Source organism: Streptomyces sp. NPDC054783 (genome assembly GCF_053611725.1).
Genome location: NZ_JBSHAY010000025.1, coordinates 1 through 54,990 on the forward strand (window position 1 = coordinate 1; position 54,990 = coordinate 54,990).

The window sequence follows — 54,990 nt, forward strand, 5'->3', positions numbered from 1 at the left end:
GATGTCCAGCCGCCGGAGCGGCCACGGTCCCTTGGTCATCTCCGAGCCGAGGAAGAAGTTGCGCCACACCGGCATCAGCGGCACGGTGGCCAGGTCCTGGTAGACGGTCGCGATGCCGCGGTCCAGGGCCTCGCGCGGGCTGGAGAACCGCACCGGGACACCGTCGACGAGGAACTCGCCCTCGGTGTGCTGATGCAACCCGGAGACGATCTTGATGAGGGTGGACTTGCCCGCGCCGTTGTCCCCGAGGACGCAGGTGACCTCGCCGGCGTGGACCTTGAGGTCGACGCCGTGCAGGGCGCGGATGTTGCCGTAGGACTTGCCGGCCTGGCGCAGTTCGACCAGCAGGCCGTCGTCGGCGGGCGGTGCGTCCTGGACAACGGTGCCCTGTGTCTTGTCGTCGGTCATCGCATTACCTCCGGGTCGCCGTGCGCTGGACCCACAGATTGATCAGGACGGCGCCGAGCAGCATCACGCCCAGGAAGGCCTTGAACCAGTCGGGGTTCCAGCCGGCGTAGACGATGCCCTGGTTGACCATGCCGAACATGAACGCCCCGAAGACGGGGCCGATCGCGGAGCCGGCGCCGCCGGTGAGCAGACAGCCGCCGATGACGGCCGCCGCGATGTAGATCAGCTCCTGGCCGACGCCCTCGCCGGACTGCACGGTGTTGAAGGAGAACAGGTTGTGCATGCCGATGAACCAGGCGCCGAACCCGACCAGCATGAACAGCGAGATCTTGGTGAAGGTCACCGGGACACCGACGGCGCGGGCGCTCTCCTTGTCGCCGCCGACCGCGAAGATCCAGTTGCCGTACTTCGTGCGCAGCAGCACCCAGGTGGCCAGGGCCGCGAAGACCAGCCACCACACCACGGTGATCTTCACCTGGACCCCGCCCACGTCGAACGAGGACGCGAAGACCTTCCTGGCCTGCTCGAAGCCGTCCATGTCGCTGATGTCGTCGGTGGCGACGTTGCCGGTGACCAGCTTGGTCACGGCCAGGTTCACGCCCTGCAGGATCAGGAAGGTGCCCAGGGTGATCAGGAAGCTGGGCAGGCCGGTCCTGACCACCATCCAGCCGTTGAAGAACCCGATCGCCAGCGACACGACCAGCGCGACGATCACGCCGGTCCACACGTTCATGGTCAGTTGGTAGCTGAGCATGCTCGCGGTGAGCGCCGAGGTGATCACCGCGACGCCGGCGGAGAGGTCGAACTCGCCGCCGATCATCAGCAGGGCCACCGGCAGGGCCATGATCCCGATGGTCGAGGACTGGTAGAGGATCGTCGCCATCGAGCTGCCCTGGCGGACCGAGGGCGCGACGATCAGGAAGAAGACCAGGACGGCGGCGGCGCCGAGGAAGACCCCCACCTCGGGCCGGGCCAGCAGCCGCAGCGCCAGCGGGCGGCGCGCGGTGCGGCCGTCGGTCTGCTCGGGGCCGGCCGCCGGCGGCCTGCCGAGGGCCGGTCCAGCCTGCTGGGCCATGCTCATCACCGGGTCCCCTTCGCGGCGAACTCGGCGACCTTGTCGACGTTGGACTTGTCGACGAAGGCCGGGCCGGTCAGCACCGGCTGGACCCCGCCGCCGCTGTAGTTGCCGTTGTACTTGTAGAGCCACAGCGCGTCGACGGCCAGGTAGCCCTGCAGATAGGGCTGCTGGTCGACGGCGAACTCGATCGAGCCGTTCTGGACGGCCTTCACCAGGTCTTTGTTCAGGTCGAAGGTGGCCACCTTGGCCTTGCTGCCGGCGTCGCCCAGCGACTGCACCGCCGTGAGCGCGAACGGGGCACCGAGAGTGACGACGGTGTCGATGGAGCTGTCCTGCTTCAGCTTGGCCGTGATGGTCGACCGCACGGACGGCATGTCGGTGCCGTTCACATACAGCGTCTCAGTGGTGCCCCTGAACGTCTTCTTCACCCCGTCGCAGCGCTGGGTGAGGCCCACGTTGCCCTGTTCCTGGATCACGCAGACGATCTTCTTGGCACCGGTCGTGTTCAGCTTGTCGCCGAACGCCTCGCCCGCCACGCTCTCGTCCTGCCCGAAGAACTCCAGCAGGCCGAGCTTCTTCCAGTCGCTCAGGCCCGAGTTCAGGCCCACCACCGGTATGCCGGACTGCTCCGCCTTGCCGATGACACTCTTCATCGCGTCCGGTTTGGCGAGGGTGACCGCGATGCCGTCGACCTTCTGGTCGATCGCGTTCTGCACCAGGTTGGCCTGGTTGCCGGCGTTGGGGTCGGCGGAGTAGACGAGCTTGATGTTGTCCTTGGCGGCGGCGGCCTCGGCGCCCTTGCGGACGGTGTCCCAGAAGGTGTCGCCGGGCGCCTGGTGCGTGACCAGCGCGACGGTCATGCGCGGGGTGTTGGCCCTGCCCGCCGAGGCGTTCTGTGCCGCCTCCTCGGCCTTCTTGCCGCCGTGGCTGCTGGCGCAGCCGGCGAGGGTCAGGGCCGCAGCGGCGGCGACCGCCACTACCGGGGCCAGTCTCCGGGAGCGGGAGGGAGAAGAGCGGTCCATCTTTCCTGCACCTCACTGTGCGTGTGACGGGGAAGGGACGCTGTTGCGTTGGGACGGGATCCAAGTCCTTGGGGGCGCCTGCTGTCAATACTTTGTTAAGACATCATTTCAGAAGCAGGTCCGAATGTAAGTACAAACCATTGACACCCGCACCGTCCGGGACCTACACCTGAGAGGCATGAGCCCAGTACACCGCACCCCGCAGCGAACGGCACCGGGTGATCGTGCGCTCGACTCGCTCGGCTTCACCCTGGACCGCACGAGCCCGGTGCCGCTGTACTACCAGCTCGCCCGGCAGCTGGAAGCGGCCATCGAACACGGCACGCTGGCCCCCGGCAACCTCCTGGGCAACGAGGTCGACCTGTCCGTACGCCTCGGCCTGTCCCGGCCCACCGTGCGCCAGGCCATCCAGTCCCTGGTCGACAAGGGGCTGTTGGTGCGCCGCCGCGGGGTGGGCACGCAGGTCGTGCACAGCAAGGTCAGACGTCCGCTGGAGCTCAGCAGCCTCTACGACGACCTGGAGTCGGCCGGCCAGGAGCCGACCACCCTGGTGCTGCGCAACGAACACATTCCGGCGAGCGCCGAGGTGGCCGCCGCGCTCGGGATCGCGGAGGGCGCGGAGGTCACCGTGCTGGAGCGGCTGCGCCGCACCCACGGCCGGCCGGTGGCGTTCCTGTGCAACCACCTGCCGGCCTCGCTCCTCGAACTCCCCACGCGGCGGCTGGAGTCGACGGGGCTGTACCGCATGATGCGGTCCGCCGGGATCGTCCTGCACAGCGCCCGCCAGTCCATCGGCGCCCGCAGCGCGACGGCCGAGGAGGGCGCCCTGCTTCAGGAGCAGGAGGGCGCGGCCCTGCTCACCATGCGGCGCACCGCGTACGACGTCACGGGCCGGCCGGTCGAGTACGGCAGCCATGTGTACCGGGCGTCGCACTACGCCTTCGAGTTCCAGTTGCTGGTCCGTACCTGAACCGTGCGCCGGGGACCCGAACCGCTGGTCAGGACCCGAAACGGAATCACCCGTGTTCACACAGCCCCCTCGGTCGCCCGCGCCGTGGGGGCTCTCGGCTCTTCACCCGGGTGAACACGCAGGTAACGGTGACGATTACGTTTCGGGCAAGAGACAGCCCAGGAGAGGCCGCCCTATTGACTCATGAGCGGACATGGGGCTGTTATTACGCCACGATGTTCGGTCGAGTTGGTTTCTGATCGGTTTCGACGACCTTTCGGTGATCGACTCATCCCCTTGACCGAGCCCTGTATTCCTCAGGAGCCGCCATGCGCCTCTCCCCCTCCGGTCTCTCCGTCCCGGGTCCCAGCCGTCGTTCGGTCCTGCGCGGAGCAGGCAGTGCCGCCCTGCTCGCCGGGGCCGGCATACCCCTGCTGTCCGCTTGCGGAGGCAGCGGTTCCTCCTCGGACCCGAAGACCGTCACCCTCGGCTCCAACGCCTCGGACGCCGTGCCGAAGCAGGCCTTCGCGAGCGTGTACGCCGAGTTCAAGAAGCAGTCCGGCCTCACGGTCGATGTGAACACCAAGGACCACAACACTTTCCAGGAGCAGATCAACTCGTATCTGCAGGGCACGCCGGACGACGTGTTCAACTGGTTCGCCGGCTACCGCATGCAGTTCTTCGCGGCGAAGGGCCTGGCCTCGCCGATCGACGACGTGTGGGCGAAGATCGGGGACAACTTCCCGGACGCGATGAAGAAGCTCAGCAAGGGCGAGGACGGCAAGTACTACTTCGTGCCGCTGACGACGTACCCCTGGGCGGTCTTCTACCGCAAGAGCGTCTTCCAGCAGCACGGCTACAAGGTCCCCACCACCTGGGACGACTTCGTCGCCCTGTGCAAGCAGATGCAGAAGGACGGCCTGGTCCCGCTGGCCTTCGGCGACAAGGACGCCTGGCCGGCGATGGGCACCTTCGACCAGATCAACTTCCGCCTCAACGGCTACGACTTCCACGTCCAGCTGATGGCGGGCAAGGCCGCCTGGACCGACTCCAAGGTGAAGGCCGTCTTCGACCACTGGGCCGAGATCCTCCCCTACCACCAGGACGGCTTCATGGGCCGTACCTGGCAGGACGCCGCGCAGTCCCTGGTGTCCAAGAAGGCCGGCATGTACCTCCTCGGCTCCTTCGTGGCCCAGCAGTTCACCAACAAGGCCGACCTGGACGACCTCGACTTCTTCCCCTTCCCGGTGATCAACTCCGCCTACGGCCAGGACACCGTGGAGGCGCCCACCGACGGCTTCATGGTGAGCAAGTCCCCGAAGAACCACGACGGTGTGGTGAAACTGCTGGAGTACCTGGGCAGCCCGGCGGCCGAGGAGCTGTACCTGAAGACCGACCCGAGCGTGGTGGCCGCCTCCAGCAAGGCGAGCACCTCCGCCTACTCGCCGCTGCAGAAGAAGGCGTTCGACATGATCGGCGGCGCCAAGAGCCTCACCCAGTTCATGGACCGCGACTCCCGCCCCGACTTCACCTCCACGGTGATGCAGCCCGGCCTGCAGAAGTTCCTGCAGAACCCCAAGGGCGTGGACAGCCTGTTGTCGTCCATCGAGCGCCAGAAGAAGACGATCTTCGCGTCCCAGTGAGCGGCCCGATGACGACCGATACGAACACGAAGACCCCGGAGGCGGCCGCCGTGCCGCCTCCGGGCGCCTCGCCCGCGCGCACGCGGGCCACGCACGGCCATCGCCGTCTGCTGACGCGCCGTGACCGGTTCACGCTCGCCCTGATGGCGGGCGTGCCGACGATCCTGCACGTGCTCCTGGTGTGGGTCACGGCCGTCGCCTCGATCTTCCTCGCCTTCACCACCTGGGACGGCATCGGGTTCGACTCGATCAAGTGGGTGGGCCTGGACAACTTCAAGCAACTCTTCAACGACAACCCGCAGTTCTGGCCCGCCGTCCAGCACAACATCATCTGGTTCGTCGTACTGATCCTGATCCCGACGCCGTTCGGCCTGTTCCTGGCCGTGCAGCTGGACAAGCGGATCCGCTTCAGCCGGGTCTACCAGACCGCGTTCTTCCTGCCGGTCGTCATCTCGATGGCCTGCATCGGCTTCGTCTGGCAGCTGGTCTACAACCCGGACACCGGCCTGATCAACAGCATCATCGGCGCCAACAAGCCGGGCCACTACATCGACTGGATCGGCGACCCGCACCTCAACCTGTGGGCGGTCCTCATCGCCGCGTCGTGGCGGCACACCGGCTACATGATGATCCTGTACCTGGCCGGTCTGAAGAGCGTCGACCCGTCGCTCAGGGAAGCCTCCGCGCTGGACGGCGCGAACGAGTGGCAGACGTTCAAGAGCGTGATCTTCCCGACCCTGCGCCCGACCAACACGGTCGTGCTGGTCGTCACGATCATCGAGGCGCTGCGCGCCTTCGACCTGGTCTTCGTCTTCAACAAGGGCGCTCAGGGCACCGAGTTGCTGTCGATCCTGGTCACCAACAACATCATCGGCGAGTCCAGCCGCATCGGTTACGGCTCCGCCATCGCCGTCGTCCTGCTGGTGATCTCCCTCGCGGTGATCATTCCGTATCTGATCGCCACCTTCCGGAAGGAGCGGCGCGCATGAGCAGCACCACTCTGCCGCTGAAGCGGCGCGCCCCCATCCGGCCGGCCCGTGTCCTGCTGCACGTCTTCCTCGCGGGTACGGCGCTGGCGTGGCTGGCGCCGCTGCTGTGGGCGGTCTTCTCGGCCATGCGGCCGTACAGCGAGACCAGCGCCAAGGGATACGTCTCCTGGCCGGACAAGCTGACGTTCGAGAACTTCACGAACGCGTATCAGCAGTCGGACATGCTGCACTACTTCGGCAACACGCTGGTCATCGCGATCCCGGCCGTGCTGCTGACACTGTTCCTGTCCTCCTGCGTGGCGTTCTACGTCGCCCGCTTCGACTTCCGGCTGAACCTCGCCCTCCTGCTGGTCTTCACGGCCGGCAACCTGCTGCCGCAGCAGGTCATCATCACCCCGCTGTACCGGCTGTACCTGCTGACGAACCTGCCGGGCATCACGCAGAGCGGCAAGCTGTACGACTCCGCGCTCGGCCTGGTCCTCATCCATGTGGCGTTCCAGTCCGGGTTCTGCGCGTTCGTGCTGAGCAACTACATGCGCTCGCTGCCGCACGAACTGACGGAGGCCGCGCTGGTCGACGGGGCCTCGGTGTGGCGGCTGTACTGGCAGATCACGCTGCCGTTGTGCAAGCCGGCGATGGCGGCCCTGGCGACCCTGCTGTCGATCTGGATCTACAACGACTTCTTCTGGGCGCTGGTACTGATCTCGACAGGCCAGAACATGCCGATCACCTCGGCCCTGAACAACCTCTCCGGACAGTACTTCACCGACCCCAACCTGGTGGCCGCCGGCTCCCTGCTGACCGCGATCCCGACCCTGATCGTCTACTTCGCGCTCCAGCGCCAGTTCGTCAGCGGTCTGACCCTGGGCTCCAACAAGGGCTGATCCGTTTGCACGTGAAAGGGAACGAAGAAAACACAGTGAAGCGCACCCTGTCCGTCCCCGGCCTCGCCTACGGCGGCGACTACAACCCCGAGCAGTGGCCCGAGGAGGTGTGGGCCGAGGACATGCGCCTGATGCGCGAGGCCGGGGTGAACCTGGTCAGCGTCGGCATCTTCTCCTGGGCGCTGCTGGAGCCCGCCGAGCGCGAGTACGACTTCTCGCACCTGGACAAGGTCCTCGGCCTGCTGCACGACAACGGCATCGCCGCCGACCTGGCCACGCCCACGGCGGCGCCTCCGGCGTGGTTCTTCCGCGCCCACCCGGAGGCGCTGCCTGCCGACCGCGACGGCCGCACCCTCTCCTACGGCAGCCGGCAGACCTTCTGCCCGTCCTCCCCCGCCTACCGCGAGGCCGCGCTGCGCATCGCGGGCGCGCTCGCCGAACGGTACGCGGACCACCCGGCCGTGCGCATGTGGCACGTGCACAACGAGTACGGCTGCCACAACGCGGCCTGCTACTGCGACACCAGCGCGGCCGCGTTCCGCCGCTGGCTCCGGGACCGCTACGGCGACGACCTGACGGCGCTCAACGAGGCCTGGGGCACGCGGTTCTGGAGCCAGTGGTACGGCGACTGGGAGGAGATCCTGCCGCCGCGCGCCACCGGAGCCGTACCCAACCCGACGCACCAGCTGGACTGGCGCCGGTTCTGCTCCGACGAGCTGCTGTCGCTGTGCACGGCGGAACGGGACGTGCTGCGGGCGGCGGCGCCGTCGATCCCGGCCACCACCAACTTCATGGTGATGTCCAACTTCGACGCGCTCGACTACTGGCGCTGGGCGCCGCAGCTGGACATCGTCTCCAACGACCACTACCTGATGTCCACGGACCCCGAGTCCGAGATCGACATCGCGCTGAGCGGCGACCTCACCCGCTCCCTGGCGGGCGGTCCGTGGCTGCTGATGGAGCACTCCACCGGCGCGGTGAACTGGCAGCCCGTCAACCGGGCGAAGAAGCCCGGAGAGTTGCGCCGTAACGCGCTGGCGCACGTGGCGCGCGGCGCGGACGGCATCGCCTACTTCCAGTGGCGGCAGTCGAAGGCGGGTGCGGAGCAGTGGCACTCGGCGATGGTGCCGCACGCCGGCACCGACAGCCGGATCTGGCGGGACGTGGTGCAACTGGGCTCGGACCTGAGGGCGTTGGCGGAGGTGCGCGGCAGCACCTCGCCCGCCGAGGTGGCGATCGTCTGGGACTGGGACGCCCGCTGGGCCCTGGAACTGCCCTCGCAGCCGAGCGGGGAGCTGCGCTGCGCGGACCTGGTCCGGGCCTGGTACGAGCCGCTGTGGCGGTCCGGCGTGCCCGTGGACTTCGTACGGCCGCGGGCGGACCTGTCCGCCTACCGCCTGGTCCTGGCCCCCAGCCTGTACCTGCTCGACGACGAAGGTACGGCGAACCTCTCGGCGTTCGCCGAGCGCGGCGGCACCCTCGCCGTGGGCTTCCACAGCGGGGCCGTGGACGAGAACTGCCATGTGCGGCTGGGTGGTTACCCGGGCGCGTTCCGCGAGGTGCTCGGCGTCCGCTCGGACGAACCGTTCCCACTGCTGTCCGGTGAGCAGGTCGCTCTCTCCGGTGCTGTGCCGGACGGGGCGGCGGGCACGCTGTGGTCGGAGCGGCTGCGGCTGGAGGGCGCCGAGGCGGTCGCGTCGTACGCCGACGGCCCCCTGACCGGCGTCCCCGCGGTGACCCGCCGCCCCCACGGCACGGGCACCGCCTGGTACCTGGCCACGCTCCCGGACCCGGCCACCCTGGCCGCGCTGCTGGACCGTGTCCGGGGCGAGGCGGGCGTGGAGCCGGTGCGCACGGCCCCGCCGGGCGTCGAGGTGGTGCGCCGCCGCGGCCCGGAAGCGGACTACCTGTTCGTCATCGACCATGCCGGACAGGGCGCGGAGGTGCCGACCGCACCGGGCGCGACGGAACTCCTCACCGGCAAGGAGCTGCACGAGTCCGTGACGGTCCCGCCGGGCGAGGTCGCCGTCGTACGGGAAGCGCGGTGGCCTTCACCGTGACTCCGCTTCCGTGAGCAGGTCCGCCAGGTGGTCGGCGAGGGCGATGAGCTGATCCCGCCGCACCCCCTGGCGGGCCCTGCGGAATCCATGCCGGCGGCCGTGGAACGCGGCCTGGACGGCATGCAGTTGGGCCCAGCGCCGGACCCGCTCACGATCGAGTCCGGCGGCCTCGGCGAAGACGTCGAGAGCGCGCCGCACGGCCTTCGGCAGATCGCCGGCCGTGGCCCGGTCCGCCGCGTATGCCTTCAGGAGCGTGCCCCCGTCGTACGCCGGGTCGCCCGCGTATCCCTTGGGGTCGACGGCGAGCCACGGCTCGCGGTCGGCGCGCAGGATGTTGCGGGCGTGCAGGTCACCGTGGACGAGGGTGTCCGGCTGGCCCCGGCCCAGCTCGCGTACGGTCGCCACGGCGGCGTCCACCACGCGGCGCGGCAGCCGGTGCGGCAGCGACACCTCGTCCGTGCGCAGCTGCTCCTCCCAGGCCCCGGCCCGCTCCCGCAGCCGGGGCAGACCGGGCGGGGCTGGCACCGCGAGGCGGCGGTTGATCCGCCCGGCGACCGCGAGGAGTTCGTCACCGTCCGCCGGCTGTGCCAGGGTCGTGGCGTGGGCGCGCTCCAGCAGCAGCGCGAACCGTTCGTCGTCCCGCGCGTGCAGCAGGACGGCTCCCCGGCCGCGCCAGACCGCGAAGGCGTCCGGCTCGTGCACGTTGCCGGGGTGCGGGAACGACACCTTCAGCACGGCGGCGTCCGCGCTCGCCACCCGGCGCACCGGGACGATCAGGCCGACGCCCCCGTGCCGGACGTCGCCGTCGGGCAGGCACCCCCAGCGCCGCAGCAGGTCGTCCACGATCCCGGGCAGCGCGGAGAGCCAGGCCCTGCCGGGCTCTCCTTCGCGTTCGACGGTGCCGCGCACGAACGCCTGCGGCGGTTCGATCATCAGCGGCTGCTTCCTGGCCGGCGCGGTGATCGCCCCGACCACCGGGCGATCCGGTGCCCGAACATGACCAAGGGGTGGTGCCGGACTGCTCCGACACCACCCCTGACCCACGACTCTCGCAAGTCGGGACGACAGGATTTGAACCTGCGACCCCTTGACCCCCAGTCAAGTGCGCTACCAAGCTGCGCCACGTCCCGTTGCGCTCACTCGCGGTGTCCCGCGTGATCGCGCGAACAGCACTTTACCCCACCTTCGGGGGTGGGCCGAAGAGGGCCGGGGGCGAGCCGGGGACAATCGGTCGTATGACGAACGCGGGCGCATCGGATGCCAGGGACCGGGACCCGGAGGGGCGGGCGCGCAGTGCGCGGCCCCGGGACGGGCTCGGCCGGCCGTTGCCCTACGGCACGGAGGGCGTCCCCCGGCAGCCGGAGGGTGTCGTACGGCGGCCGCAGGAGACGGTCGCCGAGGCGCAGGCGCTGCTGGACGCCGGCAAGCCGTTCCACGCGCACGAGGTGTTCGAGGACGCCTGGAAGTCGGGGCCCGAGGAGGAGCGCTCGCTGTGGCGGGGGCTCGCCCAGCTGGCGGTGGGCCTCACCCACGCGGCGCGCGGGAACGCCGTCGGCGGGGCCCGGCTGCTGCGGCGGGGCGCGGCTGCGCTCGCGGAATGGGAGACCGAGCAGGGCGAGGACCGTCCGTACGGGATCGATCTCGCCGGGCTCACCCGGTGGGCGCGGGAGCTGGCGGGGCGGGTGGAGAGCGGGGCCCGGGACCGGCCGGTGGACGCCGGGGAGGAGGCACCCCGGCTCCTTTCCTGACAGGCCCGTCGCCCACTGTCAGTGGCATGCGGCAGACTCGGGGCGTGCGAAAGATTCATGTCATCGGTATCGGCGCGGGCGACCCCGACCAGCTGACCCTGCAGGCGGTCAAGGCGCTGCGGAGCACGGACGTGTTCTTCCTGCTCGACAAGGGCGAGGTGAAGAGCGATCTCACCCAGCTCCGCCGGGACATGCTGGACGCGCATCTGCCCGAGGGGTCGTACCGGTTGGTGGAGGCCCGTGACCCGGAGCGGGACCGGAAGGCGGGCGGGTCGGCGTACTCGCCGGCGGTGGAGGACTGGCGCAGCGCCCGCGCGGGGATCTACGAGCGGCTGATCGCCGAGGAACTGGGCGAGGACGGCACCGGCGCCTTCCTGGTGTGGGGCGATCCGGCGTTGTACGACAGCACGCTCGGGATTCTGCAGGAGGTGCTGGAGCGCGGCGCGGTCGCGTTCGAGTACGCCGTGATACCCGGCATCAGCAGTGTCTCCGCCCTGGTCGCCCGGCACCGCACGGGCCTGAACCGGGTGGCCCGGCCGGTGCAGATCACCACCGGGCGGCGGCTGGCCGAGGGGTTCCCCGAGGGCGTGGACGACGTCGTCGTGATGCTGGACGCGCACCAGGCCTTCCGGAAGTACGCCGAGGAGGACATCGACATCTACTGGGGCGCGTACCTGGGCACTCCGGACGAGCTCCTGGCTTCCGGACCGATCGCCGAGGCCGGTCCGCGCATCGAGCGGATGCGGGCCGAGGCACGTGAGCGCAAGGGCTGGATCATGGACACGTATCTGCTGCGCAGAAACCCCGGCGACCAGTAGCTGCGCCGGACCCCGGCCGGGGAAACGGTGCCATGAGTTCGAAAACCGGGTGAGCCGGACGCCGGGCGCCGGTCATACTCGGGCCATGTCCGGCTCTCCCGTCCGTTTCCGCGATCCGCGCGGTACGGAGTACGACTTCCTGGACTCGATCCTGGTCCGCTGCCCGCGCTGCGACCGTGTCGCCCGCGTCCAGCGGCAGCCGCACCCCGGAGAGCGACTGCTCTTCGCGCCCCGGCGACTGGTCTGCCGGTCGTGCGGTCTGTCCCGGACCTGGGCAGGCCGGGGCGTCGGCTTGTGGGCGGGGTCGAGGGGACCCGCCGAGGATCCCTACTTCGGCGCCCGCCTGTGGCTCCAGCGGGAGACCCGGCACGGCTGGCTGTGGGCCTACGACCTGCGGCACCTCGATCTGATCCGGCGTCATACCGGCGCCGCGCTGCGCGAGCGCGCCGACTGGTACGACACCGGGCAGAAGATGACCCTGGTGGCCCGGCTGCCTGCCTGGGTCAAGTCCGCCAAGAACCGGGACGAGGTGCTGCGCGCCGTCGACCGGATCCGGGCATCGGTCCTCACGCCGGGCTGAGCCCGAGCCACTCCAGTACGCCCGCCACATCGGAGACCGCCGCCACGCCCTGCGGGAGCGGGGGGCGCCGCACGACGACCACGGGCAGGCCGAGTTCCCGCGCCGCCGTCAGTTTCGCGGCCGTGGCCTGCCCGCCGCTGTCCTTGGTCACCAGCACCTCGATGCGGTGGGCGCTCAGCAGCTCCGTCTCGTCGGCGACGGTGAACGGGCCGCGGGCGAGGACCAGTTCGGTGTCCGGCGGCATCGGCGGCTCGGGCGGATCGACCGACCGTACGACGAAGCGCAGGTCCGTCAGGTGGGCGAATGCGGCGAGGCCCAGGCGTCCGGTGCTCAGGAAGACCCGGCGGCCGAGGCCGGGCAGCACTTCGGCGGCCCCAGCCAGGGACGGGACGTCGTACCAGCGGTCGCCCGGGCCCGGCCGCCAACCGGGGCGGCGCAGGACTACCCAGGGAACTTCCGTGGCCGCCGCCGCGTGCGCCGCGTTGGCCGTGATCGCCTCGGCGAAGGGGTGGGTGGCGTCGACCAGGGCGTCCACGTGCTGCGCGCGCAGCCAGTCGGCCAGGCCCTCCGCACCGCCGAAGCCGCCGATCCGTACCTCGCCCGCCACCGCTCCCGGCCGCGCGACCCGGCCGGCCAGCGACGTGGTCACCCGGACGCCGGTCCGGGCGGCGAGGTCGGCGGCGAGGCGACGGGCCTCGGTGGTGCCGCCGAGGATCAGGACGTGCGCGGGCATAGGGGTGAGCGTACGAGGTGGTACGGGACGGTCCGCCGGGCGGGTCGCTACGGTCTTCTGTCATGGAGGTCATGGATCCCGTGCGTGCCGTGCTGATCGATATCGACGGTGTTCTCACCGTCTCCTGGAAACCGCTGCCGGGCGCGGTGGAGGCCCTGCGCGCGATCCGGGCGGCGGGGCTCGGCGTGGTGCTGGTGACCAACACGACGTCCCGTACCCGGGCGTCGATCGCCGAGACGCTGAGCGGCGCCGGTTTCGACGTGCGCGCCGAGGACGTCCTCACCGCGCCCGCCGTCACCGCCGCCCACCTCGCCGAACACTTCCCGGGCGCCCGCTGCGCGCTGCTCAACAGCGGGGACGTCGCGGAGGATCTCGGCGATGTCACCCTGGTGGACGACGATCCCGAGGTGGTCGTGTTCGGCGGTGCCGGGCCGGAGTTGGACTACGCCTCGCTCAACCGTGCGTTCGGGTTTCTCCAGCGAGGTGCACGGCTGGTCGCCATGCACCGGAACCTGTACTGGCGGACCGACGCCGGCCTGCAACTGGACTCCGGTGCGTTTCTGCTCGGGCTGGAGAAGGCCGCGCACACGGAGGCGGAGGTCACGGGCAAGCCGTCCCGGGCGTTCATCGAGGCGGCGCTGGCCCGGCTGGGGGTGGACGCCGAACAGGCGCTGATGGTGGGCGACGACGTGGAGTCGGACGTGCTCGCGGCGCAACGGGCGGGGCTCACCGGGGTGCTGGTGCGGACGGGGAAGTTCCAGCAGGAGACGCTGGAAGGCGCGAGCGGCACACCGGACCACGTGCTGGACTCTTTCGCGGACCTTCCGGCGCTGCTGGGGCTAGCGCAGTAGCAGTTGCACTCCGCCCACGATCGTCGCCGCGATCACGAGTTGCTCGAAGAGTCGCTGGTTGATCCTGTTCACAGCCCACTTGCCGAACAACGCACCGGGCACGACGAACACCGCGAGCGCCGCGTCAAGGAGCAGCGAGCGCCCGTCGATCAGGCCGAGGCCCGCGCTGAACGGCACCTTGGACACGTTCACGATGAGGAAGAAGAAGGCGGAGGTACCGAGGAAGCCCAGCTTCCGGAAGCCGGCGGACAGCAGGTACATCGACATCACCGGGCCGCCCGCGTTGGCGACCATCGTGGTGAACCCGCCGAGCACGCCGTAGGAGCGGGCTTTGGCGCGGCCCGCGCGCGAGGTGACCTGCTCCGGTGCGTCCCCGGCGTCCGCCGTGCGCCGCCGCCACACCGTCACCCCCGCCATCAGCAGCAGGATCGCACCGATCGAGGTCCGTACGATCCCGTCGTCGGCCCACATCAGGAACACCGTGCCGACCACCACGCCGGCCGCGACGGCCGGGAACAGCCGCCACAGGGTGGGCCAGTGGGCGTGCCGCCGGTAGGTGAGGACGGCGAGCACGTCACCGGCGATCAGGACGGGCAGCAGGACCCCGGTGGAGGCGCGGGCGGGCAGGACCGCTGCGAAGATCGCGAGGCTGACCGTGTTGGCCCCGCTCACCGCGGTCTTGGAGAAGCCGACCAGCAGGGCCGCGAAGGCGAGCGCCGCGAACCCCCAGCCGGATATGTGCCAGAGCGTCATCGTGTTCATGCGGGGACCGATGCTATGTCCGGACAAGCCTCCGGCGTAAGGACCGTCTCGCCAGTTGACCCCCGCCGCGCCCCCGCCGCACCCCTCGCCGCGGCCTCTTGCGCCCGCTATGACCGTTCCGCGTACTGTGCCCGGAGTTCCCGCTTCAGCACCTTCATGCTGGGCCCGAGCGGCATCGCGTCCGTGAACTCCACGCGCCGCGGGTACTTGTGCCGGCCGAGGTGCTCTTTCGACCACTCGGTGATCCCGGCGGCGTCGGGCGCGGTGCCCGGTGCCGGTACGACCACGGCGCAGACCTCCTCGCCGTGCAGTTCGTCGGGCAGGCCGATGACCGCGACCTGGGCGATGCCGGGGTGCCGCATCAGCACCTCCTCGACCTCCCTCGGGTACACGTTGTAGCCGCCGCGGATGATGACGTCCTTCTTGCGGTCGACGATCCGCAGGAAGCCCTGCTCGTCCTTGGTGCCGAGGTCGCCGGTGCGGAACCAGCCGTCGACCAGGGCCTCGGCGGTGGCCTCGGGCCGGCCGAGGTAGCCGGAGAAGACGTTGTGGCCGCGGATGACGACCTCGCCGAGCTCGCCGGGCGGCAGCAGCTCGACGCGGCCCTCCACCTCGGCGCGGGCGATCTCGACGTCGATGCCCCACAGCGGGTGGCCGATGGTGCCGGCCCGGGTGCCGAACACGGGCTGGTTGACGGTGGCCGTCGGCGAGGTCTCCGACAGCCCGTACCCCTCGTAGATCTTCGCCCCGAACGCCTCCTCGAACCGCTCCAGTACGGCGCCCGGGAGCGAGGCCCCGCCGGAGACGCACACGCGCAGGGCGGGCAGCGCGCCGGCGTCCGAGGCGGCCGCGGCGAGGGCTACGAACATGGTCGGCACGCCGTGGAAGGTGTTGACCCCCTCCTTGACCATCAGTTCGATGGCGCGGGCCGCGTCGAAGCGGGGCAGCAGCACGAGCGTGGCGCCCGCCCGCCAGGTGGAGTTGAGCGACACCGTCTGCCCGAAGGCGTGGAACAGCGGCAGCGCGCCGAGGGCGATGTCGTCGACGCGGATGTCGTTGGCGTCGAAGGCGTTGACAGTCGCGTTCATCACGAGGTTGAAGTGGCTGAGCACGGCGCCCTTCGGCACGCCGGTCGTCCCGCTCGTGTAGAAGATCACCGCCGGGTCGTCGACGGCGCGGGTGACGTACGACGGCAGCGGCTCGGCTTCGGCGGCGAGCTTGTCGAACTCCTCACCCAGGACGACCACTTGGACGCCGGTGGCCTCGGCGGCGGACCGGCCGGTCGCCGCCTGGGCCGCATGCACGAGCAGCAGCGTCGCCCCGCTGTCCCTGAGCACGTGCTCGACCTCGCCGGCCGACAACAGCAGGTGGACGGGGACGACGACTCCGCCCGCCGCGGCGACCGCGTAGTAGGCGACCGGGAACTCGGCGGTGTTGGGGGCCATCAGCGCCACCCGGTCACCCGGTCGTACGCCGAGCGCGGTGAGCGCGCCCGCCCGGGCCAGGGCATTGCCCCACACCTCGGCGAAGGACAGCCTCAGGTCCCCCTCGACCAGCGCGGTCTTGTCGGGGCGACGCCGGGCGTTCTCGGCGAGGATGGCGGCGACGGACAGGGTTGCCATGGAGTGCTGCTCCGTTTCCCAGCTGCGGCTCGACTGACCAGATCCCCCCGTCGGAAAAGCGCTAGTGCCGCTCGACCAGCACCGCGCTCCCCTGCCCCACGCCCACGCACATGGTCGCGAGACCCCGTTCGGCGCCCGTGCGCCGCATCCGGTGCAGGAGCGTCGTCAGGATGCGGGCGCCCGAGCAGCCCAGGGGATGTCCGAGGGCGATGGCGCCGCCGGTGGGGTTGACCAGGCCGGGGTCGATGCCCAGCTGGTCGACGCAGGCGAGGGCCTGCGCGGCGAACGCCTCGTTGAACTCGGCCTCCTGGAGGTCCGCGATGTCCCAGCCGGCCCGGGCGAGCGCCTTGCGGGTGGCGGGGACCGGGCCGATGCCCATGACGTCGGGGTGGACCCCGGCGGAGGCGCCGGCGACGTACCGGCCGAGGGACTCCAGGCCCAGTTCGTTGAGGGCCTCCTCGCTGACCAGGAGCAGCCCGGCGGCGCCGTCGTTCATCGGCGAGGCGTTGCCCGCGGTGACCGTGCCGTCCTGCCGGAAGACCGGCTTCAACCTCGACAGCTTCTCCAGCGAGGTGTCCTCGCGGACGCACTCGTCCTGCTCGACCACGATGCCGTCCGGCCGCTCCACGGGCAGGAGTTCGTCGTCGAAGTGCCCGTTCTTGCGTGCGGCGGTGGCGAGTTGGTGGCTGCGCAGGGCGAACTCGTCCTGCCGCGCACGGGAGATGCCGTACCGCTCGGCGACCTCCTCGGCGGTCTCCCCCATGGACAGCAGGCCGTGCAGTTCCTTCATCGCCGGGTTGACCAGGCGCCAGCCGAGCCGGGTGTCGTGGGTCTCGATGCGGTGCGGCAGGACCTCGTCCGGGCGGGGCAGCACGAAGGGGGCGCGGCTCATGGACTCCGAGCCGCCCGCGATCACGATGTCGGCCTCTCCGGCGGCGACGGTCCGGGCGGCGGTGGTGACCGCTTCGAGGCCGGAGGCGCACAGCCGGTTGACGGTGGCGCCGGGCACGGACTCGGGCAGCCCGGCGAGCAGGGCGGCCATGCGGGCGACGTTGCGGTTGTCCTCGCCGGCCTGGTTGGCCGCGCCCCAGTAGACGTCGTCGATCCGGGCCGGGTCGAGGGCGGGTACGTCGGCCACCAGGCGGCGGATGACGGCCGCCGCCAGGTCGTCGGGGCGCACGGAGGACAGGGCTCCACGCAGCTTGCCGATGGGGGTGCGGCGGGCGGCCGCGAAGTGGACGGGACGCACGGCTTCGACTCCTGACCTACGACCGATCGACGGCACTGTCGGTCGGCGGACCACACGGGGACACTTAATTAGCACTGCTAGTTTTGGACTATAGACCGCCGACCGGCTCCCTGGGAAGATCCCCCCGGACCTTCACCGCGTCACCCGGAGGAGACATGCCCCACGTCCGCGAGCACACCCTGGACGGCACCCACGGCCCGGTCGCCGTACGCGAGTGGCCGCACCCGGCACCGCGATACCTGGCCCTGGTGGTGCACGGATACGGCGAGCACGCGGGCCGGTACGACGAGCTGGCCGCCGTACTGACCGGGCACGGGGCGGCCGTGTACGGGCCCGATCACGTCGGCCACGGCAGGTCGGCCGGGGAGCGGGTGCTGATCGAGGACTTCGAGGACGTGGTCAGCGATGTGCACGCGGTGGCGGACCTCGCGCGGGCCGCGCACCCCGGCCTGCCGACGGTCCTGGTCGGCCACTCCATGGGCGGACTGATCTCCGCCCGCTACGCCCAGCGGTACGGCGCCGAGCTGAGCGCGCTGGTCCTGTCCGGGCCGGTGATCGGCGCCTGGGAGCTGCCCGGGCGGCTGCTGGCCCTGCCGGAGATCCCGGACACCCCGGTGAGCCCGGCCGCGCTCTCCCGGGACCCTGCCGTCGGCGCCGCCTACGCGGCCGATCCGCTGGTGTGGCACGGGCCGATGAAGCGGCCGACGGTGGAGGCTTTCGCACGCACTCTGGACACCGTCGACCGGGGCGGTGACATCGGCCCGCTGCCGCTGCTGTGGCTGCACGGGGACGACGACCGCCTGGTGCCACTGCCCGGCAGCCGGACCGGCGTGGAACGGCTGGCCGGCTCACGGCTGACCGAGCGGATCTTCGCCGGAGCGCGGCACGAGGTGTTCCAGGAGACGGACAGAAAGGAGGTCTTCGCCGAGGTGATCCGCTTCCTGGACCGGTCTCTGCCCCGCTGACCAGGCCTGTTTGCTCCCCCGGGCGCTGGGCACCCGCCCTTTCGGACACGACCATACGCAAGCGACGAAAGGGGACGGACGCACCATGACGGTGATGAGGAGCACGCTGCCCGAGGAGGCGCTCGGCCTCACCGGGACCGCCCTGCAGGACACCCTGGTGGACCTGCTCGGTCTGTCGCTGATCGGGAAGCAGGCGCACTGGAACATCGTGGGCCCGCGGTTCCGGTCGATCCACCTCCAGCTCGACGAGGTGGTGGCGACGGCCCGCGCCCACTCCGACACGGTCGCCGAGCGCGCCGCCGCACTGGGCGTGCCCCCGGACGGCCGGCCCGAGACCGTCGCCGCGACCTTCGCGCGGCCCGGCACCAAGGACGGCTGGCTGCGCGACACCGAGGTCGTGGAGCTGATGGTGTCGGCGCTCGAAGCGGTCGTGGGCCGGCTCCGCGAACGGATCGCGGCCACGGCGAAGCCCGACCCCGTCACGCAGGACCTGCTGATCTCCGTCACCGCCGACCTGGAGAAGCAGCGCTGGATGTTCCAGGCCGAGAGCCACCCGCGCGAGACCGCCCCCAGCTAGCACGACACCCCGCACGGAAGGGGAGAGCCATGGTCGACTCCCTCGAACTCGAAGCGCTGTGGGAGGACTTCCACCGCGTGGTGAACATGACCTCGGCGGAGCTCGCGGCCTGGCTGCGGGTCCGGGACGCCGGCGAGGAGACCGAGCCGCTGCCCGAGAAGGCGGGCACGGACACCGGACAGCATGTCCTCGCCATCCTCCAGAAGCGCCGAACCGATCTCACCGACGACGACGTCCGCGTGATGCACCAGGTCGTCGACACGGTCGGAGACCTGGTGGACATGGAGGACGAGCCGGAGCCGGAGACGGCGCCGGAGGACACCCGCCGCCGGCACCGGCTGATGACACTGGGCCACGACCCGCTCAAGCCGTAGCCATGAACCGCGACGAGAAGGTCCTGCGCGAGCTGCTGTCCGCCCACGGGCAGACCTACGCCGACGAGGCGGGCATCGAGCTGAAGGACACCCCTCAGCCGCTGTACCGGCTGCTCGTGTTGTCCCTGCTGCTCAGCGCCCGGATCCGCGCCTCGGTCGCGGTGGCGGCCGCGCAGGCCCTGCACGAGGACCACCTCGACAGTCCGCGCCGCATGGCCGGCGCGGACTGGCAGCAGCGGGTGGACGCGCTCGGCCGCGGCGGCTACCGGCGCTACGACGAGCGCACCGCCACACAACTCGGCGACGGCGCCCAGCTGTTGCTGGACCGCTGGTCCGGCGACCTGCGCCGGCTGCACGAGGAGGCGCACGGCGACACCGGGGAGCTCAGGGAACTGCTCCAGGAGGAGCCGGGCATCGGCCCGGCCGGCGCCGACGTCTTCCTGCGCGAGGCCCAGCGCGTCTGGCACGAGATCGAGCCCTACCTGGACGACAAGGCACTCTCCGGGGCGCAGCGGCTCGGCCTGCCGAAGGACCCGGACAAGCTGACGGAGCTCTCCGGGAACACCGAACCGGCCGTACTGGCGGCCGCGTTGGTGCGGGCCGCGCTCGACAAGGAGGTGGCCGAAGACTGTCTGCGCCGCGCCGGATGATCGTGTCAGACTGCTGCTCGCATCCCGGCGGGAGTGAAGGAGCAGCACGTGACGGGGACCGAGCCGGCCGCGCAGCACATCGACACCACACGGCCGCATCCGGCCAGGGTGTACGACTGGTTCCTCGGCGGCAAGGACAACTACCCCGTCGACGAGCGGCTCGGCCGGCAGATCGCGGCCGTGGACGGGGGCGGCGCTCCGCGGGCCGCCCGCGCCAACCGGGCGTTCATGCACCGGACCACTCGCGCGCTCGCCGAGACCGGCATCCGCCAGTTCCTGGACATCGGCACCGGCATACCGACCGAGCCGAACCTGCACCAGATCGCCCAGTCGGTGGCGCCGGACGCGCGGGTGGTCTACGTCGACAACGACCCGATCGTGCTGGCCCACGCGGGTGCGCTGCTGCGCGGCACCCCCGAGGGTGTGACGGAGTATGCGCAGGCCGACGCCCGCGATCCGCGCGCCGTTCTCGAACAGGCCGCCCACGTCCTGGACTTCGGTCGTCCGGTGGCCCTGTCCCTGATCGCGCTGCTGCACTTCGTCGCCGACGAGGACGGCGCGCACGAGGTGGTGTCGACGCTGGTCGAGGCGCTGGCACCGGGCAGTTGTCTGGTGCTGTCGATGATGACGGCCGACTTCGAGCCGGAGAACGTCCAGAAGGGCATCGCCGCGTACGCCGCGGGCGGGGTGACCCTGGTCGCCCGGTCGCGGGACGAGGTGGCCGCGTTCTTCAAGGGACTCGACCTGCTGGAGCCGGGCGTCGTACCGGTCGACGCCTGGCGCAGCGAACGGGCCGCGGACGACGCGGGCCCGGTCTCGCTGTACGGCGCAGTCGGCATCCTCCGCTGACCGGCACCGCCCGGGGCGCGCACACCGCTACCCGGTGATCCCCAGCACGTGGGCGACGGTGCGCAGCACGCCGTTGTCGTTGTTGGACGGGGCGAGGTGGCGGGCCCTGCCGACGACCGCCGGGTGGGCGCCCGCCATCGCGAAGGACCACTCGGCGGCGTCGAGCATCTCCAGGTCGTTGAGATAGTCGCCGAAGACCATGGTCTGCGCGGGCGTGATGCCGAGCGCCCGCTGGAGACCGCGCAGCGCGGTGCCCTTGTTGGCGGTGCGGTTCATCACGTCCACCCAGTGCTCGCCGGAGACGACGACCTGGTGGGTGGCGGTGAACTCCGCCAGGGCCGGGGCGGTGGAGTGCTCGGCGGACCCGAAGTCGAACAGCGCGACCTTGATCACGTCGTCGTCGACGGCGGTGACGTCCTCGACGATCCGGTGCACGGCGTAGTACTTGCGTACCTCCGCCAGGAACGCCTCGTCGGTCCGCTCGACGTACGCCGCCCGCTTGCCGCACACCACGGCGCCGACGTCCACGCCGTCCGCGACCAGCCGCCGTACCGTACGGGCCACCCCGGCGGCGACGGCCCCGTCCATCGTGTCGGAGCTCAGCTCCACGCCGTCGCGGACCACGTACGTGCCGTTCTCCGCGATGAACACCATGCCCTCGGCGACCTGGGCGAACTGCTCGGCCAGCGTGGCGTACTGGCGGCCGCTCGCGGGGCTGAACAGCACGCCCCGCCGGCGCAGCTCGGCGAGCATCGGCCACAGCCCGTCGGGGATCCGCTTGGCGTCGTCCAGCAGCGTGCCGTCCATGTCGGTGACGATCAGCCGGATGTCGGCGGGGCCCGCGGGCAGGCCGGGGGTGTCGAGGAGGGGCGTGGGCGTGGCGGGCATGTCCTGCTTCCGGTCGGGGACGGCGTACCGGTCCAGTGTTCCTCATGGGCCGGGACATCCCGGAGCCGCCCCGAACCGCTCACGGTGTGCGGTTTCCCGGGACAGCGCGATCACCGGGCGGCACAATGACGACGGAGGACCGAGAACCGGAGAAGGGCGGCGACGTGACCGAGGGCCACTCCCCGACGGCCGGACCGGAAAGGCTGAACACCTCCGTGGCGCACAACGCCCGGGTGTGGAACTACTGGATCGGCGGCAAGGACAACTACGAGGTCGACCAGCGGGTCGGTGAGCACGTCGCCGGGATGTTCCCGGTGATCCGGGCGGTGGCCCGCGCGGACCGGGAGTTCCTGGCCCGGGCGGTACGGTTGCTGACCGCCGAGCGCGGGATGCGGCAGTTCCTGGACGTGGGCACCGGCCTGCCGACCGTCGAGAACACCCACGAGGTCGCGCAGCGGATCGCCCCCGAGTCACGGGTCGTGTACGTCGACAACGACCCGATCGTGCTCGTGCACGCCCGTTCGCTGCTCACCAGCTCCCCCGAGGGCGTCACCGACTACGTCGACGCCGATGTGCGCGACCCCGACGGCATCCTGTTGCGCGCGTCCGAGACCCTGGACCTGACCCGGCCGGTCGCGCTGATGATGCTGGGCATCCTGAACTTCGTCCTGGACACCGGCGAGGCCCGGGACATCGTGCGTCGGCTCATGGCGGCGCTGCCCTCGGGCAGCCACCTGGTGCTCACCCACCCGACCTACGACAGTGACGTGGGCGGCGAGGGCAACCGGGCCGCGATGGAGTTCTGGAACGCCAACGCCACCCCGCCGATCACCGCCCGCAGCCGGGCGGAGATCACCGGCTTCCTCGACGGCCTGGAGGTGCTCGAGCCGGGTCTGGTGCCCTGCTCGCAGTGGCGCGCCGAGACGGAATCCGCCGCCGCTGTGCCGCAGTTCGGTGCCGTGGCCGTGAAACCCTGAGGCCGGCACGGACGACCGACGCCGAGAAGGACGCGGGCGGGACCGACGTCGAGGAGGACGCGGGCGGGACCGACGCCGAGGAGGACGTATGGCCGAGGAGGACCTATGACCACCCTTGCCGACCCTGTGCCCGGCGGGCGTCCGGAGGATCTGCGCCGGGTCGTGGGACTCACCGCCGACCTCGCCGCGCGGGGCGTGCGCGGGATCGTGCTGGCCTATGTGGACACCGCGGGTGTCTGCCGGGTGAAGACGATCCCGACGGCGCGGCTGGAGGCGGCCGTGTCCTGGGGTGTCGGCATGTCCCCGGTGTTCGACACCTTCCTGGCCAAAGACTCGATCGTCACCACCGACGTCCTCGGCTCCCCCGACGGTGACCTCAGGCTCTACCCGGACCTGGACCAGCTGGTGGAACTGGCCGGGCAGCCCGGCTGGGCGTGGGCGCCGGTGGACCGGATCACCCAGGAGGGAGAGCGCCACCCCGGCTGTGCCCGAACCTTTCTGCGCCGGATCGTCGCCGACGCCGCCGAGCGGCACGGCCTCGCCTTCAAGGCGGCGATCGAGGTCGAGTGGGCGGTAGGGCTCGGTTCGGCACCTCCCGGGGAGTTCGTGCCGGCGGTGTCCGGACCGGCGTACGGGGCGATCCGGCAGGTCGAGCTGGGCGACTACGGCGCCGATCTGCTGGCCGCGTTCGACGCCCAGGGCGTGCCCGTCGACCAGCTCCATCCCGAGTACGCCGCCGGGCAGTTCGAGGTCTCGGTGGGCGCGCTGGACCCGGTGGCGGCGGCCGACCGCAGCGTGCTGGTCCGGCAGACGATCCGGGCGGTCGCACAGCGGCACGGACTCAGGGTGTCGTTCGCGCCCGCGGTGTCCGCCGAGGGCGTCGGCAACGGCGGCCATGTCCACCTGTCCTGCTGGCGCGAGGGTGTGAACCTGCACGCCGGCGGGGAGCGCCGCTACGGCATGACACCCGATGCGGAGTCCTTCGCCGCGGGGATCCTGGGCCGCCTGCCCGCGCTGACGGCGATCACCGCGCCGAGCCCCGCCAGCTATCTGCGGCTCAAACCGTCCCAGTGGGCGGGGGTCTTCACCGCCTGGGGCCGGGAGACCCGCGAGACCGCGCTGCGCGTGATCACCGGCTCGGCGGGCCGCCGGGAGCAGGAGGCCAACCTGGAGGTGAAACCGGTCGACCTGGCCGCCAACCCCTATCTCGCCCTCGGCTGTGTCGTCGCCGCAGGCCTGGACGGGATCGACTCGTCCCTCTCCCTCCCCGAGGAGATCACGGGCGACCCGGCCCGGTACTCCCCGGACGAGGCGGCGGCTCTCGGCGTACGGCGGCTGCCCGAGTCGCTGCCCCGGGCCGCCCGGGAGTTCCGGGCCGACGAGGTGCTGCGGGCAGCGCTGGGCCCGGTGCTCGCGGACGCGGTGACCGCCGTACGGCTCGGCGAGGCGGCGGCCGTCGACGGCTTGGACGACGCCCGGGTGGCGGCGGCCTACCGCTGGGTGTACTGACCATGGCCACGCCGGGACCGGTCCACGAAGCCCTCGCCGAGCTGGAGCTGGTGGACCACCACTGCCACGGCGCCGTGACGGCCGGCCTCGCGCCCGAGGAGTTCGCCTCGCTGTTGACCGAGGGCGGGGCCTGGCCCGGTGTCTCGCCCTTCGACACCCCGGCCGGCGTGGCCGTACGCCGCCACTGCGCGCCCCTGCTGGACCTGCCCCGGCACGCGCCGCCGGCCGACTATGCGGCCCGCCGCGCGGAACTGGGCCCGCAGGAGACCAACCGCCGCTTCCTGCGGGCCGCGGGAGCCGGGGTGTTCCTCGTGGACACCGGCTACGCCCCGCATCCGCTCACCACCCCGGCCGAGCTGGCGGAGGCCTCCGGCGCCGCCGCGTTCGAGGTCGTACGCCTGGAGCAGGTGGCGGAGGCGGTGGCCGCGCGGGGCGTCGAGCCGGGCGAGTACGCGGCCCGCTTCCGTGCCGCCGCCGAGGACGCCGTACGCCGGCCGGGCGTGGTGGCGGTGAAGTCGGTGGCCGCCTACCGCACCGGCTTCGCCCTGGACCCGGCGCGCCCGGCGGACAGCGAGGTGACCGAGGCCGCCCGGCGCTGGCTCGCGCACGGCGGCCGGCTCACCGATCCGGTCCTGGTCCGGCACCTCCTGTGGACCGCCGTGGACCTCGGCCTGCCGCTGCAACTGCACACCGGCTTCGGCGACGCCGACCTGCGGCTGCACCACGCCGACCCGGCCCTGCTGACCGACTGGCTGCGGCTGACGTCCGGCACGGTCCCGGTGCTGCTGCTGCACTGCTGGCCGTACCACCGCCAGGCCGCCTACCTTGCCGCGGTGTTCGAACAGGTGTACCTGGACGTGGGGCTCGCCCTGCACCACACGGGCCCGGCCCGCTGCCGGGCGGTGCTGGAGGAGGCGCTGGAGATCACCCCGTTCCGGAAGCTGCTGTACAGCTCCGACGCCTACGGGGTGGCCGAATTCCACCACCTCGGCGCCCTGTGTTTCCGGCAGGGGCTCGCCGGTCTGCTCCAGGCCCGCGTCGACGCCGACGAGTTGAGCCTGCCCGACGCCCTGCGGATCGCGGCCTGGACCGGCCGTGACAATGCCCTGCGCCTCTACGGACCGCCCGTATCCGACCCGGCCCGCGATCCCAGCGGACGCCCCACCCGGAAAGTATGATCAAGCAATGTCTGACATGACCGAGACGACGCCCGGCTGGCTGAGCAGCGACGAGCTGGAAATGGCCAGGGCCCGGATGCCGATCCTGTACGTCGAGGCCGTGCCCGTGCGCGTGGACGACAGCGGCGAAGTCACCAGCATCGGTGTGCTGCTGCGGATCGGCCCGGACGGGACGGTCAGCCGGACCCTCGTGTCCGGCCGTGTCCTGCACCACGAGCGGGTCCGCGACGCCCTGCTGCGCCACCTGGAGAAGGACCTCGGCCCGGTGGCGCTGCCCCGTGTCCCCCCGTCCCTGCAGCCGTTCATGGTGGCGGAGTACTTCCCCACGGCGGGCATCACGCCCTACCACGACCCGCGCCAGCACGCGGTGTCCCTCGCCTACATCGTCCCGGTCACCGGCGACTGCCGCCCCCGGCAGGACGCGCTGGACCTCGTATGGTTCAGCCCGCAGGAGGCCGCCTCCCCGGCGGTGCAGAGCGAGATGCCGGGCGGGCACGGGGTGCTGCTGAAGCAGGCGCTCGCGCACGTGGGTCTGAGCTTCTGACGCCGGCGGCCGCCTGACCTGCCTGTCTATCAGGCCGGTCAGGCCGCCGACCAGGGGTTTCCCCGACGCGTTCAGGTTGCGTTCAGGTCCGCGGCGGCCCGTGGCAACAGCTGCACCAGAAGCCCCAAAACAATGGCAAAGGCATCTGGGACAAGGTCAGTTGGCCGTGCGAAGGTGCGGACCATGAGCACAGAGCACGTCCTGGACGACCGCCCCCGCGGGCATGTACGCGCGCGCATACGTGAGAGCGCGAACAAGGTGCCGGAGATCACGGTCTACTTCTGGATCATCAAGGTCCTCACCACCGGCATGGGCGAGACCGCCTCCGACTTCCTCGCCCACCTGCTGGGACCGATCCCGGCGGTCGGTCTCGGCGGCCTCGCCTTCGTCGCCTCGCTCGTGCTCCAGTTCGCCGTCCGCCGCTACGTGGCCTGGATCTACTGGACGGCGATCGTCATGGTCAGCGTGTTCGGCACGATGGCCGCGGACGTGCTCCACGTCGGCCTCGGCGTCCCGTACACCCTGTCCACCCCGCTGTTCATGATCGCCCTGGCCGCCGTCTTCGCGCTCTGGTACGCGTCCGAGCGCACTCTGTCCATCCACTCCATCCGCACCCGGCGCCGCGAGCTCTTCTACTGGGCGGCCGTCCTCGCCACGTTCGCGCTGGGCACCGCCGCGGGCGACCTCACCGCGACGATCGGCCTCGGCTACCTGGGCTCGGTCGCCCTGTTCGCCGTGGCGATCTGCGTGCCGGCCTTCGCCCACCGCGCCGGCCTGCTGGGCGCGGTGACCGCGTTCTGGACGGCGTACGTCATCACCCGCCCGCTCGGCGCGTCCCTCGCCGACTGGATGGCCGTGAGCAAGCGCGACGGCCTGGGCTGGGGCCTGGGCCCGGTGACGCTGGCCTGGACGGTGGCCATTCTCGCGCTGGTCGGCTACCTCGCCGTGTCGCGTAGGGACGTCCGGACCGCCTGAAGCCGCCCGCAGCACGCAAAGGGGCCTCGCCCGGCAGCGCCGGCGAGGCCCTTTCCCGTGCGGTGCCGGCCGCCGTCACACCGCCCGCCCGGGGCACCGATGCCACAATCGAAGGTGATGTCGACGTCCCGCACGCGCAGGGGCCGGGTCAGGAGGCCGGAATGGCGGGAGAGAAGGCGGGGAGACAGTCCAGCCAGGCGTACCTCCCCGACCTGCACATGCGGCTGCGCTCCGAGGTGCGCCGGATCGACGATCAGTTGCGCGCCCTGCTGTCCTCCATGGACCGGCTGCAGGGCCTGCTGGACGCGGTGGTCGCCATCAGCCGCGAGGTGGAGCTGCCTGCCGTGCTGCACCGCATCGTGACGACCGCCATGGACCTGGTCGGCGCCCGCTACGGGGCCCTGGGGGTGCTCGACGAGTCCGGAAAACACCTGGACCAGTTCATCTCGGCCGGTCTGCCCGGGCCGGAACGCGAAGCTCTGGAGAGGGCCGGACTGCCTCGCGGTCTGGGCGTCCTCGGCCACCTGATCAGCAACCCCGCCCCCCTGCGGGTCGACGACATCCAGGGGCATCCCTCTTCCGCCGGCTTCCCGCCCGGCCACCCGCGCATGCGCACCCTGCTCGGTGTCGCCATCAGCGTGCGCGGGGAGATCTACGGCGACCTCTACCTCGCCGAGCGGAGCGACGGACAGCCCTTCGACGAGCACGACGAGAACGTCGTCGTCGCCCTGGCCAGCGCCGCCGGTATCGCGATCGAGAACGTCCGTCTGTTCGAACGCATTCGCGTCGGAGCCGAGCAGTTCCAGCGGCTTCTGCTGCCCACGCTGCCCGACCTGCGGCCGTTCACCGCCGCCGCCATCTACCGGCCCGCCGCCGAGCCGAGTCAGCTCGGCGGGGACTGGTACGACGCCATCCCGCTGCCCGACGACGTCGTGGCGGTCGTCATCGGCGACGTGGCCGGCCATGATCTGCAGGCCGCGGCCGCCATGGCCGCCACCCGCAACATGCTGCGTGCTCTCGTGTTCGACCAGAGAAGTCCGCCCGGCGCGGTCCTCACCCAGCTCGACCGGACCCTGGAGTCGGTCGAGAACCGCTGCGTCACGACCACCGTCCTGGCCCGCATCGAGCCGGAGGGGCCGGGATGGCGACTGCGCTGGAGCAGCGCGGGCCATGTCCCGCCCCTGCTGGTCACCCGCGAACGCCACGTGGTCTGTCTGCTCGCCGAGCCCGGACTGCCGCTCGGTGTCGACACCGAGCAGCCCCGCCCGGACCACTCCCGCATCCTGCCCCCGGAAGCCACCGTCGTCTTCTTCACCGACGGGCTGATCGAGCATCCCCACCGCGCCGTCGACGAGAGTCTGAGCGAACTCGCCGGTCTCGCAGCGGTCCATGCCGGCCTGCCCCTGCCGGAGTTCGTCGAGGCACTGGCCGACCACCACCCCAGCGACGGTCACGACGACATGGCCATCCTGGCCCTGCGCACCCCACCCGCCTGACCCCTCTGGGGCACCCCGCTCGGTGCCGCTCACTGGCCGGTCGGCCTGCCGTGGAGGATCCGGGGGATCCGGCGGATGATGGTTTTCGGAGCGGTGTCAAGTCGGAGGTCGCCCGATGACTGTCGCGCGGCATCAAGGGGTCCGGCGCGGTGGTCGGGACTTCCTGGAGATCTGTGTCATCGCCGCGCTGTACTACGGCTCGGCCAGGCTGGGGCTGCTCCAGCAGCTGGTGCGCGGACAGGTCACCCCCTTGTGGCCACCGAGCGGTATCGCGGTCGCGAGCCTGCTCCTGCGCGGCCCGCGGGTCTGGCCGGGTATCGCGCTCGGCGCGTTCCTGGTCAACATCTCGCTGGGGCCGTCACTCCCGGCCGTGCTCGCCATCGCGGCAGGGAACACCCTCGCGCCCCTGTGCTCCTACGTTCTGCTCCGCCGCACGGGCTTTCGCGAGGACCTGGACCGGCTGCGGGACGCGCTCGCACTGATCTTCCTCGGCGCGTTCACCGGGATGCTGGTCAGCGCGACGACGGGCAGCGGAACCCTGGTCCTCGCCGGGGTGCTGGACCCCGGCGACTTCTGGCCGACGTGGTCGGTCTGGTGGACCGGCGACGCGATGGGCGTCCTGGTGGTCACGCCGGTCCTGCTGGTCCTGCGCTCGGTAGGCCGGCCGAGGAACGCCCGGCCGTCCCGGTGGGCGGAGGGTCTGCTGCTCGCGGCGGCCACGGCCGGCGTCGGATTCCTCATGACCAGCCACGCGCCCCTGCTGTTCCTCGGCTTCCCGCTGCTGATCTGGGCGGCCTTCCGCTTCCAGCTGGCCGGGGCCGCGCCCTGCGCGCTGGCCGTGTCGACCTTCGCGATCATCGCCGGTGCCGAGAGATCGGGCCCGTTCGCCGGTCATGACCTGCTCACCAAGATGATCACCCTGCAGGCCTTCAACGGTTCTGCCGCGCTGACCGCGCTCCTGCTCGCGGCGGTCATCAGCGAGCGGACGCAGACCCAGCGGGAGATCGCGCGGGCCTGCGGGCAGCTCGCCGACATGGCAGCCAAGATCGCCACCGGCAACCACCACCCGATGGTCCCCGACACGGAGCGCGAGAAGGAGCCGGCCGACCCGCAGACACGACAAAGGCCGCCCCCTCATCCCTGAGAAGACGGCCTCCGACCGGCAGAAAAGCTGGTCGGGACGACAGGATTTGAACCTGCGACCCCTTGACCCCCAGTCAAGTGCGCTACCAAGCTGCGCCACGTCCCGGTGCCGTTTGACCTGGGGTTTCCCCGGTCGAAACGCGCAGGGAAACAATACCGCACTCAGCTCGGTGGTCGCGCACCGATTTCCCGGTTGACCTCAAGCTTGCTTGAGGTTGCACGATCGTGAATATGACGATCACAGCGGACGAAAACCGCACGTACGGCTACGACGACCTGCCCGGCCTGATGAGTCTGATGACCGGCGACGAGAAGCACGGGCCGGCGGCCACCTCCACCCTCGACGTGCTGTGGGTGCTGTACGACCGGGTGCTCCGGGTGACGCCGGAGCGGCTGGAGGATCCGGTCCGGGACCGGTTCCTGCTGAGCAAGGGGCACGGGCCCATGGCGTACTACGCCGTGCTGGCCGCGAAGGGATTCGTGCCGGCGGACTGGCTGCCCGGGTTCGGGTCGTACGACTCCCCGCTCGGGCATCACCCCGACCGGGTGCTGGTGCCGGGTGCCGAGATCGGCAGCGGCTCGCTCGGGCACGGGCTGCCGATCGCGGTGGGCAGCGCGCTGGGGCTGCGGGCGCAGGGGCTGCACGATCCGGCGGTCTGGGTGCTGATCGGGGACGCCGAACTGGACGAGGGCAGCAACCACGAGGCGATCGCCTTCGCCGGGCCCGCCGGACTGGAACGGCTGCACACGGTCGTGGTCGACAACTCCTCCGCCAGCCACGGCCTGCCCGGCGGGATCGCCGCCCGGTTCGAGGCGGCGGGCTGGTCGGCGGTGACCGTCGACGGGCGCGATCACGAAGCGCTGTACGCCGCGTTCACCGCGCCGCATCCCGGGCGGCCACACGTGGTCGTGGCCCGCGTCGAGCCGAAGAACGCCTGACTTTCACCGCTCCTTGGAAAGGGCTCAGCTTCATGGACACCATGCGTGACCGTTTCGCCCCCGTCGTCTCCCGGCTGCTGGACGAGGACCCGCGCGTCGCGGTGGTCCTCGCCGAGATCGGCAAGGACGGCTTCCGCGAGGCCATGGCCCGGCATCCCGACCGGGTCATCAACGTCGGCATCCGCGAGCAGCTGCTGGTCGGAACGGCGGCGGGGCTGGCGCTGACCGGGCTGCGCCCCGTGGTGCACACCTTCGCCAGCTTTCTCGTGGAGCGGCCGTTCGAGCAGGTCAAGCTGGATCTCGGGCACCAGGACACCGGGGCGGTGCTGGTGAGCGCGGCCGCCTCGTTCGACTGGCCGGCCGGTGGCTACACGCACATGGCGCCGGGCGATGTGGCGCTCCTCGACACGCTGGACGGCTGGACCGTGCATGTGCCCGGGCACCCGGACGAGGCCGAGACACTGCTGCGCCACGCGGTCGCCGCGGGCGACGACAAGGTGTACGTACGACTGTCCGTGCAGGCCAACCGGCAGGGGCAGCTGAGCGACGGCAAGCACCTCGTCACCGTCCGGGAGGGCCGCCGGGGTGTGGTCCTCGCCGTGGGGCCGATGCTGGACTCGGTCCTCGCCGCCACGGAGGGCCTGGATGTGACTGTCCTGTACGCGACGACCGTACGGCCCTTCGACGCGGCCGGTCTGCGCCGGGCCACGGAGGCGGCGGGCACCGATGTCGTCCTGGTCGAGCCGTACCTCGCGGGCACCTCGACGACCGCGGTGAGCGAGGCCCTCGCGGACGTGCCCCACCGCATCCTGGGTCTCGGCGTCGGCCGCCGCGAGCTGCGCCGCTACGGGACGGTTGAGGAGCACATCGCCGCGCACGGGCTGGACCCGGCGGGCTTGCGGGAGCGGATCGGGCGGTTCGTGGCGCCCGCTCACCGGGCCGGTTGAGCGCTGTACGCGACTGCGGGTGCGTCGGGGCTGGTCGCGCAGTTCCCCGCGCCCCTGGGGGTTGCAGCCGCCGCACCTGCATTCGCGCCGTGACTGCGGGCAGTCGTGACCGCGGGCAGTCGTGCCGCCGGGGCGGGACAGGTGGGCTCAGCGGCACGCTGCAGGCGCCGGCAAGCGACCCCGGCCCTCGGCCGGCACCAGCGCAGAGGCGCACAGCAGCACTCGGCGCCTGCACAGGCCCTGCGGTCAGTGCGCGGGGCTCGTGTCGGCGCGCACCAGGTTCCGTATCGCCGGAACCGCGAGCAGGGCCACGGCCACCGCCAGGCTGGCCCCGGCGGAGATCAGCAGGACATGCCCGGTGCCGAGCGCACCGGCCGCCGGGCCCGCCAGGGCCTGGCCGACCGGCATCATGGCGAGGGAGCCGGCCACGTCGTAGGCGTGGATGCGGTTGAGGACGTCCGGCGGGACCTGGGTCTGCACGCTGGTCGCCCACATCACGCCCCAGAACGACGTCCCGGCGCCCGCCACGGCCGCTCCCGTCGCCATCGCCGGCACGCCGAGGCCCGCGCCGACGGCCGCGGGGAAGCCGAAGAAGGCGAACAGGGAGAGCGCGCCGGCGCGGAGCATGCGGCGGGGCCGCAGCCGGAGGGCGAGCAGGCCGCCGACGACCGTGCCTGCACCGAGGGCGGAGTTGACCAGGCCGTAGGCGCGTGGGCCGTGCCGCTGGACGACCTCCGTGGCGACGAGGGGGACGGTCGGGCCCCAGACGGCGATCATGTACAGGCACCAGACGGCGATCACCCCCCACAGCCAGGTCCGGGATCTGAACTCCCGCCAGCCCTGGACCAGTTCGGCCCGGAAGGCAGGCATCCCTCGGCCGGTGGCGGCACGGGCGCCCCCGGGGAGCGGGGGCAGCCGGAGCAGCAACAGGCACAGGGCGCTCGTCGCGTACGTGGCGGCGTGCGCGGCGAACACCCCGCCGGGCGAGGCGAAGCCGACCAGAAGCCCGGCGACGGCCGGACCGGCGAGCTGGGCGGCGGACTCGGCGATGCGGATCGCGCCGTTGGCGCCCTGGATGTCGGCAGCCAGCCGGGGCACCGTACTGGCCACGCCCGGCTGGAACACCGCGCCCGCCACGCCGTTGGCGAAACCGATCGCGCAGATCTGCCACAGCACCACATGCCCGGCGAAGAACAGGCCCGCGGCCAGGGACTGGGTGACGAGCCGGACGAGGTCGGCGCCGATCATCAGCCTGCGGGTGCTGAACCGGTCGGCGATGACCCCGCCGAAGACGACGAGACCGGCGAACGCCGCCGCCGTCGAGGCCATGGCGAGGCCGACCGCGCCCGCGCCGTACCCGTGTTCCAGCAGGCCTGCGGCGAGGGCCACGGGCAGCATGGTGTCGCCGAGGCGGGCGACGGCACGGGCCACGAAGAACAGGGCGAAGTCCCGTGACCAGACGGCCCGCCGGCCAGTCTCCGCGCCACCCGCCCCGCGCGTGCCGACGTCGTGCCGTGAGTCCGTTCCCGTCATCGCGGATGCTCCCTCCCCGTCGCCCCCTGCGGTGCCCCGCCCCTCCGCGCCGCGCGGGATCATGCCACGCCCGGCTCGCGCCCACGGGGTATTTTCACTCCGCGGGCGGCAGCCCCAACTCGGGGTGGTCGTCGAGGAGTCGGGGCGGGGCGGCCTGCCGCCAGGAGTCGGCGAGGATGGCGCGCAGCTCGTCCTCGTCCTCCAGCGCGGCGAGTCTCGCTCTGACCCAGGCGAACTGGGCCTCGTGGTCGGCGATCCAGAACTTGTCCGGCTCGGCCAGCACCAGTTCGTCGCGCTCCTCCTTGGGGCAGCGCACGGCGATGGACGTCTCGTCCTCGGGCAGGGTCGCGAACATCTTCCCGGCCACCCGGAACGTGGGCATGTTCCAGGCGATCTTCTCCGTGGTGTCCGGCAGGGACAGGGCGGTACGGCGTACGTCTTCGGCATCCGGCATGCAACGCACCGTAGCGCCTGCCACTGACAGTCACCCGGTCGGCGGCTCCAGCCGCTTGTAGTACAGCGTCGTCGGCCGCAGTTCGCCCGCGGGACTCGCCGCGTAGCCGGGGATGACGCCGGCCCGGGTCCAGCCGGCCGAGCGGTAGAGGTGCTCGGCGGGGCTGCCGGTCTCGGTGTCGAGGTGGAGCAGGGTGATGCCCGCGGCAGCGGCGGCGGCCTCGGCGGTGGTGAGGAGGCGGCGGCCGAGGCCCTGTCCGCGCGCGGAGCGGTCCACCATCAGTTTCACCAGTTCCGCGCGGTGGCGGCTGGTCGGCTTGTCGGGGTAGGCCAGGCTCACGGTGCCCATCGGCCGGCCGGTGCCGTCGAGTGCCGCCCAGACGGCGAGCCGGCCCGCCGCCGCCGCCTCGGCCCGCTCCCGCCACCAGGCGGTGGCCTCCTCGTGCGTGAGCGCCGCTAGGAAGCCGACCGAGGCGCCGCCGGACACGGTGTCCGTCAGCAGTGCCGCCAACTCCCCCGAGCGCCGCCGTACTTGTGCGGCGTTCCAGCGCTCCACCCTCACGGCCGCACCACCGCCAGCACATACCGTGCCTCGACGGGGCCGGCGCAGCGGAACCGGGTCGGGCCGAAGACGCGCATCCGCAGGCAGTCTCCGGGGTCCAGGTGATGGACCTGCTCCCCGTCGGTCACCTCCAGGGCGCCGTCGAGCACCCACAGATGCTGTTCCAGGCCGGTCACGGGCGGTCGGTCGTAGGCGATGTCGGCGCCCGGAGCGAGCCGGCCCTCGACCAGTTCGCCGCGGAGCCCGGCGTGCGGCGGGGACACGGACCGCCGGACGAACCCGGAGCCGCGGTCCTCCCAGACCTGCTGGTCGGCGGCCCGGACCAGCGGCGCGGGTGCCGCCTCGACCTCGCTGAGCAGCTGGGACATGGTGCGGCCGTAGACGTGGCAGAGCCGGTTCAGCAGGGCGGCGGTGGGGCTGATCTCCGCCCGTTCGGCGCGCGACAGGGTGGACCTGCTCACCCCGCTGCGCTCGGCCAGCTCCCCCAGGGACCAGCCGTGCACGGCGCGCAGCTCGGCGAGGCGGGCGCCGAGCCGGGCGTCGACGGGGTCCGGGGCCGATGCGACATCATCCCGTTTCATATCAGGGATGCTATCCCATATATGAAACAGTACGGGCCACGCGTGCGGCGCGCTGCCTCTCTCCCGCGGTCTTCCTCATCCCCGCCCGCCGAACGCCGCCAGCGTCCGCTCGAGCATCGGCAGCGCCCGCACCACCCGGCGGGAGCGGATCAGCAGGTCCCAGGCGGGCTCGAACTTCTTCCAGCCGCCCGCGTGGGCCAGGTGCCGCAGCCGTTCGTGCCGGCCCGGCTGGGGCGCCGAGCCACGCCAGATGCTGGACCAGCGGTAGAACTCGCGGTAGGCCCGCCAGTAGCCGTCCTCCAGCTGACGCGGAGATGTCGGGGCCGTCCTGGTCGAGCCCGAAGACGAAGCCGGCGTTGATCATCACCCCGGCCTCGTGCAGGCGCCGTACCGCGGCCGCGTAGTCGGTGCCGATGTTCTGGTTCTTGCGCCGTTCGGCGAGGTTGGCGTCGTTGACCGTCTCGAAGCCGACGAACAGGCTGCGCAGGCCCGCCTCCACCGCCCGCTCCAGCAGGCCGGGCTTGAGCACCGAGTTGACCGTGCCCGCCGCCTGCCACAGCCGGCCCATCCCCCGCATCCCGTCGGACAGGGCCGGGAGGATCAACGTCACACGCATGACCTCCCGGACTGCGTGCGGCCGATGGCCGGTTCCCTACGCCAGGGCCGCCTCCCGCAGCGCGTCCAGCACCGGGCGGATCAGCGGATGCCCCTCGGCGCCGCGGCGTACGGCGGCGAAGACGCGGCGGGTCGGAGCCACGCCGTCGACAGGGCGTACGACGACGCCGGTGAGGTCCATGCCGTTCAGCGCGGAGCGCGGTACGAGGGCCACGCCCGCGTCGGCCGAAGCGAGCGCGACGACCGCGCGGAAGTCGTCGGAGGAGTGCTCCAGACGGGGCTGGAAGCCCGCGCTCTCGCAGGCCAGGACGACCACGTCGTGGCAGGGATTGCCGGGGTACGGGCCGATCCAGGGGTCCTTGGCCAGCTCGGCGAGTGGGACCTCGGCAGCGTCCGCGAGACGGTGGCCGACGGGTACGACCGCGTCGAACGGCTCGGCGTAGAGCGAGACGTGGGTGAGCCGGGGGTCGTCGGCGGGCGGGGCGCCCCGGTACTCGACGGCGACCGCCACGTCGACCTGCCGGTCCAGGACCATGGGCAGGCTGGCGTCGCCCTCGGCGTCCTGGACGCGGATGCGGATGCCGGGCGCGGTGTCCGCGAGCCGGGCCACGGCCGGGGCCACGACCTGGGCGATGCCGGTCGCGAAGGCCGCCACGGTGACCGTGCCCGCCTCACCCGAGCCGTAGGCGGCCAGCTCCGCCTCGGCCCGCTCCAGCTGGGCGAGGACCGCGTTGGTGTGGTTGAGCAGGATCTCGCCGGCCGCAGTGAGCCGTACGCCCTTGGCGCTGCGCTCGACCAGGCGGTGGCCGGTCTCCTGCTCCAGGGCCGTGAGCTGCTGGGACACGGCCGAGGGGGTGAGGTAGAGGGCGGCGGCCGCCGCGGTGACCGTGCGGTGGTCGGCCACCGCACGGAGGATGTGGAGCCGCCGTGCCTCGATCATGGGGTCAATTATCGCAAGGCGTCCGCCCTGCTCAGGCCTCCAGCTCGGCGCGCGCGGCGACGAAGGCGTCCACCGCGCGGTTGACGTCCTCGGTGGAGTGTGCGGCGGACAGCTGGACGCGGATGCGGGCCTGACCCTGCGGGACGACCGGGTAGGAGAAGCCGATCACGTACACACCGCGCTCCAGCAGCAGCTCGGCCATGCGGCCCGCCTTCGTCGCGTCGCCGATCATCACGGGGGCGATGGCGTGGTCGCCGGGGAGGATGTCGAAGCCCTCCTCGGTCATGCGGCGGCGGAACAGGGCGGTGTTCTCGCCCAGCCGGACCCGCAGGTCGTCGGCGGACTCCAGCAGGTCGAGGACCTTCAGGGAGGCGGCGGCGATCACCGGGGCCAGGGTGTTGGAGAAAAGGTACGGGCGCGAGCGCTGGCGAAGCAGGGCGACGATCTCGGCGCGGGCGGCGACATAGCCGCCGGAGGCGCCGCCGAGGGCCTTGCCGAGGGTGCCGGTGATGATGTCGACGCGGTCCATGACACCGTGCAGCTCGGGGGTGCCGCGGCCGGTGGGGCCGACGAAGCCGACGGCGTGCGAGTCGTCGACCATGACCATCGCGTCGTAGCGGTCGGCGAGGTCGCAGATCTCGCGCAGCGGGGCCACATAGCCGTCCATCGAGAAGACGCCGTCGGTGACGATCAGCCGGCGCCGCGCGTCGGACGCCTCCTTGAGCTTCGCCTCCAGGTCGGCGAGGTCACGGTTGGCGTAGCGGTAGCGGCGGGCCTTGGACAGGCGGATGCCGTCGATGATCGAGGCGTGGTTCAGGGCGTCGGAGATCACCGCGTCCTCCTCGCCGAGCAGCGTCTCGAAGACACCGCCGTTGGCGTCGAAGCAGGAGGAGTACAGGATCGTGTCCTCCTGGCCGAGGAACGCGGAGAGACGGGCCTCCAGCTCCTTGTGCACCTCCTGGGTGCCGCAGATGAAGCGGACGGAGGCCATGCCGTAGCCCCAGCGGTCCAGGGCCTCGTGGGCGGCGGCGATCACCTCGGGGTGGTCGGCGAGGCCGAGGTAGTTGTTGGCGCAGAAGTTGAGGACCTCGCCGGGGCGGCCGCCGGCGGTGACGTTGACGGTCGCGGACTGCGGGGTGCCGATGACCCGCTCGGGCTTGTGCAGGCCGGCGGCGCGGATCTCGTCGAGGGTGGCACGCACGTCGTCGCGGACGGAGTCGAACATGGGGGAGCTCTCCTGAAGGTACTTGCGGATGACGGGAGTTACGCGGTCCAGTCGAGGATGACCTTGCCGCCCTTGCCGCTCGCGGCGTCGGCGAAGGCCGCCTCGAAGTCGCGGTAGCCGTAGCGGCCGGTGATCACGGGGGCCAGGTCCAGGCCGCCTTCCAGCAGTACCGACATCGCGTACCAGGTCTCGAACATCTCGCGGCCGTAGATGCCCTTGATGGTGATCATCGAGGTGACGATCCGGGCCCAGTCGACCGGGAACTCCTGGGCCGGCAGGCCGAGCATGGCGATACGGCCGCCGTGCGTCATGTTGGCGATCATGTCCCGCATGGCTTCGGGGCGGCCGGACATCTCCAGGCCGATGTCGAAGCCCTCGCGCAGGCCCAGCTCCCGCTGTCCGTCGGCGATGGTGGACTCCGCGACGTTCAGGGCGAGGCTCACCCCTATCTTGCGGGCCAGCTCCAGTCGCTCCTCGCTGACGTCGGTGACGACGACGTTGCGGGCGCCCGCGTGCCGGGCCACGGCGGCGGCCATCAGACCGATCGGCCCGGCACCGGTCACCAGCACGTCCTCGCCGACCAGCGGGAAGGACAGCGCGGTGTGCACGGCGTTGCCGAACGGGTCGAAGATCGCCGCGATGTCGAGGTCGACGGGGACGCGGTGCACCCAGACGTTGCTCGCGGGCAGGGCGACGTACTCGGCGAAGGCACCGTCCCGGCCGACGCCGAGGCCGACGGTGGCGCGGCACAGATGGCGACGGCCGGCCAGGCAGTTGCGGCACTTGCCGCACACCAGATGGCCCTCGCCGCTGACCCGGTCGCCGATGCGGATGTCGCTCACGTCCCGGCCGGTCTCGACGACCTGCCCGACGAACTCGTGCCCGACCACGAGCGGAGTGCTGATCGCCTGCTGCGCCCAGCCGTCCCAGGCCCGGATGTGCAGGTCGGTGCCGCAGATACCGGTCCGCATGACCTTGATCAGTACGTCACCCGGGCCGATCTCGGGCTCCGGGACGTCCGTCAGCCAGAGCCCGGGCTCCGCCTTCTCCTTGACCAGCGCCTTCACGCGTACTGCTCCTGTGGGTGAGATCCCGGACCTCGGGCATACCGAAGGAGCCCGCACCGGGTCAGAGGGGTGGAATCACCCTGCAATCTGCCGTATGCGCGGGCCGCGGGTCCATCGAGCTTTTCTTAACCGCCGCCTCAGCTTTCCTTCACGCCCCAGGTACCGGGCGGCGAAGGCACGACCTGGCCCGTCACAGGGGCAATCCGTCCTCGGCGCTCCGTTCGAGGCGTACGACGAGATCGGCGGCCAGCGCCTTGATGGTCTCCAGGCCCGATCGGCCCCAGGCCCGGGGCGCGGTGTCGGCCGCGCACACGGTGCCGAGGGCCATGCCGGAGCTGTCGATGAGCGGGGCGCCGAGATAGGAGCGCATGCCGTACTCGTCCACGACGGGGTTTCCGGCGAACCGCGGATAGTCGCGGACGTCCTCGAGCACCAGCGCCTTGCGACGGACCACCACATGGGGGCAGAAGCCGTGCTCGCGCGGCAGTACCCGGCCGAGCTCCGGCCTGCTGCCGTCCTCCCTCGGCGGCGGGACGGCGGGGACGCACAGGCCCGCGAAGAACTGGTGCTCCTCGCCGACGAAGTTGACCATGGCGTACGACGCGCCGGTGAGCCGGGCGAGATGGTCCGCGAAGGCGTCCAGCGCCGGATCGGGACGGCTCACCAGGCCGAGCAGGCGCAGTCGGTGGACGCGGGCGGGGGCCTCCTTGTCCTCGGGGGTGAGGAGCAGACCCCGGACCGGCCGGGGCGGCTCGTAGGTCATGACCGGGCTCCTGGCCGTACTGCTGGCCGGGCTGCGGCGCTGTGGGTGTACCTCATATAGGAACTCCGTTGACGGTAGGGCGATATCACATGTGGGCGCCATGGCTCGGCGCGGTCGCCGGGGCATGGGCGAGGAGGTGGCGTACGAGGGTGAGCAGGGTCTGCACGCCGGAGCTGGAGATCCGGGCGTCGCAGCGGACGACGGGGATCCGGGGGTCGAGGTCGATGGCGGCACGCACCTCCTCGGGGTCGTAGCGGTAGCCGCCGTCGAACTCGTTGATGGCGACGATGAATCCGAGTCCGCGTTCCTCGAAGAAGTCGACGGCCGCGAAGCAGTCCTGGAGCCGGCGGGTGTCGGCGAGGATCACCGCGCCCAGCGCGCCCTCGGACAGCTCGTCCCACATGAACCAGAACCGCTCCTGTCCCGGTGTGCCGAACAGGTACAGCACATGGTCCGGATCGAGGGTGATCCGGCCGAAGTCCATGGCGACCGTCGTCTCCATCTTGTTCTCGACGCCGTCGAGACTGTCCGTGCCGACACTGACCGTGGTGAGCAGCTCCTCCGTGCTGAGCGGCGCGATCTCGCTGACCGCGCCCACGAAGGTCGTCTTCCCGACCCCGAACCCGCCCGCCACCAGGATCTTCAGCGCGGTCGGGAACGGGTCAGAGCTGTCGTCGTAGTCCATCGAGCACTGCCTCCAGCAGAGACCGGTCAGTAGGTGTGTGGTGGAAGGCGGGGGGTTTGGTGGTCAGGGCCCCGCAGTCGACGAGGTCCGAGAGCAGCACCTTGGTGACCACCGCGGGCAGTTTCAGATGTGCGGCGACCTCGGCGACCGAGACGGGGGCCCGGCTCAGGTCGAGCGCCTGGGCGTGCTCGGGGCCGAGGTAGCCGAGCGGGGTGACGCCGGTGGCCATCACCTGCGACATCAGGTCCAGCGTGATGCTGGGCTCGGTGCGTCCGTTGCTGACCGTGAACGGGCGCACCAGCCGTCCGGCCGCGTCGTCCAGCCAGGGCCCGTCGCCGGCTGCGGCCACGCTCAAGGCCTCGTCGCCGTGGGTTCGACGGCGTGCTGCCGGGGGGCGGTCACCAGGTAGGGGCGGACGCTCTTGACGAGCATCGCCATCTCGTAGCCGAGCACGGCGGCGTCGGCCTCGCGGCCCGCGAGCACGGCGAGGCAGGTGCCGGAGCCGGCGGTGGTGACGAACAGCAGGGTCGAGTCGAGCTCGACGACGACCTGGCGGACGTCGCCGCCGTCGCCGAACCGGACGCCCGCGCTGCGGCCGAGGGAGTACAGGCCGGAGGCCAGGGCCGCCATGTGGTCGGCACTGTCGATGTCGAGGCCGTGCACGGACTTCACCAGCCCGTCGCAGGACAGGAGCACCGCACTGGTGGTATGCGGTACGCGCTGCACAAGGCCGCTCAGCAGCCAGTCGAGGTCGGATGCGTGGGCGGTCGGCGCATCGCTCGCCATGGTGGATCGACTCCTTGGGGTACGAAGGTCGTGGGAGCGCTGGGGGTTGGGGGGTACGTGGTCGTGGTGATGGGGGGGTGGGTACGGTGCGGGCGTCAGCCGGCCGGGGCGCTCCCGTCGGGCCGGCCGGCGCCACGGGCACCGTCGGATGCGGGCGCGTGGGTGCGCCCCTGGGATATGGGGGTGGGGTCCGTATGGTCGGAGCCCATGTGGTCCGAGCTCGGATGGTCTGAGCCCATATGGTCGGGGTGCACGCTCGGTGGGTCGGTGAACTCCCGTACGGCAGGCCAGAGATGATGGGCCGTCATGGGAGAGGCATGGGCGGCGTCCGTGTGTGTGGAGTCCGTGTGGGCCGCGTCCATGTGGGCCGACTCCATGTGGGCCGACTCCATGTGCGCGGAGTCCAGGTGCGCCGAGTCCAGGTGCGCCGAGTCCAGGTGACCGGTGTCGAGGCGGCCGGTGTGCAGGTGCCCGGAACCCAGGCGGCCGGTGTCCAAGCGGGTGGGCTCCTGGTTCTCCATGTGCTGTTGCGCCTCGGCGAGTCCGATCCCGCGTTGGAAGGCCGCCATCAGCCCCGGGTCGTGGCCGGGGACGGTGTCGCCGTCCTGGCGGGGTGCGGGGCCGCCGCGCAGTTGGGGGACGATGTGCTCCTGGGCCCGGCGGCGGGGCAGTTGGGGCTTGTTCATGGTGCCGCGCACGGTGTCGGTGCGCGGTGTGGGCAGGATGCCCGCGTGCGCCTCGACGGCCGCCCGGTCCCCGGCGTTGATGCCGGGCAGGGCCTCGGAGGGGTTGGGCCGGTCCTGCCGGGCACCCCGCACGGGAAGCGGCGCGAGGGCACCTCCGTTCCGCCCGCCGTCACCGCTGTCCGCACCACTCCTCGCGGCGCCGCTCTCGGCGCCGCGGCGCCCGCTCCCGCGCTGGGCGTGCCGCCGCCGCCCGGTCACCTGAGCCTGCCCGGCGCCGGTGCCGCCCTCGCCCCCGGGGGCCAGGGCCCCTCCCCCGGCCACGGCCTCCGAGTCGGACGGCACCTCGGCCCCCGGCCCGGTACCACCCCGCGCGGGACTCACGCCCCCGGCGCGCACTCCCGGCGCGGGCGCGGGCGCAGAGGTAGATGCAGGCGCAGGCGTGGTCCCCCGCACCTGCCCCGCCCCGTGCGCCCCGTGCGCCTGCCCGAGCCCTTGGCCCTGGAACCGGCCCTGGCCATGCCCACCGACCTGTCCCATAAGGCCGACCTGCGGCGACGCACCGGTGTCCGCCGCATCCTGCGGCCGGTGTACGCCCGCCCCGGCGGTCGTACCGGCGACCGCGTCGCCCGTCCCGGGTGCCGTACCCAACAGCGCCTGCGGGACGACGAGTACGGCCTGGACACCGCCGTAGATATTGGTCTGCAGCCGCACGTGGATGCCGTGCCGCCGGGCGAGCTGGGAGACGACGTAGAGGCCGATGCGGCCGTCGGCCAGCAGGCTGGCGACGTTGACCTGGTCGGGGTCGGCGAGCAGGGCGTTCATCCGGTTCTGCTCACCGACCGGCATGCCGAGCCCACGGTCCTCGACCTCCACGGCGAGCCCGGAGGTGACGAGGTTGGCGCGCAGCAGCACCTGGGTGTGCGGGGCGGAGAACACCGAGGCGTTCTCGATGAGTTCGGCGAGCAGATGGATGACGTCGGCGACGGCGTGGCCGCGCAGTTCGCCGTCGATCGGCGGCACCAGCTTGACCCGGGAGTACTGCTCGACCTCGGCGATGGCGGAGCGCAGCACCTCGGTCATGCTGACCGGGTTGCTCCACTGGCGCCGGGAGACGGCGCCGCCGAGCACGGCGAGGTTCTCGGCGTGCCGCCGGATGCGGGTGGCCAGGTGGTCCACGTGGAAGAGACCCTTGAGCAGCTCGGGGTCCTCGATCTCGTTCTCCAGGTCGTCGAGGATCGAGATCTCCCGGTGCACGAGGGACTGAAGCCGGCGCGCGAGGTTGACGAAGACCTCCAGCTTCTGCTCGCTGCCCGCCTGGCTGGAGAGCTGGGCGGCGCGCACGACGGCGGTGACGGCGCCGTCGTGCGCGCGGGCCAGATCGGCGGCGAGCAGTTCGAAGTCGTCGCCGTCCTCGGGCGGCCGGCGGCGCGGTGCGCGCTGCGGCGGGGCCTCCCCCTGGCGCAGCGCGTCGACCAGGGCGTGCAGGTCGGCCTCGCCGCGTGCGGCGGTACGGCGCAGTGCGTCGACGCGGTCGGAGACCGAGCGGGCGGCCCGGTCGGCGGCCACGGCGGCGATGAGGATGCCGGCGACGGTCACGGCGACAGCCCCGGCGAGTACGGCCCAGAGCGTGGGGCCGGTGCGGGCGCCGGTGGAGCGGATGCTGAAGAGGACCGCGGCGGTGGCGCTCAGCGCGACCGCGAGGGGCGGCAGCACCGCGAGCCGCATGAGCTGGGGCCGTATGTGCGTTTCGGGCAGTGCGGGAGCGGGTCGGGCGACCGGTCTCCCGTGCCGGCCGCCCTCTCGGCGGTCGGCACGGGCGGCCGGTGCTCGCTGGTCAGACATCTGCGTCCTCGTACTGGTCCGTCGGGGCTGCCATCCGGCGACTGACAGTAGTCGCCTCCCCCTCATGTGCGGGGGCAGTTGACAAAGTCCCGCAGGATTGGTCCTGCTCTGGTATGACGCCTCGTACGACAGACCGATTACCCAGTCATGTACGGGAATTGAACCCGAAAGACATCGATGCGACTCGTGCAGAATCGATCACGACGACCTGATCATCTTCTGGGCATTCCGTACACCCGCTGGCCTTGCCCGCCCATGAGACACCCAGGCGAATTACTACGGAGAGTATCTGCTTTGGCCTTGACTGGGGGGTGGCTGATCGTGGCCGTAACGGCCCTGGTCACCGTCCTGTGCGTTGGCCGGTCGCGCGGGTCTCAGAGTGCCGTCAGGCAGAACTGCACGAGACCGGCTTCGACGGCCAGGATGATGTTCTCCATCTCCGCCCACGGCGGATGGAAGCGCGTGCCCCACTCCACGGTGGACCCGGGGATCCTGCCGTTCGCCGCGTTGGCGAAGTCCCGGGAGCAGGCGTAGTCGTCGCTGGTCCCGCAGATCGGATACAGGTGGAAGCCGGTCTTCGCGGTGTACGCACGGCCGCGCACGCCGTGCGGCGCGGCGCAGAGCTGCCCGGCGCGCACGATGGAGCCGTCGCCGTCGGCCTTCGGGATGTGGTCCGCGTGCGTGTCGCCGCTCAGCTCGTACGTTTTATCCGTCTCCTTGCGCATGCGTCCAGGACGGCCGCAGGGGCCGACGGCTCCGCGGCGTCACCTCCGGGCGGGCGGCTCCGCCACGAACGCGCCGACCGAACGCCAGGTGCGCCGCAACTCCCCCGACACACCGCGCCACCAGGCCTCCGCCGGGAGCTTGCCCGCCGGCTCGAAGGGCTCGCCCGGGCGGGGCAGGGCCACCGCCTGCCCCGCCTCCTCGGCCGCCTCCTTCGTCCACTCGCCCGGCTCGGCCCAGGGGTGGGGGGCGAGGTTGAAGGTGCCCCAGTGGATCGGCAGCAGCGCGCCGTGCGGTGCTCCGCCCTGCAGGTCGAGGTGGGCACGCAGGCCCTCCTCGGGGGTCATGTGGATGTCGGGCCAGAACTCGCTGTACGCACCGATCTGGATCATCGTGGCGTCGAACGGCCCGTGCTCCGCGCCGATGTCCTTGAAGCCCTCGAAGTAGCCCGTGTCCCCGCTGTGGTAGATCCGGTGCTCCTCGCCGGCGACGGCCCAGGACGCCCACAGGGTGTGCTGGGTGTTGCGCAGGCCACGGCCGCAGAAGTGCCGGGCGGGCGTCGCGGTGAGGGTGAGGCCGCCGACCCGCGTCGACTCGTGCCAGTCCAGCTCGCGCAGGCGGTCCGCGGAGACGCCCCAGTGCTCGAGGTGGGCGCCGACGCCGAGCGGCACGGCGAACACGGTGTCCGTGCCGGCCAGCGCCTTGATGGTGGGCAGGTCCAGGTGGTCGTAGTGGTCGTGCGAGATGACGACCACGTCGACCTCGCCGAGCGTCGCCAGCGGAAGCGGCACGGGGTGCAGCCGCCTGGGGCCGGCGAAGGGGAACGGGGAGCAGCGCTCACCCCAGACGGGGTCGAACAGGACCCGGTGGCCGTCGATCTCCGCGAGGACGCTGGAGTGGCCCATCCAGGTCAGCCGCAGTCCGGTGGCCGGCGGCTTGGCCAGGTCGGCGAAGGTGGTCGGATGCACCGGGACGGTGCCCTTCGGGGCGCGCAGGGGCCGGGTTTCCTTGTCGAGGAACACCTTCACGAGGTCCAGCGTGGAGCCGGAGGGGCGGGTGCGCGCGGTGCCGCCCGGGTTCTGGAAGATGCCGTCCTTGAAGTGGGGGGAGCGGCGGATGCGTGCCAGGCGATCACCGCCCGGTTCCGCGCCGAAGGCCGCGGGCCGCAGGGCGCGGAGCCCGGAGCTCGAGGAACGCAGTCCGGTCACGGTACCTCCCGGTGAAGTGGGTGAGGCTCCCCATTATGGTCGGCCCCTCCGACAGTACGGGCCTCGCGGGGTGCCCGTGCGGGCCCGGCGGCACGCTGCTGAACCTCCGTTCAGCACGTTGACGGGGTGCGGACCGGGTCCGGATACTGACTCACGAGTCAGTAGAGTTCAGTCACGGCGCCCTTCGCCCCCCGAGGGCCGGTATCCGCACCTTACCGGCTTCGGCACGCTCGGCTACGCGCTGCCCGCCGCGCTGGGCTCCGAGGTCGCCGAGCCGCACCGGCAGGTGCTCGCGCTGAACGGGGACGGCGGGCTGCAGTTCACCGTGCAGGAACCGGCAACCGCCGCACAGCTCCGACTGCCGTTGCCCATAGTGGTGTTCGACAACAGCGGCTACGGCGGGATCCGCGGCGAGATGCGGGCGCGCGGCGACGCGCCGGCCGCGGTGGACCTCGCGCCGGTCGACCTGCCCGCCCTGGCCCGCGCCTACGGAGGACACGGCACGCGCGCGTGCGACCCGGCCGCCCTGGCGCGCGCGGTCACGGAGGCCCTGGACCGGCCCGGCCCCACCCTGATCACCGTCCCCGAGGAGATTCCATGACCGCCCCCGCTCCCCTGATGTCGCTCGTCTGGACCGACCATGTAACCGGCCGCCAGGGCTTCCTGGTGGTGGACCGGCTGGTGCGCGGAGTGGCCAGCGGCGGGTTGCGGATGCGCCCCGGCTGCACGCTGGAGGAGGTGGCGGGGCTCGCCCGTGGCATGACGATGAAGGAGGCCCTGCACTACGACCCCGAGGCACGCTATGTGCCGCTCGGCGGCGCCAAGGGCGGCATCGACTGCGATCCCCAGGATCCGGGGGCGTTCGGTCTGCTGGTGCGCTATCTGCGTGCCATGCGGCCGTACATCGAGAGTTTCTGGACCACCGGCGAGGACCTCGGCCTCACCCAGGACCTGGTCGACCGCGCGGCGGCCGAGGCGGGTCTGGTCTCCTCCATCCAGGCCGTGTACCCCCTGCTGGACGACGAGGCGTCGGCCCGCGAGCGGCTCGCGGACGCCTTCGCGGTCGAGGTGGACGGCATCGGCCTGGACGAGCTGGCGGGTGGCTGCGGGGTCGCCGAGTCGGTGCTCGCGGCGCTGGACCGGGCCGCCGTGCCGTACCGGGGCACCCGGGTGGCGGTGCAGGGGCTCGGCACGATGGGCGGGGCCACCGCGCGGTTCCTCGCCCGCGCCGGGCTGACGGTGGTGGCGGTCGCCGACATCAAGGGCACGATCGCCAACGCCGCGGGGCTGGACGTCGAGGCCCTGCTGGCCGCGCGGGACGGTTACGGAACCGTCGACCGCCGTGTGCTGCGTCCCGGCGACCGTGAACTGCCGGGCGACGCCTGGCTGTCCACCGACGCGCAGGTGCTCGTGCCGGCGGCCGTGTCGTACGCCATCGACACCGCCAACCAGGACCGGGTCCGCGCCCGCTGGATCGTGGAGGCCGCCAACATGCCCGTGCTGCCGGAGGCGGAGGAGCTCCTGGCCGCGCGCGGGGTCACCGTGCTGCCGGACGTGGTGGTCAACTCCGGTACGAACGCCTGGTGGTGGTGGACCCTGTTCGGCGACATCGGCGCGGATGCCGAGGAGGCCTTCACGCACATCCGGCGGTCGATGCGCGCTCTGATCGAGCTGATGCTCGCGCGCGCCGAGGCCGACGGCACGACTCCGCGTGCGGCCGCCCACGCGCTGGTGACCGACCGGCTGCCGGAGATCGCCGACCGCTTCGGGTGGTACCGGTGACGGGCCCCGGTGGACCGCTTGCCGATCCGGACTCACTGTCTGAACGAGCAATCAGTAGTTCGCCACAGCGGCCCCGGCCACACAGGGGTGCCAACAGGTCGTCGGCGCATGTCCGGGCGGCTGTGTGGACACCTCACGAAGCCAAGCCGTCAAGCTGCCCCTGGCGAACTGCTGGGGTGGTCGAACAGTGTCGATCTCCGTGAGCGAGAATCGCGGCATGGCGATGGCTCGGCACTGGTACTCCTCGGCTCCCGTGGTGGACGGTCTTCCGCTTCTCGGTGAGCCCGGGTTCTGGCCGGCGCACCTGGCAGATCTGTGCGAGGGCTTCTCCCCGGAGGATTTCGGAGCGGACGCCGCCGACGCGGGCGCCATGCTGGAGTGCTTGCACGACAGGTCGGCCTGGCCGATGTTCACCGTCCCCCTGTCCGGTGGGTTCGCGATCGTCGTGCACTACAACAGCGGCGAGGAGTTCACGAGCACGGACTACTTCCTCACCCACCCCGAGTGGCCCCACTCCCTGGTCCTCGCCAGCGACGACCAGGACCGCATCGGTCCGGGACTGTGCTGGCCCGAACTCGCGGCCCTGCTGGACGCGCCGGAGGAAGCAGTCGGCGTCACGGATGCGGACGACCGGTTGCTTCTCCTGCTGCCGCTGCTGGGTGATGCCGATGTGCCCCCGGAGGCCGTGGACAGAGTCGTCGGCGCGTTGGTCGCCCAGGGGGCGCCCGAAAACTGTGAGCCGCTGGCTCGGCGCCTGCTCGATGGGCACCCGATGTGGGGGGCTGCCACCTGGTCGTTCGACGCCGACGAACAGAGCTGGATCTGCGAGGGCGAGCACAGCCCGCGGAACGTCCCGCCGGGCGATCACCTGACCGCAGAACACCGGGCCGCCCTGGAGGCATGCCCCACGCCGGCCGAGCTTCGGACGTCCGGTGTTGGCTAACTAGCAGTTCGTGGCGCCAGCTCACCCCACGGGCCTCGGTCTCCTCGGGAGCTCGAACGGCTCGGGCGTATCAAGAGGTCACCATGCAGGGGGCTCGCACCACCAGCACCAGCGAGTGACCGCCTCCTCGGTGTTGACGCTCGCAGACGCCTGACGTCACCGCTCTGTCACAAGGCATGAGTGCCTGGACCGGCACAGGTATCCGTCCGGCGCCCGCGGGCGCCGACACCTCAGCGCGTAATGGCTGAGGAAGCCGTGCCGCGCCCCAGCCACCACCACAAACGCCAGAGCCACGCACCGATCTACACATGGGCCTCCCACGGCCCGGGTGACCGATGGCGTCGCAGCCCTGACTCGAACACTCCGATGGAACGGGGTCCCCTCGGCGCTGCTTTTAGCAACGGATTAGGGTGACCGCGTGGCTAGAGTGCGGTTGAGCGTGGCCGAGCGGCGGGAGGAGCTGCTGCGGGCTGCCATCGAGCAGATCGAGGCGCGGGGCGTGGCGGCGGTCAGGATCGCCGACGTGGCCGCGTCGCTCGGGGTGAGCAACGCGCTGGTGCTGTACCACTTCTCGACGAAGGAGAAGCTGGTCGCCGCCGCGTTCGCCTACGCCGCCGAGGACGACCTCGCGCATCTGCGCAAGCTGCTGGGCCGGCGGACGTCCGCGCTGCGCCGGCTGCGGGCCGCGGTGCGCTGGTACGCGCCCACCGGGCAGGCCAAGGGCTGGCGGCTGTGGATCGAGGGCTGGGCCGTGGCCCTGCGCGAGCCGGCCCTGCGGGAGGTCACCCGGGACCTCGACAAGCAGTGGAAGGCCGCGATCGCCGACGTCATCGCCGAGGGCATGGCGGCGGGCGAGTTCGCCTGCGCCGACCCGATCGGCGCCGCGCTGCGGCTGACCGCGCTGCTGGACGGGCTCGCCGTCCAGCTGACGTCGTACCCGGGAGCGGTGCCGCGGACGCGCGCGCAGGAATGGGTCGACGACGCGCTCGCACGCGAACTGGGCCTGGACCGAACGGCACTGACCGAGCGCTAGGGTCTGTCGTCACATTCCCGTCGTCGCCCGAAGCGCGGCCCCGCCGCGTCTGGTGCGTGCTCTGGGGCCCCCGGCCGAAGGCTGGGGGGAGTGCCGGGCGGAAGTCCTCGTACTGGACGTACTCGGGCTTTCGTCCGGTGCGGCGAGTGGGGGTGCCCCCTCTGGGGGAGCGCGCCAGGCGTCGCGGGGCAGACGGGAATGTGACGACAGGAGCCAGGCCCACCAGGTGGACGCGCGGGTGCTCGTGTTGCCGTACGGGGCCACGGGTGCGGGGGCCGGCCGACGACGCCGGTGGCGCTGATGCCGGCCGGGTGCCTGCAGCGGGGCCGGGCCGCGGGCCTCCGGACACCGGATCCCGCCCCGCCTCGCACCACGGTTCGGCATCCGCCCAGGCCCGCGCGATGGAGTGCGTTCCGACAGGACGACGCCCCGCACCAGCAACGCACCGCCGCAGCAGGCCCGGCAGGTGCCGCACCACAAGCTTCGCGCCCGGGCCCCACCCCACAAGTGCCGGTCAGCCAATCCCGCTTCACAGGCGCGTCGGTGCGGGTCAGGCCACCGAGGAGATGCGCATCTTGATGTCGTCGGGCGACAGGGTGCCCTTCGCCGTCACATGGTCGCCGGAGGACTCGCCGCGCAGTCGGCGGCCGATCCACGGGACGAGGTACTCGCGGGCCCAGTGGACGTCGTCGCGGCGGATCTCCAGGGTGCCCCGGGGCGGCTGCGGCGGCCACGGCTGCTCCGGGTCGGCCGGGATCTCCAGGCCGAGGGCCTGACCGGCGCGCAACGCCACGCGCGTGTGCCCCTCGGGCGAGAGGTGGAGGCGGTCGCTGTCCCAGGCCCTGCGGTCCTGCACGGACTTCAGGGACCACAGGTCGAGCACGGGGCATCCGTACCGGTCGGCGATGGCGCGGACGTGCCCGTTGTATGTGGCGATCTTGCCGCGCAGATGCTTGAGCACGAGGACGCCACGGGTGTCGAAGCCGGTTGTCACCATGACCGTGCCGGCTGCCTCGGCCAGCCGGGCCACGGCCCGTTCGAAGCGCTCGGCCACCTCGTCCGGGTCGGTGCCGGGCCGGATGATGTCGTTGCCGCCCGCACAGAAGGAGACCAGGTCCGGGGCCAGTTCGACGGCCTTCGGGAGCTGGTCCTGCACGATCTGGTCGAGCAGCTTCCCGCGGACCGCGAGATTGGTGTACCTGAAGTCGCCCTCGGGCCGCCGGTCGGCGAGCAGTACCGCGAACCGGTCGGCCCAGCCCACGAACGCCCCGTCGGGCCCCGGGTCGCCGACGCCTTCGGTGAAGCTGTCCCCCACCGCCACGTACGACCCGATCACTGATCTGTTGTCATTCTTCGAATCGTCTGCCACGTCGGACCATGATTCACCTTCACATGTGACCTACGCGACCGTAAGGAGGGGTTGACGAACGGTGAGATGTGACACTCTTAAATAATTTGCCAACCAGGAATAGGGCTGGTCCCGCGCGGGTTGAGTGTGTGACTCGGCCGACCGGGACGCCGTGCCCGCGGAGGCAGGCGACCGGATCGACGCCCGAGCCGTAGTCGTGTCCGGGCCGTAGCCGGGTCCGAGCCGTGGCCGTGTCCGAGACGTGGCCGCCGTTCGGCCTGATGACGACCTGGTTGCCGTAGGCGCCGCCCAGCCGGCGGAGACGACCGTGCCCCGCGCCACGACCCCCTATTCCGCAGCGAGTTGGAATGAAGACATCAATTCGGGCAGAAGCATCAGATGCGGCGCAGCCGGAGAATCGTCGCATCCAGGTCGCCCTTGAGTCCGGTGCGCAGCCCGTGGTGCAGCAGGACGGCACCCCGGTGCACCTCACCCGTTTCGCGGCACGCGTACGACGCCGTCGGGTCGAGTCCGCGCAGGCGCAGCGCCGGCACGGGCTCGCCGTAGCTCTGCGCCTGCAGCCAGGCGAGGACCACCGTCTCCTCCCCCAGGACGTACTGGACGGCGCTCAGGCCGCCGGACGGGGGCCGCAGCCGGTACAGCTCGCCGTGCTGGACGACCGGGCGGATCTGTTTGTAGAGCTCGACCCACTGCCGCGCCTCGGCCAGCTCCTGGTCGGTCCACTCGGTGAGGTCGCCGCCGACCCCGAGGACGCCCGCCATGGCGCTGACGAACCGGAACCGCAGGGAGCTGACACGGCCGTTGAGCTGGGTGTTCGGGCTGTCGGTGACCCAGGCGGCCATGACCCGGGCGGGGTGGATCTGGCTGAAGCCGTGCTGGATGGCGAGCCGGTCGAGTGGGTCGGTGTTGTCGGAGGTCCACACCTGGTCGGTGCGGCTCATGACACCGAGGTCGATCCGGCCGCCACCGCCCGAGCAGGACTCGAAGGCGACCTGCGGGTGGGCCGCGCGCAGCCGGTCCAGCAGGGCGTAGAAGGCGCGGACGTGGTCCACCCACAGGCGCTGCGGATAGGGCTCGCCGGGCCAGCCGGCGTCGGTGAAGCAGCGGTTGAAGTCCCACTTCACATAGTCGATCGGCGCGCTGGAGAGGAGGGTGTCCAGCTGCTCCCAGAGGTACGCCTGGACGTCCTCGCGGGCGAGGTTGAGGACGAGCTGGTTGCGCAGTTCCGTCCGCTTGCGCCCCGTCTGGTACTGCACCCAGTCGGGGTGGGCGCGGTACAGGTCGCTGTCCGGGTTGACCATCTCCGGCTCGACCCAGATGCCGAACTGCATGCCGAGGCCGTGCACCTGGTCGGCGAGGGGCTTCAGGCCGTGCGGGAAGCGGTCGGGGTTGGGCGTCCAGTCGCCGAGTCCCGCGCGGTCGCTCGTACGGGCGCCGAACCAGCCGTCGTCCACGACGAACAGCTCCACGCCGATCCCGGCGGCCCGGCGGGCCAGCGCGAGCTGCTGCTCCCCGGAGATGTCGAAGTTCGTCGCCTCCCAGGAGTTGAAGAGCACCGGCCGGTCCCGTTCGGCGTCCGGGATGACGTACGCGCGCTGGTAGGCGTGCCAGGTGCGGCTCGCGCCGCCGAAGCCGCCGTCGCTCCAGAGTCCGGCGAAGGCGGGCGTGGTGTACGACTCCCCCGGCTCGAGGAGCAGCAGCCCCGAGTCGTCGTAGCCGGCGCCGCCGGTGATCTGCACGCGCGTGTCCGGGAGTTGGGCGACCGCGATGCGCCAGGAGCCGGACCAGCCGAGCGCACAGCCGTAGACCTCGCCGTGCTCCTCGGTGGCGTCGATGTCGAGCGCGACCCAGGGCAGGTGCTGGTGGCCGGTGTGGCCGCGGCGGCTGCCGATGACCTTCTCGCCGTAGGTGAGCGGGGCGGTGGTGAGCAGGGACTCGGCGGCCCAACGGCCGTGCAGCTGGGACAGCCGCCAGCCGTCGCGGTCGGGCAGGGTCCAGGTGGCCGCGTCGGCGCGCAGGAGCTCCACGCGCGCGCGTGTGTCGTTCGCCACGGTGACCCAGCGTTCGAGGACATCGCCGCGCATCCGGTAGTGCAGGGTGACGGCGAGGCCGTCGTCGTCGAAGCGCAGCCGCAGCTCGTCGCCCTCCGTCTCGCACGACACGAAACGCCACTCGGTGCCACGGCGCTCGTCGGTGCGCACGGACAGGGCGGGGCGGACGAAGCGGGGGCCGCCCTCGACGGGGTACTCCTCGCGGCCGTCGAGCGGGGACTCGAAGGGCCAGTAGCCGGGCAGCGGGTCCTTGGCCAGGGCCTCCGCGTCCGGCAGGGCGATGCGTGGCCCCCAGTGCAGGTGGATCAGCTCCTGCGCTTCGGTGAGATGCAGGGCATAGCTACTGGTGGGCCCCGAGAGGAGCCAGGTACGACCGTCTTCGGCGATGTCCACCACGTAAGACCTCACAGGTGCCAACAGATCCGCTCAAGTGCCAACATCATCAGGCGCCGGAGCCCCTGGTGACAATGCCTGTGGACAACTCCTTGCCCGAGGAAACCGATGTCGTATGGTCGACGGAGCGCCCGCCGACGAGCCGCGACGGTGGGGCCCGACCGGGAGGAGCCCCCGTGACGCAGCAGGTCCCGTCGATCGAGCCGGAGCTGGCCGGCGTGCGCAATTTCCGTGACGTGGGTGGGCTGCCGACCACGGACGGACGGCGGGTGCGGCACGGGGTGCTGTTCCGCAGCGGGCATCTGGCGCACGCGACCGACGACGACGCCGCCTTCCTCACCTCCCTGAGCCTGCACACGGTCTTCGACTTCCGCAATGCGGCCGACCAGAAGCTGGAGGGCCCGGACGTCGAACTGCCCGGCGTGCGGAACGTGAACCTGCCGCTGAGCGACCCGGCGGACGGCGCCGAGTTCTGGAAGATGGTCCGCGACGGCGACCTCGACCAGCTGCGCGGCATCCTGGCCGACGGCAAGGGGGCGGCCCGGATGATCGCCTCGTACCGGTCGATCGTCAGGGAGCGCACCGCCGAGCACTCCCGGGTGCTGCACGCCCTCGCCGAGGACAGCGTGCCCGCCCTGATGCATTGCGCGGCGGGCAAGGACCGCGCTGGCATCTCCGTAGCCGTGACGCTCCTCGCGCTCGGCGTGGAGCGCGAGGCGATCCTCGCCGACTACCTGGAGTCCAACGCCAAGCACCGGCGTTACAAGGTCCGCCGCAGCGGCAGCGCGGACACCGCGTACACCCCGGAGATCATGGAGCTGCTCAGCCCGCTCTTCGACGCCCGCGCCGAGTACCTCCAGGCGGCGTTCGAGACCATCGAGGATGCCTGGGGCGGGGTGGACACCTACCTGGAGCGGGGCCTCGGCCTCACCCCGGCGTCCCGCGACGTGCTGCGCGAGCGTCTGCTGGACTGACCGACCCGCGCGGCCCGACGTCTTCGTGTGGGACCACTGGGACCAGCAGACGGTGGGCCGGCCGGGACCTGCGGGACCACCTCGGCCGGTCCCTGGCCGGGTAGCCGGGCGGTCAGGGCGCCCAGAGCAGGCGGAGTGCCTCGAGGTCGGTGTCGTGCAGCGAAGCTCGATGAGGGGTGCTGGGCCAGACAGCTTGGTGGCCCACAGGTCGTAGTCGGTGCACAGAACCCAGGATCGGTCCTCGGCCCACAGGTTGGACGGGCTGAAATGGACCTCGGGGTTGTCGTGGAGCGACTCCGCGTCGCCGAGCCGGCCGGCCCGCACGTCTGGGTTCTCCATGTCGATGTCCCGGAACATCAGCGAGTTGCAGTAGGCCAGGCAGCGTGTGTCCGGGCCCGCCGGGCTGTGCTCGCCGAGGACCGCGATCAGCCGGTTCCAGGTCTCCCGGCCCAGGCTGCCCTCGGTGGGCGGGGTGATCGAAAGCGGCCGGCCGTCCCGTGTGCGGGCCGAAGGGAAGCAGCGGCAGGAGGGCAGGAGCCCCTCGGGGACCGGGGAATCGCCGGTCCGCGTGGCGAGGTCCGCCCAGCGCAGCCGCCGCCATCCGGGCCCGACGACGCTCCGTGCGACGGTGCCGTCCGCGGCGGTGACTTGCACCCGGTGATGCCGTCACCCGCCAACCCGCGCAGCCTGTCGACCCTCCGGGGCGAGGTGAGCGGCCAGTGAGCGGTCAGCAGGGCGGACCTGTCGTGCATCCGCACATGATTCCACGCGGCCCCGCCGGGTCAGTTCTTCGCCCCCAAAGCGAACAGCAGGAAGAGGAACGCGGCCAGGACATGGCCGACAGCGATGTAGATGATCAGACGGATCCACAGCGCACGGGGGAACTTCGTCTCTAGGTTGCTCATGGCAGCTCTCCGGTCAGCGGGCCCAGGCACAGGGTGGCCGTGGGGCTCTGCAGCAGGGTGTGGACGAACAGCAACTCGACGCCGTCGTGGTCCTCGGCGGCGAGGTGGTGCGGGGTGAGCGAGTCGAAGTGCGCGCTGTCGCCGGGCGCGAGCAGGTGCGCGGTGTCACCGAGGCGCAGCCGCAGCCGGCCCCGGACGACGTAGAGCCACTCCTCGCCGGGGTGGACGCGCACGATGTCGCCCTGCGAGCCGTACGGCACGCGCACGCGCAGGGCCTGCATGGCGCGGCCCGGCGCCCCGGCCTGGAGGTACGTCCAGCCGCCCGCCCGGGTCGGCTCCATGTCCCCGGCCCGTGTGATCGCATCGCGGTCGACGACCGTCTCGCCGAGCAGTTCGGAGACGGTCGTACCGTAGATACGGGCGAGGGACAGCAGCATCGGCAGCGAGGGCTGCCGCTGGCCGGT

Annotated in this window: 56 protein-coding genes and 2 tRNA genes (1 of these 58 only partly in view); 28 read left to right on the forward strand and 30 right to left on the reverse strand. The window is 71.7% G+C overall.

What is annotated here, in order from left to right:
- From ACWGJ5_RS33075 to ACWGJ5_RS33085, 3 genes are all read right to left on the reverse strand, one after another.
- A partial coding sequence (locus ACWGJ5_RS33075) for an ATP-binding cassette domain-containing protein (RefSeq protein WP_453313308.1) occupies nt 1-408 on the reverse strand: 408 nt, incomplete at its 3' end.
- Between the two features lie 4 nt (nt 409-412).
- Nucleotides 413-1,489 (reverse strand): ABC transporter permease, encoded by a 1,077-nt coding sequence (locus tag ACWGJ5_RS33080; protein ID WP_453313309.1) that lies wholly within the window; start codon nt 1,487-1,489, stop codon nt 413-415.
- Nucleotides 1,489-2,508 carry a sugar ABC transporter substrate-binding protein gene (locus ACWGJ5_RS33085; RefSeq protein ID WP_453313310.1) on the reverse strand — a complete coding sequence of 340 codons (1,020 nt, stop codon included), beginning with the start codon at nt 2,506-2,508 and terminating at the stop codon, nt 1,489-1,491. Before ACWGJ5_RS33085 ends, ACWGJ5_RS33080 begins: the two co-directional genes overlap by 1 nt.
- 178 nt (nt 2,509-2,686) lie before the next feature.
- Here ACWGJ5_RS33085 and ACWGJ5_RS33090 point away from each other — a divergent pair, with 178 nt between their 5' ends.
- The 5 genes from ACWGJ5_RS33090 to ACWGJ5_RS33110 all read left to right on the forward strand — a co-directional run bounded on the left by ACWGJ5_RS33090 (nt 2,687) and on the right by ACWGJ5_RS33110 (nt 9,033).
- Nucleotides 2,687-3,478 carry a GntR family transcriptional regulator gene (locus ACWGJ5_RS33090; RefSeq protein ID WP_453313311.1) on the forward strand — a complete coding sequence of 264 codons (792 nt, stop codon included), beginning with the start codon at nt 2,687-2,689 and terminating at the stop codon, nt 3,476-3,478.
- 308 nt (nt 3,479-3,786) lie between these two features.
- Nucleotides 3,787-5,100 carry an ABC transporter substrate-binding protein gene (locus tag ACWGJ5_RS33095; protein ID WP_453313312.1) on the forward strand — a complete coding sequence of 438 codons (1,314 nt, stop codon included), beginning with the start codon at nt 3,787-3,789 and terminating at the stop codon, nt 5,098-5,100.
- Nucleotides 5,101-5,108: 8 nt separating this feature from the next.
- Nucleotides 5,109-6,089, forward strand: a complete 981-nt coding sequence (locus ACWGJ5_RS33100; protein ID WP_453313313.1) for a carbohydrate ABC transporter permease — start codon at nt 5,109-5,111, stop codon at nt 6,087-6,089.
- Nucleotides 6,086-6,973, forward strand: coding sequence for a carbohydrate ABC transporter permease (locus tag ACWGJ5_RS33105; RefSeq protein WP_453313314.1), 888 nt, complete (start codon nt 6,086-6,088; stop codon nt 6,971-6,973). The genes ACWGJ5_RS33100 and ACWGJ5_RS33105 overlap by 4 nt, the downstream gene beginning before the upstream one ends.
- Before the next feature lie 35 nt (nt 6,974-7,008).
- Nucleotides 7,009-9,033 carry a beta-galactosidase gene (locus ACWGJ5_RS33110; RefSeq protein WP_453313315.1) on the forward strand — a complete coding sequence of 675 codons (2,025 nt, stop codon included), beginning with the start codon at nt 7,009-7,011 and terminating at the stop codon, nt 9,031-9,033.
- On the opposite strand, the gene ACWGJ5_RS33115 is transcribed toward ACWGJ5_RS33110, so the two are convergent.
- The gene (locus ACWGJ5_RS33115; protein ID WP_453313316.1) at nt 9,025-9,966 is read right to left on the reverse strand and encodes an aminoglycoside phosphotransferase family protein; all 942 of its coding nucleotides are present in this window, start codon (nt 9,964-9,966) and stop codon (nt 9,025-9,027) included. The two genes, ACWGJ5_RS33110 and ACWGJ5_RS33115, sit on opposite strands and share 9 nt — an antisense overlap.
- A gap of 123 nt (nt 9,967-10,089) precedes the next feature.
- Nucleotides 10,090-10,163 (reverse strand) — tRNA-Pro (locus ACWGJ5_RS33120).
- Between the two features lie 105 nt (nt 10,164-10,268).
- On the opposite strand from ACWGJ5_RS33120, the gene ACWGJ5_RS33125 reads away from it, so the two are divergent.
- From ACWGJ5_RS33125 to ACWGJ5_RS33135, 3 genes are all read left to right on the forward strand, one after another.
- On the forward strand, nt 10,269-10,781 hold the full coding sequence (locus ACWGJ5_RS33125; protein ID WP_453313317.1) for a DUF309 domain-containing protein: 513 nt from the start codon (nt 10,269-10,271) through the stop codon (nt 10,779-10,781).
- Between the two features lie 44 nt (nt 10,782-10,825).
- Entirely contained in the window at nt 10,826-11,599 is a 774-nt protein-coding gene (gene cobF / locus ACWGJ5_RS33130) for a precorrin-6A synthase (deacetylating) (protein WP_453313318.1), read from the forward strand.
- 85 nt (nt 11,600-11,684) lie between these two features.
- Nucleotides 11,685-12,179: a hypothetical protein gene (locus ACWGJ5_RS33135; protein ID WP_453313319.1), complete on the forward strand. Its 495-nt coding sequence runs from the start codon at nt 11,685-11,687 to the stop codon at nt 12,177-12,179.
- Here ACWGJ5_RS33135 and ACWGJ5_RS33140 read toward each other — a convergent pair.
- The gene (locus ACWGJ5_RS33140) at nt 12,166-12,912 is read right to left on the reverse strand and encodes a cobalt-precorrin-6A reductase (protein WP_453313320.1); all 747 of its coding nucleotides are present in this window, start codon (nt 12,910-12,912) and stop codon (nt 12,166-12,168) included. The genes ACWGJ5_RS33135 and ACWGJ5_RS33140 overlap by 14 nt on opposite strands.
- A gap of 71 nt (nt 12,913-12,983) precedes the next feature.
- Here ACWGJ5_RS33140 and ACWGJ5_RS33145 point away from each other — a divergent pair, with 71 nt between their 5' ends.
- On the forward strand, nt 12,984-13,763 hold the full coding sequence (locus ACWGJ5_RS33145) for a TIGR01458 family HAD-type hydrolase (protein WP_453313321.1): 780 nt from the start codon (nt 12,984-12,986) through the stop codon (nt 13,761-13,763).
- Here ACWGJ5_RS33145 and ACWGJ5_RS33150 read toward each other — a convergent pair.
- From ACWGJ5_RS33150 to ACWGJ5_RS33160, 3 genes are all read right to left on the reverse strand, one after another.
- The gene (locus tag ACWGJ5_RS33150) at nt 13,752-14,525 is read right to left on the reverse strand and encodes a sulfite exporter TauE/SafE family protein (protein WP_453313322.1); all 774 of its coding nucleotides are present in this window, start codon (nt 14,523-14,525) and stop codon (nt 13,752-13,754) included. The two genes, ACWGJ5_RS33145 and ACWGJ5_RS33150, sit on opposite strands and share 12 nt — an antisense overlap.
- A gap of 107 nt (nt 14,526-14,632) precedes the next feature.
- Nucleotides 14,633-16,147 (reverse strand): long-chain-fatty-acid--CoA ligase, encoded by a 1,515-nt coding sequence (locus ACWGJ5_RS33155; protein ID WP_453313323.1) that lies wholly within the window; start codon nt 16,145-16,147, stop codon nt 14,633-14,635.
- 61 nt (nt 16,148-16,208) lie between these two features.
- Nucleotides 16,209-17,396 carry a thiolase family protein gene (locus ACWGJ5_RS33160; protein WP_453313324.1) on the reverse strand — a complete coding sequence of 396 codons (1,188 nt, stop codon included), beginning with the start codon at nt 17,394-17,396 and terminating at the stop codon, nt 16,209-16,211.
- A gap of 155 nt (nt 17,397-17,551) precedes the next feature.
- On the opposite strand from ACWGJ5_RS33160, the gene ACWGJ5_RS33165 reads away from it, so the two are divergent.
- The 5 genes from ACWGJ5_RS33165 to ACWGJ5_RS33185 all read left to right on the forward strand — a co-directional run bounded on the left by ACWGJ5_RS33165 (nt 17,552) and on the right by ACWGJ5_RS33185 (nt 20,811).
- A complete protein-coding gene (locus ACWGJ5_RS33165; RefSeq protein WP_453313325.1) occupies nt 17,552-18,361 on the forward strand; it encodes an alpha/beta hydrolase in 810 nt (269 codons plus the stop codon).
- A gap of 85 nt (nt 18,362-18,446) precedes the next feature.
- Nucleotides 18,447-18,938 (forward strand): Dps family protein, encoded by a 492-nt coding sequence (locus ACWGJ5_RS33170; RefSeq protein ID WP_453313326.1) that lies wholly within the window; start codon nt 18,447-18,449, stop codon nt 18,936-18,938.
- A gap of 29 nt (nt 18,939-18,967) precedes the next feature.
- Complete coding sequence (locus ACWGJ5_RS33175; protein WP_453313327.1) at nt 18,968-19,312, forward strand: DUF3140 domain-containing protein; 345 nt, start codon at nt 18,968-18,970, stop codon at nt 19,310-19,312.
- A 2-nt stretch (nt 19,313-19,314) separates the two neighbouring features.
- Nucleotides 19,315-19,962, forward strand: a complete 648-nt coding sequence (locus ACWGJ5_RS33180) for an endonuclease (protein WP_453313328.1) — start codon at nt 19,315-19,317, stop codon at nt 19,960-19,962.
- A 48-nt stretch (nt 19,963-20,010) separates the two neighbouring features.
- Nucleotides 20,011-20,811: an SAM-dependent methyltransferase gene (locus ACWGJ5_RS33185; protein WP_453313329.1), complete on the forward strand. Its 801-nt coding sequence runs from the start codon at nt 20,011-20,013 to the stop codon at nt 20,809-20,811.
- Between the two features lie 27 nt (nt 20,812-20,838).
- Here the strand turns inward: ACWGJ5_RS33185 and ACWGJ5_RS33190 are convergent, their stop codons facing one another.
- Entirely contained in the window at nt 20,839-21,699 is an 861-nt protein-coding gene (locus ACWGJ5_RS33190) for a Cof-type HAD-IIB family hydrolase (RefSeq protein ID WP_453313330.1), read from the reverse strand.
- Between the two features lie 164 nt (nt 21,700-21,863).
- On the opposite strand from ACWGJ5_RS33190, the gene ACWGJ5_RS33195 reads away from it, so the two are divergent.
- From ACWGJ5_RS33195 to ACWGJ5_RS33225, 7 genes are all read left to right on the forward strand, one after another.
- Nucleotides 21,864-22,676, forward strand: coding sequence for an SAM-dependent methyltransferase (locus tag ACWGJ5_RS33195; RefSeq protein WP_453313424.1), 813 nt, complete (start codon nt 21,864-21,866; stop codon nt 22,674-22,676).
- A 105-nt stretch (nt 22,677-22,781) separates the two neighbouring features.
- On the forward strand, nt 22,782-24,185 hold the full coding sequence (locus tag ACWGJ5_RS33200; protein WP_453313331.1) for a glutamine synthetase: 1,404 nt from the start codon (nt 22,782-22,784) through the stop codon (nt 24,183-24,185).
- A gap of 2 nt (nt 24,186-24,187) precedes the next feature.
- Nucleotides 24,188-25,363, forward strand: coding sequence for an amidohydrolase family protein (locus ACWGJ5_RS33205; RefSeq protein ID WP_453313332.1), 1,176 nt, complete (start codon nt 24,188-24,190; stop codon nt 25,361-25,363).
- A 7-nt stretch (nt 25,364-25,370) separates the two neighbouring features.
- Nucleotides 25,371-25,907 carry an NUDIX hydrolase family protein gene (locus ACWGJ5_RS33210; RefSeq protein WP_228619302.1) on the forward strand — a complete coding sequence of 179 codons (537 nt, stop codon included), beginning with the start codon at nt 25,371-25,373 and terminating at the stop codon, nt 25,905-25,907.
- Between the two features lie 183 nt (nt 25,908-26,090).
- Nucleotides 26,091-26,882, forward strand: coding sequence for a COG4705 family protein (locus ACWGJ5_RS33215; protein ID WP_453313333.1), 792 nt, complete (start codon nt 26,091-26,093; stop codon nt 26,880-26,882).
- A 161-nt stretch (nt 26,883-27,043) separates the two neighbouring features.
- Nucleotides 27,044-28,378: a PP2C family protein-serine/threonine phosphatase gene (locus tag ACWGJ5_RS33220; RefSeq protein ID WP_453313334.1), complete on the forward strand. Its 1,335-nt coding sequence runs from the start codon at nt 27,044-27,046 to the stop codon at nt 28,376-28,378.
- A gap of 115 nt (nt 28,379-28,493) precedes the next feature.
- Nucleotides 28,494-29,522 (forward strand): MASE1 domain-containing protein, encoded by a 1,029-nt coding sequence (locus ACWGJ5_RS33225; RefSeq protein WP_453313335.1) that lies wholly within the window; start codon nt 28,494-28,496, stop codon nt 29,520-29,522.
- 28 nt (nt 29,523-29,550) lie between these two features.
- Here ACWGJ5_RS33225 and ACWGJ5_RS33230 read toward each other — a convergent pair.
- Nucleotides 29,551-29,627 (reverse strand) — tRNA-Pro (locus ACWGJ5_RS33230).
- Between the two features lie 125 nt (nt 29,628-29,752).
- Here ACWGJ5_RS33230 and ACWGJ5_RS33235 point away from each other — a divergent pair.
- The gene (locus ACWGJ5_RS33235; RefSeq protein WP_453313336.1) at nt 29,753-30,460 is read left to right on the forward strand and encodes a transketolase; all 708 of its coding nucleotides are present in this window, start codon (nt 29,753-29,755) and stop codon (nt 30,458-30,460) included.
- A 32-nt stretch (nt 30,461-30,492) separates the two neighbouring features.
- Nucleotides 30,493-31,407 (forward strand): transketolase family protein, encoded by a 915-nt coding sequence (locus tag ACWGJ5_RS33240; RefSeq protein ID WP_453313337.1) that lies wholly within the window; start codon nt 30,493-30,495, stop codon nt 31,405-31,407.
- A gap of 246 nt (nt 31,408-31,653) precedes the next feature.
- On the opposite strand, the gene ACWGJ5_RS33245 is transcribed toward ACWGJ5_RS33240, so the two are convergent.
- The 15 genes from ACWGJ5_RS33245 to ACWGJ5_RS33315 all read right to left on the reverse strand — a co-directional run bounded on the left by ACWGJ5_RS33245 (nt 31,654) and on the right by ACWGJ5_RS33315 (nt 45,076).
- On the reverse strand, nt 31,654-32,940 hold the full coding sequence (locus tag ACWGJ5_RS33245) for an MFS transporter (protein ID WP_453313338.1): 1,287 nt from the start codon (nt 32,938-32,940) through the stop codon (nt 31,654-31,656).
- A 94-nt stretch (nt 32,941-33,034) separates the two neighbouring features.
- A complete protein-coding gene (locus ACWGJ5_RS33250; RefSeq protein WP_453313339.1) occupies nt 33,035-33,394 on the reverse strand; it encodes an MmcQ/YjbR family DNA-binding protein in 360 nt (119 codons plus the stop codon).
- Between the two features lie 30 nt (nt 33,395-33,424).
- Entirely contained in the window at nt 33,425-33,949 is a 525-nt protein-coding gene (locus ACWGJ5_RS33255; RefSeq protein ID WP_453313425.1) for a GNAT family N-acetyltransferase, read from the reverse strand.
- 2 nt (nt 33,950-33,951) lie between these two features.
- A complete protein-coding gene (locus ACWGJ5_RS33260; protein WP_453313340.1) occupies nt 33,952-34,536 on the reverse strand; it encodes a helix-turn-helix domain-containing protein in 585 nt (194 codons plus the stop codon).
- Between the two features lie 10 nt (nt 34,537-34,546).
- Entirely contained in the window at nt 34,547-35,152 is a 606-nt protein-coding gene (locus tag ACWGJ5_RS33265; RefSeq protein WP_453313341.1) for a hypothetical protein, read from the reverse strand.
- 36 nt (nt 35,153-35,188) lie between these two features.
- On the reverse strand, nt 35,189-36,091 hold the full coding sequence (locus ACWGJ5_RS33270; RefSeq protein ID WP_453313342.1) for a LysR family transcriptional regulator: 903 nt from the start codon (nt 36,089-36,091) through the stop codon (nt 35,189-35,191).
- Nucleotides 36,092-36,122: 31 nt separating this feature from the next.
- Complete coding sequence (locus ACWGJ5_RS33275; protein ID WP_453313343.1) at nt 36,123-37,316, reverse strand: glycine C-acetyltransferase; 1,194 nt, start codon at nt 37,314-37,316, stop codon at nt 36,123-36,125.
- Between the two features lie 38 nt (nt 37,317-37,354).
- Nucleotides 37,355-38,383, reverse strand: a complete 1,029-nt coding sequence (gene tdh / locus ACWGJ5_RS33280) for an L-threonine 3-dehydrogenase (RefSeq protein ID WP_228619285.1) — start codon at nt 38,381-38,383, stop codon at nt 37,355-37,357.
- Between the two features lie 190 nt (nt 38,384-38,573).
- Nucleotides 38,574-39,146, reverse strand: coding sequence for a GAF domain-containing protein (locus tag ACWGJ5_RS33285; RefSeq protein ID WP_453313344.1), 573 nt, complete (start codon nt 39,144-39,146; stop codon nt 38,574-38,576).
- Nucleotides 39,147-39,231: 85 nt separating this feature from the next.
- On the reverse strand, nt 39,232-39,831 hold the full coding sequence (locus ACWGJ5_RS33290; RefSeq protein WP_228619282.1) for a GTP-binding protein: 600 nt from the start codon (nt 39,829-39,831) through the stop codon (nt 39,232-39,234).
- On the reverse strand, nt 39,809-40,180 hold the full coding sequence (locus tag ACWGJ5_RS33295) for a DUF742 domain-containing protein (RefSeq protein WP_453313345.1): 372 nt from the start codon (nt 40,178-40,180) through the stop codon (nt 39,809-39,811). Before ACWGJ5_RS33295 ends, ACWGJ5_RS33290 begins: the two co-directional genes overlap by 23 nt.
- Nucleotides 40,181-40,182: 2 nt before the next feature.
- On the reverse strand, nt 40,183-40,617 hold the full coding sequence (locus ACWGJ5_RS33300; protein ID WP_228619279.1) for a roadblock/LC7 domain-containing protein: 435 nt from the start codon (nt 40,615-40,617) through the stop codon (nt 40,183-40,185).
- A gap of 95 nt (nt 40,618-40,712) precedes the next feature.
- The gene (locus tag ACWGJ5_RS33305) at nt 40,713-43,145 is read right to left on the reverse strand and encodes an ATP-binding protein (RefSeq protein WP_453313346.1); all 2,433 of its coding nucleotides are present in this window, start codon (nt 43,143-43,145) and stop codon (nt 40,713-40,715) included.
- Between the two features lie 374 nt (nt 43,146-43,519).
- The gene (locus tag ACWGJ5_RS33310; RefSeq protein ID WP_453313347.1) at nt 43,520-43,870 is read right to left on the reverse strand and encodes a hypothetical protein; all 351 of its coding nucleotides are present in this window, start codon (nt 43,868-43,870) and stop codon (nt 43,520-43,522) included.
- 39 nt (nt 43,871-43,909) lie between these two features.
- Nucleotides 43,910-45,076 carry an MBL fold metallo-hydrolase gene (locus ACWGJ5_RS33315; RefSeq protein WP_453313348.1) on the reverse strand — a complete coding sequence of 389 codons (1,167 nt, stop codon included), beginning with the start codon at nt 45,074-45,076 and terminating at the stop codon, nt 43,910-43,912.
- Between ACWGJ5_RS33315 and ACWGJ5_RS33320 the strand changes: the two genes are divergently transcribed.
- The 4 genes from ACWGJ5_RS33320 (at nt 44,985) to ACWGJ5_RS33335 (ending at nt 48,834) form a co-directional block, all read left to right on the forward strand.
- Nucleotides 44,985-45,677, forward strand: a complete 693-nt coding sequence (locus tag ACWGJ5_RS33320) for a thiamine pyrophosphate-dependent enzyme (protein ID WP_453313349.1) — start codon at nt 44,985-44,987, stop codon at nt 45,675-45,677. The two genes, ACWGJ5_RS33315 and ACWGJ5_RS33320, sit on opposite strands and share 92 nt — an antisense overlap.
- Complete coding sequence (locus ACWGJ5_RS33325; protein WP_453313350.1) at nt 45,674-46,858, forward strand: Glu/Leu/Phe/Val dehydrogenase dimerization domain-containing protein; 1,185 nt, start codon at nt 45,674-45,676, stop codon at nt 46,856-46,858. Before ACWGJ5_RS33320 ends, ACWGJ5_RS33325 begins: the two co-directional genes overlap by 4 nt.
- 199 nt (nt 46,859-47,057) lie before the next feature.
- Nucleotides 47,058-47,801: a hypothetical protein gene (locus tag ACWGJ5_RS33330; RefSeq protein ID WP_453313351.1), complete on the forward strand. Its 744-nt coding sequence runs from the start codon at nt 47,058-47,060 to the stop codon at nt 47,799-47,801.
- Between the two features lie 418 nt (nt 47,802-48,219).
- The gene (locus ACWGJ5_RS33335) at nt 48,220-48,834 is read left to right on the forward strand and encodes a TetR/AcrR family transcriptional regulator (protein ID WP_453313352.1); all 615 of its coding nucleotides are present in this window, start codon (nt 48,220-48,222) and stop codon (nt 48,832-48,834) included.
- A 550-nt stretch (nt 48,835-49,384) separates the two neighbouring features.
- Here ACWGJ5_RS33335 and ACWGJ5_RS33340 read toward each other — a convergent pair.
- Both ACWGJ5_RS33340 and ACWGJ5_RS33345 read right to left on the reverse strand, forming a co-directional pair.
- On the reverse strand, nt 49,385-50,170 hold the full coding sequence (locus ACWGJ5_RS33340; RefSeq protein WP_453313426.1) for an SGNH/GDSL hydrolase family protein: 786 nt from the start codon (nt 50,168-50,170) through the stop codon (nt 49,385-49,387).
- 407 nt (nt 50,171-50,577) lie between these two features.
- Nucleotides 50,578-52,650 (reverse strand): alpha-galactosidase, encoded by a 2,073-nt coding sequence (locus tag ACWGJ5_RS33345; protein ID WP_453313427.1) that lies wholly within the window; start codon nt 52,648-52,650, stop codon nt 50,578-50,580.
- 173 nt (nt 52,651-52,823) lie between these two features.
- Between ACWGJ5_RS33345 and ACWGJ5_RS33350 the strand changes: the two genes are divergently transcribed.
- A complete protein-coding gene (locus tag ACWGJ5_RS33350; protein WP_453313353.1) occupies nt 52,824-53,621 on the forward strand; it encodes a tyrosine-protein phosphatase in 798 nt (265 codons plus the stop codon).
- A 782-nt stretch (nt 53,622-54,403) separates the two neighbouring features.
- On the opposite strand, the gene ACWGJ5_RS33355 is transcribed toward ACWGJ5_RS33350, so the two are convergent.
- Nucleotides 54,404-54,526 (reverse strand): DUF6126 family protein, encoded by a 123-nt coding sequence (locus ACWGJ5_RS33355; protein WP_453313354.1) that lies wholly within the window; start codon nt 54,524-54,526, stop codon nt 54,404-54,406.
- A protein-coding gene (locus ACWGJ5_RS33360) for a helix-turn-helix domain-containing protein (protein WP_453313355.1) crosses the window boundary here: on the reverse strand, nt 54,523-54,990 show its 3' portion. Its footprint extends 156 nt past the window's final position; only the last 468 of its 624 coding nucleotides appear in the window; the start codon falls outside the window, past its right edge — the gene reads right to left on this strand; its stop codon occupies nt 54,523-54,525. The genes ACWGJ5_RS33355 and ACWGJ5_RS33360 overlap by 4 nt, the downstream gene beginning before the upstream one ends.

Excerpts from the sequence above, each read along its gene's own strand:
- ACWGJ5_RS33080 (WP_453313309.1), bottom strand. The coding sequence starts at position 1,489 with ATGAGCATGGCCCAGCAGGCTGGACCGGCCCTCGGCAGGCCGCCGGCG.
- ACWGJ5_RS33085 (WP_453313310.1), bottom strand. The coding sequence starts at position 2,508 with ATGGACCGCTCTTCTCCCTCCCGCTCCCGGAGACTGGCCCCGGTAGTG.
- ACWGJ5_RS33090 (WP_453313311.1), top strand. The coding sequence starts at position 2,687 with ATGAGCCCAGTACACCGCACCCCGCAGCGAACGGCACCGGGTGATCGT.
- ACWGJ5_RS33095 (WP_453313312.1), top strand. The coding sequence starts at position 3,787 with ATGCGCCTCTCCCCCTCCGGTCTCTCCGTCCCGGGTCCCAGCCGTCGT.
- ACWGJ5_RS33100 (WP_453313313.1), top strand. The coding sequence starts at position 5,109 with ATGACGACCGATACGAACACGAAGACCCCGGAGGCGGCCGCCGTGCCG.
- ACWGJ5_RS33105 (WP_453313314.1), top strand. The coding sequence starts at position 6,086 with ATGAGCAGCACCACTCTGCCGCTGAAGCGGCGCGCCCCCATCCGGCCG.
- ACWGJ5_RS33115 (WP_453313316.1), bottom strand. The coding sequence starts at position 9,966 with ATGATCGAACCGCCGCAGGCGTTCGTGCGCGGCACCGTCGAACGCGAA.
- ACWGJ5_RS33125 (WP_453313317.1), top strand. The coding sequence starts at position 10,269 with ATGACGAACGCGGGCGCATCGGATGCCAGGGACCGGGACCCGGAGGGG.
- ACWGJ5_RS33135 (WP_453313319.1), top strand. The coding sequence starts at position 11,685 with ATGTCCGGCTCTCCCGTCCGTTTCCGCGATCCGCGCGGTACGGAGTAC.
- ACWGJ5_RS33140 (WP_453313320.1), bottom strand. The coding sequence starts at position 12,912 with ATGCCCGCGCACGTCCTGATCCTCGGCGGCACCACCGAGGCCCGTCGC.
- ACWGJ5_RS33145 (WP_453313321.1), top strand. The coding sequence starts at position 12,984 with ATGGATCCCGTGCGTGCCGTGCTGATCGATATCGACGGTGTTCTCACC.
- ACWGJ5_RS33150 (WP_453313322.1), bottom strand. The coding sequence starts at position 14,525 with ATGAACACGATGACGCTCTGGCACATATCCGGCTGGGGGTTCGCGGCG.
- ACWGJ5_RS33155 (WP_453313323.1), bottom strand. The coding sequence starts at position 16,147 with ATGGCAACCCTGTCCGTCGCCGCCATCCTCGCCGAGAACGCCCGGCGT.
- ACWGJ5_RS33165 (WP_453313325.1), top strand. The coding sequence starts at position 17,552 with ATGCCCCACGTCCGCGAGCACACCCTGGACGGCACCCACGGCCCGGTC.
- ACWGJ5_RS33170 (WP_453313326.1), top strand. The coding sequence starts at position 18,447 with ATGACGGTGATGAGGAGCACGCTGCCCGAGGAGGCGCTCGGCCTCACC.
- ACWGJ5_RS33175 (WP_453313327.1), top strand. The coding sequence starts at position 18,968 with ATGGTCGACTCCCTCGAACTCGAAGCGCTGTGGGAGGACTTCCACCGC.
- ACWGJ5_RS33180 (WP_453313328.1), top strand. The coding sequence starts at position 19,315 with ATGAACCGCGACGAGAAGGTCCTGCGCGAGCTGCTGTCCGCCCACGGG.
- ACWGJ5_RS33190 (WP_453313330.1), bottom strand. The coding sequence starts at position 21,699 with ATGCCCGCCACGCCCACGCCCCTCCTCGACACCCCCGGCCTGCCCGCG.
- ACWGJ5_RS33200 (WP_453313331.1), top strand. The coding sequence starts at position 22,782 with ATGACCACCCTTGCCGACCCTGTGCCCGGCGGGCGTCCGGAGGATCTG.
- ACWGJ5_RS33205 (WP_453313332.1), top strand. The coding sequence starts at position 24,188 with ATGGCCACGCCGGGACCGGTCCACGAAGCCCTCGCCGAGCTGGAGCTG.
- ACWGJ5_RS33210 (WP_228619302.1), top strand. The coding sequence starts at position 25,371 with ATGTCTGACATGACCGAGACGACGCCCGGCTGGCTGAGCAGCGACGAG.
- ACWGJ5_RS33215 (WP_453313333.1), top strand. The coding sequence starts at position 26,091 with ATGAGCACAGAGCACGTCCTGGACGACCGCCCCCGCGGGCATGTACGC.
- ACWGJ5_RS33220 (WP_453313334.1), top strand. The coding sequence starts at position 27,044 with ATGGCGGGAGAGAAGGCGGGGAGACAGTCCAGCCAGGCGTACCTCCCC.
- ACWGJ5_RS33225 (WP_453313335.1), top strand. The coding sequence starts at position 28,494 with ATGACTGTCGCGCGGCATCAAGGGGTCCGGCGCGGTGGTCGGGACTTC.
- ACWGJ5_RS33235 (WP_453313336.1), top strand. The coding sequence starts at position 29,753 with ATGACGATCACAGCGGACGAAAACCGCACGTACGGCTACGACGACCTG.
- ACWGJ5_RS33240 (WP_453313337.1), top strand. The coding sequence starts at position 30,493 with ATGGACACCATGCGTGACCGTTTCGCCCCCGTCGTCTCCCGGCTGCTG.
- ACWGJ5_RS33245 (WP_453313338.1), bottom strand. The coding sequence starts at position 32,940 with ATGACGGGAACGGACTCACGGCACGACGTCGGCACGCGCGGGGCGGGT.
- ACWGJ5_RS33250 (WP_453313339.1), bottom strand. The coding sequence starts at position 33,394 with ATGCCGGATGCCGAAGACGTACGCCGTACCGCCCTGTCCCTGCCGGAC.
- ACWGJ5_RS33260 (WP_453313340.1), bottom strand. The coding sequence starts at position 34,536 with ATGAAACGGGATGATGTCGCATCGGCCCCGGACCCCGTCGACGCCCGG.
- ACWGJ5_RS33265 (WP_453313341.1), bottom strand. The coding sequence starts at position 35,152 with ATGCGTGTGACGTTGATCCTCCCGGCCCTGTCCGACGGGATGCGGGGG.
- ACWGJ5_RS33270 (WP_453313342.1), bottom strand. The coding sequence starts at position 36,091 with ATGATCGAGGCACGGCGGCTCCACATCCTCCGTGCGGTGGCCGACCAC.
- ACWGJ5_RS33275 (WP_453313343.1), bottom strand. The coding sequence starts at position 37,316 with ATGTTCGACTCCGTCCGCGACGACGTGCGTGCCACCCTCGACGAGATC.
- ACWGJ5_RS33285 (WP_453313344.1), bottom strand. The coding sequence starts at position 39,146 with ATGACCTACGAGCCGCCCCGGCCGGTCCGGGGTCTGCTCCTCACCCCC.
- ACWGJ5_RS33290 (WP_228619282.1), bottom strand. The coding sequence starts at position 39,831 with ATGGACTACGACGACAGCTCTGACCCGTTCCCGACCGCGCTGAAGATC.
- ACWGJ5_RS33300 (WP_228619279.1), bottom strand. The coding sequence starts at position 40,617 with ATGGCGAGCGATGCGCCGACCGCCCACGCATCCGACCTCGACTGGCTG.
- ACWGJ5_RS33305 (WP_453313346.1), bottom strand. The coding sequence starts at position 43,145 with ATGTCTGACCAGCGAGCACCGGCCGCCCGTGCCGACCGCCGAGAGGGC.
- ACWGJ5_RS33310 (WP_453313347.1), bottom strand. The coding sequence starts at position 43,870 with ATGCGCAAGGAGACGGATAAAACGTACGAGCTGAGCGGCGACACGCAC.
- ACWGJ5_RS33320 (WP_453313349.1), top strand. The coding sequence starts at position 44,985 with ATGCGTGCCAGGCGATCACCGCCCGGTTCCGCGCCGAAGGCCGCGGGC.
- ACWGJ5_RS33325 (WP_453313350.1), top strand. The coding sequence starts at position 45,674 with ATGACCGCCCCCGCTCCCCTGATGTCGCTCGTCTGGACCGACCATGTA.
- ACWGJ5_RS33355 (WP_453313354.1), bottom strand. The coding sequence starts at position 54,526 with ATGAGCAACCTAGAGACGAAGTTCCCCCGTGCGCTGTGGATCCGTCTG.